The organism is Curtobacterium subtropicum, assembly GCF_030362975.1.
GTDB classification, from domain to species: Bacteria; Actinomycetota; Actinomycetes; order Actinomycetales; family Microbacteriaceae; genus Curtobacterium; species Curtobacterium subtropicum.
Window position 1 is genome coordinate 1 of sequence record NZ_JAUCMM010000005.1, and the last position, 54,757, is coordinate 54,757.

Genomic DNA, 54,757 nt, shown 5'->3' on the forward strand with positions numbered 1-54,757 from the left:
CCGCGACCCCGGGCCGGACGGGAGGCGCGGTGCCAGCGGGCACCGCGCCTCCCGTCCGCATGGGGCTCGCGGTCACCGCCGCCGGGTCGCGTCCTCGACCTCGCCGACGAGTTCCTCGAGGATGTCCTCGAGGAACAGCACGCCGGTCGTCCGCCCCTCGGCGTCGAACGCGCGTGCCACGTGACGACCGGCGGCACGCATGGTCGCGAGGGCGTCCTCGAGGTCCATGTCCGTGTACAGCGAGATGAGCTGCCGGATCCGCTTCGGGGGCACCGGCGCGTCGAACTCGTCCGGCCGCAGGTCGATGACGTCCTTCACGTGCACGTAGCCCGTCGGGTCGCCGTCGTCGCCGACGAGCACGTACCGCGAGAAGCCGCGCTGGGCGACCGCCCGCTCGACGTCCTCGGGGGTGGCGTCCTCGGGGAGCGTGACCAGGTCGGACATCGGCACGGCGACGTCCTTGACCTTCTTCTCCGTGAACTCGAACGCCATGGCGAGCTTGCCGTCGTCGGTCAGGGTGCCCTCGCGGCGGGACTGCTCGACGATGGTCTGGACCTCTTCCACGGTGAACGCACTGACGGCCTCGTCCTTCGGCTCGACCCTGAACAACCGGAGCACGGCGTTCGCGGTCTCGTTCAGGCCGACGATCACCCAGTGCAGGGCGTGGCCTATGTACCAGAGCGTCGGGACGAGCAGCAGCGCGGCGCGGTCGGGCATCGAGAACGAGATGTTCTTGGGGACCATCTCGCCGAACACCACGTGGAGGAAGGAGACGAGCAGCAGCGTGAACACGAACGCCACGGTGCCGATCACCTCGACGCTCCAGCCGGTCAGCCCGAGCGGGACCTCGAGCAGGTGGTGGATCGCCGGCTCGGACACGTTGAGGATGAGGAGCGAGCACACCGTGATGCCGAGCTGCGTGGTCGCGAGCATCCGGGTGGCGTGCTCCATCGCGGCGAGCGTCATCTGGGCGGCCTTGGAGCCGGCCTCGGCACGCGGTTCGATCTGCGATCGGCGGGCGGAGATGACGGCGAACTCGGCGGCGACGAAGTAGGCGTTGCCGAGCAGCAGGACGACGAGCCAGAAGATGCCCCACCAGTCGGAGCTGCTCGACGCGGACTCACCGGCGGCGAGGACGACCATGCCGTCGTGCACGGACGCGGCGCTCATCGGGAGCCCTCCTTCGTGGCGGGGATGATGATCCCGGTGGCCGGGCGCAGCGCGTCGGCGGTGCTGCCGGCGGTGGTCCTGCCGGTCGCGGCGCTGCCGGTCGTGCTGCTCCCGGACGTCGGGACGGGGTCGGGGTGGTTCGGGGTCCAGCGGACGCGGTCGACCCGGCGGCCGTCCAGCCGCTCGACGCGGAAGACGCCGTCGTCGAGCGCGACCTCGTCACCGACCACGGGCAGGCGCCCGAGCGAGGACATGATGAACCCGCCGACGGTCTCGTACGGGCCGTCCTCGGGGACCGTCACGCCGGCGCGGTCCTCGAGCTCGTCGGGACGGAGCAGACCGGGGAAGGTCAGCCAGCCGCGCGAGCGCACGACGTCGATCCGCGCCCGGTCGTGCTCGTCGGACACCTCGCCGACGATCTCCTCGACGAGGTCCTCGAGCGTCACGACGCCGGCGGTGCCGCCGTACTCGTCGACGACGATCACCATCTGGTAGCCGCGGCTCCGGACCTCGGCGAGCAGGGTGTCGCCGGGCATGGTCTCCGGCACGCGCTCGGCCTCGGTCATCAGGGCGCCCACCGGCACCTCGGGGCGCTTCTCGCGCGGGACCGCGACGGCCTGCTTGACGTGCACGATGCCGACGACGTCGTCCGCGTCCTCCTCGATGACGGGGAAGCGGCTGAACCCGGTGCGGCGCGCGAGGGCGATGACGTCGTCGGCGGATTCCGAGACGCGGATGGTCGACAGGCGCGGCCGCGGGGTCATCACGTCGCTCGCGCTGAGCTCCGAGAAGGCGATGGTGCGTTGGAGCAGCGTCGCGGTGTCCTGCTCGAGCGAGCCCTCGGATGCCGAGCGGCGCAGCAGGGAGCTGAGCTCCTCGGCGCTCCGGGCACCCGACAGCTCTTCCTGGGGTTCGATGCCCATCGAGCGCAGGACGGCGTTCGCGGTGCCGTTCAGCACGGCGACGGCAGGCTTGAACACCGTCGTGAAGGCGACCTGGATCGGGACGACGAGCCTGGCGGTCTGCAGCGGCAGCGCGAGCGCGAAGTTCTTCGGGACGAGCTCGCCGAGGATCATCGAGAGCAGCGTCGCGATGACGAGCGCGACGATCGAGCCGACCGTCTCGACGATCGCCGCCGGCAGCTGCATCGCGAGGAACGGTGCTTCGAGCAGGGTCGCGATCGACGGTTCGAGCAGGTAGCCGGTCAACAGCGTCGTGAGCGTGATGCCGAGCTGCGCGCTCGACAGGTGCGTCGACGTGACCTTCAGCGCCGCGATGACCGGGGCCAGGCCGGACTCACCGCGGTCACGGCGGGCCTCGACCTCGGCGCGGTCGAGGTTCACGAGTGCGAACTCCGAGGCGACGAAGACACCGGTACCGAGGGTCAGCAGGATGCCGCCGACCAGCATGACGATGTCGAGGGGACTCATTCTCCGCCCCCTGACACAGGGGAAGCGGGGCTGCTCACCGAGTGAGCGCCGGATGAGTGGGAAGGCGAAGAGGAATTCGGAGGATCGTCCACAGTGAGGGACATCGTACCGGGTGCGCGGTGTCGGAGCCGAGAGGACGTACAGGAAGTGCGCCGCGCCTCCCGACCGGTGCGAGGTGATCGGTCGGGAGGCGCGACACGCGTCGCGCGGACCGGCCTACGCCGTGACGCGCGCGCGGTGGTACTGCTGCGGCTCGTAGTCGAGCGACACGCCGAGCTCGGCGGCGGCGCGCAGGGCGAAGGCTGGGTCACGGAGGAACTCGCGCCCGACCATCACGACGTCGGCCTGACCGGTGGCGACGACCTGCTCGGCCTGGAACGCGGTGGAGATCATGCCGACGGCGATGGTGCCGATGCCGGCGTCGCGCTTCACCCGCTCGGCGAACGGCACCTGGTAGCCCGGGCCGACCGGGATCGGCGCCTTCGCGACGTTGCCGCCGGTCGACACGTCCGCCAGGTCGGCGCCGTGCTCGGCGGCCCAGCGGGCGACCTGCACGGTGTCCTCGACGGTGAGCCCGCCGTCCACCCAGTCGGTGGCCGAGAACCGGACGACCACCGGGAAGCCCTCGCCGACCTCGGAGCGGACGGCGTCGATCGTCTCGAGCAGTGCCCTGGCGCGGTTCTCGAGCGACCCGCCGTACGAGTCCGTGCGGTGGTTGCTCAGCGGCGAGAGGAACTGGTGCAGCAGGTAGCCGTGGGCCGCGTGCAGCTCGACCAGGTCGAAGCCGGCCTCGACCGCGCGTCGGGCGGCAGCGGCGAACGCGAGCGCGACCACGCGGATGTCCTCGGTCTCGAGCGCGCGCGGCTCCGCGTAGCCGTCGAAGGCGATCGCCGACGGGGCGACCGTCGACCAGCCGCCCTCGGACTCCGGCACGCTGCCCGAGGTCTCGGACCAGGGGCGGTACGTCGAGGCCTTGCGTCCGGCGTGGGCGAGCTGGATGCCCGCGGCGGCCCCCTGCGCGTGCAGGAAGTCGACGATCGGTCGGAAGGCGTCACGCTGCTCGTCGTTCCACAGCCCGACGTCCTGCGGGCTGATCCGGCCCTCGGGCACGACTCCGGCGGCCTCGACGACGACCGCGCCCGCGCCGCCCTTGGCGAACCCGCCGAGGTGCACGAGGTGCCACTCGGTGGGGACGCCGTCCTGCTGCTCGACCGAGTACTGGCACATCGGGGAGACCCAGAGCCGGTTGCGGACGGTCAGGTCGCGGATGGTGATCGGGTCGAACAGGGCGTGCGTCACGCGGGTGCTCCTTCGGTGGTCCGTGCCGCCAGGTCCTGCAGGAAGGCCCGCAGTCCGGCCGGCGACGTGAAGTGGTGACCGACCGCCCCGATCGCGTCTGCGCCGGCGGCGTTCTCGGCCCTGTTGTCCACGAACACCATCTGCTGGGGCGTGATTCCCAGTCGCTCGCACGTCGTGCGGTAGACGGATGCGTCCGGCTTGAGGACGTGCTCCTCGGCGCTCACCACGACCGTCTCGAACATCGACCCCATCGGGGACCACCGGTACGGGTCGCCGAAGTCGCGTCCGGCATTCGAGAGCAGGGCGAGGCGTGTGCCGGCGTCGTGCAGCTCCTCGACGATCGCCAGGGTCTCGGGGTCGACCTCGAACCACCCGGTGAAGTCCACCGCCCAGAACCGGTGGACGTCGGCGACGGTCCAGCTCCGGCCGGTCCTGGCCGCGATCGAGCGCCAGTACTCGAGCACCGTGAGGTCGCCGCGGTCGAGGTCGTGCCGGAGCTCCTGGTACACCGGCAGGAGCTCGTCCGCGGGCACGCCGGTCATCGCGACGAGGGTGTCCCACGCGCCGTGCGGCGTCCGGCTGATCACCTCGCCGTAGTCGAAGACCACCACGCGACCGGGCAGGGACAGGCTCATGCGCTCCACCGTAACGTGGCGGTCGTGAACGACTCCGTCCCCTTCGCCCCGACCGACGCCGCCGCCTGGACCACCGCCCCGCACGGCGAGTCCACCAAGTACCGCCGGGGTGTCCTCGGCGTCGCGACGGGCTCCGACCGGTACCCGGGCGCCGCCGTGATGGGCGTGGACGCCGCGGTGCACACCGGCGTGGGCATGGTCCGCTACGTCGGGCCGGCGCGGGCGACCGACCACGTGCTCACCCGCCGCCCCGAGGTCGTCTCGAGCGTGGGGCGGGTGCAGGCCTGGCTCGTCGGCTCCGGCATCTCCGCCGACTCCCTCGGTGCGCTCGACCCCGCGACGGCGGACGCCTTCGGGCACGCGTCGGACGACGGCGTGCCGGTCGTGGTCGACGCCGGGGCGATCCCGCTCGTCGACCTCGGTCCGCTCGCGGTCCTGACGCCGCACGCGGGGGAGCTCGCCCCGGTGCTCGAGACCTCGCGCGAGACCGTCGAACGAGACCCGGCCTCGGCTGCGCTGCGTGCCGCGGAGCGCACCGGGAGCGTGGTGCTCCTCAAGGGGTCGGACACGCACGTGGCGACGCCGGACGGGTCGGTGCGACTCGTGGCGTCGTCGGCGACCCCGTGGCTCGCGTCGGCCGGCGCCGGGGACGTGCTCGGCGGGGTGCTCGGTGCGCTGGTCGCCACCAGGCAGGGCGCTGCGGAGGCCTCCGGCGGGTCGTTGTCGCCGTCGGACCTCGCCCACCTGGCGGCGACGGCGGCGGTGGTGCACGGGGTCGCGGCGCGACGGGCGTCGCGGGGTGGTCCGTTCACGATGACGGCGTTGATCGAGCAGCTGGGCGGCGTCGTGCGGGACCTGGTCGTCGACGGCGACGCGCGGGGGTAGGCGCTCGGTCGGTCGCGTAGGGGCGCGGGCGCCGGGCCGGGCAGGCCGGCTTGCGATACCGCGCTCGTCGATCGACGCGTACGGTGTCGCAGGATGCGTTCGCGTCCGTTGCGGGCGCACGGTCCGACGTGACGCGTGTCGTTCGACGCGTGCGGTGTCGGATACGTGACCCGCTGCCGGACGGGAGGCGCGGGGCGGGCTGGCGCCGTGCCTCCCGGCCGGTGGTGGGGCGCGTCGGGACGAGGGGTCGCCTGAACGGGCGGGGTCGCGTCCGACCGGCGCGTCAGGACGCGGGCGTCGCGTGCACCAGGAACTCGACGGCGCCGGTGTCGTCCACCTTGACGAAGCCGAGGTCGGGGGCCTGCACGCCGAAGTCCGAGAACGTGATCGGGACCGTGCCGGAGATCGCGACGCCGTCGCCGTCGAGCCCGATCTGCAGGTCCGCCCGGACCGCCTTCGTGACGCCGTGCAGCGTGAGCTCGCCGTCGGCCCGGACCTCGGTCGTGCCGGAGCCGCTCGGGACCGCGTCGGCGATGGGCTCGGTCAGGGTGAACGTCGCCTGCGGGAAGCCCGAGACGTCGAGGGCGGAGTCGCGGAAGTACGAGTCGCGCTGCGCGGAGTCGGTCGCGATGTCGGCGACCTGCACCGTCACGGTCGCCTCGGTGATCGACGTCCCCTCGACCCGCGCGGAACCGGTGACGCTGTCGGTCCGGCCCGTCACGGTGACGTCGGAGCCGTTGAGGACCTCGTGGACGCGGTACCCGGCCTCGGAGTCCCCGCCCACGGTCCAGTCGCCGGCGAGGTCGGCCGTGTCGAGCGTGGACGGAGCGCGACTCGCAGCGACGGAGGGTGCGGCCGACGCCTTCGCGTTCTCGCCCGACGTGTAGACGTTCGTGCCGACGGCGACACCGACGACGGCGAGCACCGCGACGAGCAGGACGATCCCCGCCCAGACGAGGGGCTTGCTGGTGGCGGGACGACGGCGGGGATCGGGGTTCACCCGGGAACGGTGACACGTCCTCCTCAGGGGAGCCTGTGGGTCCGCCCGCTACGCTCGCACGGTGCAGCAGCGGTTCCGGTGGGTCGAGGGCGTCTCGATCGCCGTGGTGTTCGTGGTCGTCCACGCCGTGCTGTGGTGGCTCGCCACGACCGTGCCGAACCAGCCGCTGGGCGACGTCACCATCACCTACCGGCGGTGGATCGAGGTCGGGCGGATGTACCACTCGTGGGTCGGCGTCGACACCGACTGGGTCTACCCGGTGTTCGCGCTCGTGCCGATGGCCGCGGCGGCGCTCGGTGGGACGGCCGCGATCGCGACGGGGTGGCTCGCCCTCATGGTGCTGCTCGATGCGGTCGCCTGCGCCTTCCTCTGGCGGTTCCGCGCGTTCGGCGTGCGGGTCGTCTGGTGGTGGCTCGTGTTCCTGCTCGCACTCGGCCCGATCGCGCTCGGACGGATCGACACCGTGGCCACCGCCGTCGCCCTGGTCGGGGTCGCCTTCGTCGTGACCCGTCCGGCGGTCGCATCGGCGCTCTTCACCGCTGCGGCGTGGACGAAGGTGTGGCCGGCGGCACTCGTCGGCGTCCTCGTGCTGCTGCGTCGGGGACACCGGGGTGCGGTCGTGACCGGGGCACTCGTCGTGACCGGGCTGATCGTGCTCGTCGACGTGCTCTACGGGGGAGCGCCGTACCTGCTGTCCTTCGTGGGCGAGCAGAGCGACCGGGCGCTGCAGATCGAGGCGCCGCTCGCGACGCCCTTCATGTGGGCTGCAGCGCTCGGCGTGCCCGGCGCGGCGGTGTACTACGACCGCGAGATCCTGACGTTCGAGGTGTCCGGCGCGGGCACCCACGCGGCCGCGGCCCTGTCGACGCCGCTGATGGCGCTGCTCGTGGTCGGCGGCGTGGTCCTCGCGCTGCTCGCGGTCCGGCGGGGTGCCCGACGGACCGAGGTCGCGCCGGTCCTCGCGTTGCTGTTCGTCGCGACGCTCATCGCGGTGAACAAGGTCGGGTCGCCGCAGTACGTCGGGTGGTACGCGGTCCCCGTCGTGTGGGGACTCGTCGCCGGGTACCCGAGCGCACGTCGCTTCCTGCCGGTCGCGATCGGGCTGCTGCCCCTGGCGCTGCTGACGCAGGTGATCTACCCGGGGTTCTACGACCAGCTGCTCGCGGTGCGCCCGTGGATGGTGTCCGTGCTCACGGTGCGGAACGTGCTCGAGGTCGTCGTGCTGGTGTGGGCGGTCGTCGTGCTGGTGCGGCTCGTCCGGCGGTCGTCGGGGCGTTCACCAGGGCGTGCGTCGGCCTCGTCGGGCGCGAGGTCGACGCCGGAGTCGGAGTCGTCGGTGCAGGGGGGAGTCGACCGGGGCAGGATGGACGCATGATCGTCGCGTTCTCCGTCGCACCGTCCGGTGGTCTCTCGGCATCGTCCGACGGGTCCGTGCACGACGCGGTCGCCGCGGCGGTGCGGGTCGTCCGCGAGTCCGGGCTCCCGAACCGCACCTCGTCGATGTTCACCGAGGTCGAGGGGGAGTGGGACGAGGTGATGGACGTCGTCAAGCGCGCGACCGAGGCCGTCGGTGCCCACGGCACGCGGGTGTCGCTCGTGCTCAAGGCCGACATCCGCCCCGGGCACACGGGGGAGATCGACGGGAAGCTCGAGCGGCTCGAGGCGGCACTCGGCGAGTAGTCGGTCGTCGTCAGGGGTACATGCGGCCGTTGTTGCGGTCGCGCTCGGCCTGTCGGAGGGCCTCGGCGATCTCGGGGTCACTGCCCTCGTACTGCCGCGAGCGTGAGCCCAGGTCCGTCAGGTGGTGCATCCACAGCCACAGCCCGACCGCAGCGAGCAACACGACACCGGTCACGATCCACCACCCCATGCGGCGATCCTACGCCTGCTGGGAGCTGCGGGACACGCCGAGCGCCTCCCGGTGGTGTCGGTGGTCGGGTGTCTCATGGGTTCCAACGAGCCGCCACGGTGGTTCGAGCTGACCGGGACGACGACGAGGAGCGCGTGATGATGCACGACGGCTGGTGCCCCGACTGCGACCTGCAGACGGTCGTCATCGACACCGACGAGCAGGGCGGCAACGCCTGGGCGAGCTGCACCGAGTGCGGGTCCGGGTGGGTCCACCGCGACGAGCTGCCCGAGCCCGTGGCGGCCGGGTCCGTGGACGAGGAGCGTCGCGCGGCCTGAGGCCCGCCCGTCACCGTGGCGACTCCGCGGTCGCCGGTCGGCCGTCCTCCACGGATGTCGAATCGATTCGGCCCGGCGTCTTCCGTCGGTCGTTTGGAGCGGTCTACACTGCTGGGACCGGGCCGCTGCAGGTGTGCTCGGACCGTTCGACGCCGAACACGGACCGACCCCGTCGCTGATCCCGCCGCCGTCCGACTGCTGCGCCACCGCCGTGCTCACTCCGAGAGCAGCAGGACCGCGCGGGTGCTCCCGAGACGTGACGGCCCGAACCGGGTCCTGGCGCGCGTCGGGACCACCGGCCCTCGCCCCACCAACGCTCCTCCCGATCCAGACAGGTCGCATGACGCTCACCACGCCGACGCAGCGCGCGTTCGCCCTCATCGCCCTCGCCCTCGGTGGCTTCGCCATCGGGTCCACCGAGTTCGTCGCGATGGGGTTGCTGCCGAACATCGCCGAGGCACTGCTGCCCGCGCAGTACGCCGCCGACCCCGCCGCCGGTGTCGCGCACGCCGGTTGGCTCGTCAGCGCCTACGCCCTCGGCGTGGTGGTCGGTGCGCCGACGATCGCGGCGATCTCGGCCACGTTCCCGCGCAAGGGTCTGATCCTCGTGCTGCTCGTCGGCTTCGTGCTCGCCACGGTCGCGAGCGCCGTCCTGCCGAACTTCGGGCTCGTGCTCGTCGCGCGCTTCGTCGCCGGTCTTCCCCACGGTGCCTACTTCGGCATCGCCTCCATCGTCGCCGGCGAGATCATGGGCCCGGGCAAGCGCGGCAAGGGCATCGCGATGGTGATGCTCGGCCTGTCGATCGCCAACGTGGTCGGCGTGCCCGCGATCACCTGGATCGGGCAGAACGCCGGCTGGCGCATCGCCTACGGCGTGGTCTCGCTGCTGTTCGCCCTGACCTTCCTGGCCGTCGCGGCGTTCGTCCCGCGCAGCGCCGCCGACGAGCACGCCACCATCGGACGTGAGCTCCGGGCGTTCCGGTCGCCGCAGCTCTGGATCGTGATGGGCCTCGGGGCCGTGGGCTTCGGCGGGTTCTTCGCCGTCTACTCGTACATCTCGCCGCTCGTGCAGAACGTCACCGGGCTGCCCGAGTCCGCCGTGCCGCTCGTGCTCGTGGTCGTCGGTCTCGGCATGGTCGTCGGTGGGGTGCTCGGCGGGCACCTGGCCGACCACAGCGTCAAGCGCACGATCTACATCGGGATGCTCGCGCTCATCGGGGCGCTCCTCGTGACGGTCTTCACGACGCAGTGGGTCTGGGGCGTGTTCCTCGGCGCGTTCCTGCTCGGCGCGACCTCGTCGGCGATCCCGCCGGCGGTGCAGTCGCGCCTCATGGACGTCGCCGGCGACGCCCGGACGATCGCCGCAGCCCTGAACCACTCGGCGTTCAACATCGGCAACTCGCTCGGCGCAGCCCTCGGCGGGGCGGTCATCGCCGCCGGCTTCGGGTTCCTCGCGCCGGCATGGCTCGGCATCGTCCTCGCACTGCTCGGCCTGCTCGTGACGATGGTCAGCTACGGCGTCGAGCGGCGGACGGATCGTCGCGCCGCACTCCGGTCGTCGTCGCCGTCGACCGGACCGATCACGTCGCCGGTGCCGACGGCCTGACACACCGCGGTGCTGGGGGAGGCACCGGTCGGGTCCATCGGGCTCGAGGCCCGGTCACCGTCCGGACTCCGGGCTGCGACGGTGCACCACCGTCGCTGCCCGGTCACCGTCCGGACTCCGCCCTGGACGCTGCCACCGCCGTCGCAGTCGTCCGGCATCGCCCCAGTCGAAGACCAGGAACGCCAGCAGGAGGGCGCAGACCCCGGCGAAGATGGCGGGGGTGACCCAGGTCGAGTCGATGTCGTCTGCGTTCCAGACGGTGCCCGGCTCGGCGTCGAGCAGGTCGCTGTCGCGGTAGCCGGTCCGAACGTCCCCGACGGGTGGGTCCTCCGGGTCCAGGGATCCTCCGTCGTACTCGACGTCGCCGATCGGACGGGACCCGTCGTCCGGAGTCCACGTGCCGTACCAGACGCAGGACACCTCTCCGCTCCGGTCCCGCGAACAGTCGGGCTCGGTCAGACGGAAGCTGCCCCAGTGCACCGGTTCGTCGCGCCCGGAGTAGCGCGACACCGCCACGGTGGCCGTCCCGATCACGAGCACGAGCAGGACGACGTACGCCACCAGCGCCAGGACGGTGAGCACGAGCGGACGTCGATCCCTGGAACGGCGCGCGTGCCGTCCGACCCCACGTGCCCGACGGGCTGCTGCGCGCGGGCGAGTGAGATCGGACACGAGCACATCTTGCCGTGCCGACGCAGGCGCGTGCGCCGACGCTCCGCCGGGGCCCGCCGAGCGGTGTCACCGGCTCCATGGCGGTCGGTGACACCGGGAAAGCGACAGGCTCCCGCGTACTGTTCGCGGGAGCCTGTCGCTTTCGCGGCGCAGACCGGTCGACCTGCACCTGTGCCTGTGCGGTCAGAGCCCGACCGGGCTGCCGTCCTGCACGATGATGCCGTCGGTGATCGCGCGCTTCCGCAGCGCGACCTTCGTGCCGACGTCGAAGCCAGCCACGCGGTACTTCTCGCGGATCCGCTTGAGGTAGCTCTTCGCGGTCTCCTCGGAGATGCCGAGCTGGTAGGCGACGCTCTTCACCGGTTCGCCACCGCCGTAGAGCGCCATCACGCGGCGCTCCTGCGCGCTGAGCTTCGGCACGCCGCCGACGTCGCCGCTGTTGATGGCCAGGTCGAGCTCGGCGGAGACGTACTGCTCACCGCGCTGCGCCGCACGGATCGCCTCGACGATCATGTTCGCGTCCTCGCTCTTCACGAGGTAACCGAGGGCACCGGAAGCGAGGGCCTCGCGGACGACGTTCGGCTCCGAGTAGGTGCTCATCACGACGGTCTTCACGCCGGCGGTCTTGAGCGTCGAGATCTTCAGCGAGACCGGGATGGAGTCCTTGAGGTCCAGGTCGAGCAGCACGACGTCGACCGGGAACGCCGGGCTCGTGAGGAGCTCCGGCCAGGTCGTGACGGCGGCGACGAGCGTGATGTCGTCGGCGGCGCTGCGGATCCACTCCGTCAGCGCGCCGAGGAGCATCCGGTGGTCGTCGACCAGTGCGAGTCGGATCGGTTCCTCTGGAGTCGCCATCAGGCGTCCTTTCTCGAAGGCGGTGCACGCCGATCCTAGGTGTCGGGACCGTCCGGGCTGGGGAGGTGGGCCGGGTGTCCGGCGGTTCGCGCGCGACTACATCGACGGGTGTCGGTCGACGACGCAGTGCGAGACGACGCGGAGCACGCCGTCGCGGAACGTCTCGGTGTACGGGCCGATGCGCTGGAGGGCGCTCCAGGTGGTCGGGCCGAGTCGACGTCGGGGGACCCCGCGGGACTCGAACACAATCGGCACGTCCATGCGCTCGTCGGAGACGGGGTGTCCGTCGGAGCCGATCGGGCCGAGCGTCACCGAGACGACGGGGACACCGGGCTGCGCCGGGCGGCCGTCGCCCACCATCTGCCAGAGGGCCTGCAGCAGGCCGTCCCGCTGGGCGGGGCTGAGGTGTCCGGCGAGGGACTGCGGGTCGGCGACGCTCACCGAGCGACCGAGGTGGTCCGACTCCGTGATCGCGTGGTACAGCCAGGTCTCGCGGCGCCCCTCGATGAGGTGCAGGCGGAGCTCCGTCGCGAGCGAGGCGGCGACCGACGCCGAGGCGTCCGAGAGCGGCAGCGGGTCCGAGCCGTTCGCGACGGCGTCGAGGAGCTTCTCGGCAGCGAGGTCGAGCCGAGCGAGTTCGTCCGAGGCGAGCATGCCGACGGCGAACTGGGGCGCCTGGACGTTGCTCTGCACGAGCACCCGGTCGAGCTCGCGCTGGACGAGCTGGCGGAAGCGGTGCACCACGAACAGGGCGATCGACGGCGGGACCACGACCAGCGCCAGCAGCGAGACGATGCCCGGCAGGGTCGCCGGGGTGATCGGCGTCGACACGAGCGCCATGACGGCGAAGCCGAGGCCGAGCACCGTGATGGCGGCGGCGACCTCGCGGGCGGGGCGCAGTGTGGCCACCGGGAGCAGGGCGAACCCGGCGGCGACCGAGGCGCTGGCGGTGTGTGCGATGTCCTGGTCCGGGAGGATCCCGACGAAGTCGAGCGTCACGACACACGCCAGCACCGCGCAGATCAGGGCGAACGCGGTCCCCGTGAGACGCTCGCCGTAGGTCATCAGGCTCAGCCCGACACCGATGGCGGCGACGAGGTAGAGCGCCCAGGCGGCTGCGGGCAGCCACGGGTCCGAGTAGTCGGGCAGCCGGACGAGGAAGAAGACGATGCCCGCGACGGCCTCGATCGCGGTGAGGACCGCGGCACCGAGGCCGAGGTACCCGGCGCCGAGCGACGCGCCGGGCTTGGCCGCCTGGCGGAGCGATCGGGCACCGGTCGAGGTGGAGGGGAGTCCGCGTGCCTGCCGTCGTTCGCTGCCCCGGTAGCGCTCGCGGGCCTCCCGTCGGGTGCGGGGCGCGGGTTGCACGGTCTCGCCGGGCAGCCCGCGACTGATGGTGTCCTCGGGAAAGCGGGTCATCGCGGGGCCTCCAGGACGACGGTGGTGCCGGAGCCGGGAGCGGAGAACAGCTTGGCGTCGCCGCCGACCTCGCGGAGGCGGTTGACGACGCTCTCCTTGAAGCCGAGGCGTTCGGCGCTCACCGCCTCGAGGTCGAACCCGACGCCCGCGTCGGTCACCATCGCACGGACGGTCTCCTGGTCGTGGACGATCGTGACGTGGGCCTCGCCGACCCCGGCGTGGCGGCGGACGTTCTCGAGGCACTCGCCGAGCGCGAGCAGGAACGCGTCGAGGACGTTCGACGGCAGCAGGACCTGCCCGGTGCCGTGCCAGCTGACCTCGAGCCCCATCCGGCCGAAGCGCTGCTTCACCGACTCGAGCGTCTGGCCGAGCGGGGACTCCTCGACGCGGGTGAGCGAGTAGTCGCCGGACTGCTGCGGCTGCGGGGTGGCCCCGAGCCGGAGGTGGCGGAGGAGCCGGGCGTCCTCGGCGGCCTGCTCGCGCATGGCCTGTTCGGACACGCCGACCCCGGAGTGCGCCAACAGGGTCAGGGTCGCGAGCACCGTGTCGTGCAGCAGGCGGGCGCCCTGGCGGCGCTGCGCCTCGGTCTCGCTGGCCTGCCGTTCCGCGCGGTGGGCGGTGCCGATGCTCTGGATGCGGCGGGCCACGCGTGGGATGCTCCGCGCGATCCACACCGCCACGACGGCGACGAGCACCCAGCCGAGGACGACCCCGGCAGTCGGCCCCGAGAGCGGACCGCCGGAGGCCCACACGACGACGCCGACGGCCAGCACACCCGCGACGATCGTCATCGCGAGGCCGACCGGGGCGCCGCGCTGCGCCATGAGCGGGGCGGACAATGATCCGGCCGCCAGCGGGACCACGGCGCTGGCGACGACCGCGCGGACCTCGGGGTCGGTGCCGAACAGCAGCAGCGCCAGGGCGCCGAGGCCGGACGCGAGTGCGAGTGCCGTCCACCACGTCGACCCGTTCGTCCCGAAGACGAGCAGCGCGGCGATGAGCACGGCGATGCAGGCGAGTGCGCCGAGCAGCGGGACGAGCGGGACCGCGAGCGACGCGACGATGCCGACGACCGAGACCAGTGCGCAGGTGACGCCGACGACACGGGTCGTCGACCGCAGCAAGCGGTCGCGTTCCTGTGCGATGAAGTCCATCGGTGTCCTGGTGGTGACGTCGGTTCGGTCGGGTCCGGTGGTTCGCCGGACCCTGTGGGCGGGATACCCGTCGCCATCATTCCACGCAGGCCACCCGTAGGGGGGTGTTCGGCGCGCCCGTGTGGACAGATCGGTCCGCCGGGCGCCTCGGCGGCGGGCACGCAACCGGGCGGCGGCGGCACGTACGCGCCCGCGGGGCAGGCACGCACCCTGGGGCCCCCGCACCCGGGCGGCCCGCACGCACCCGCACGGCCCGCACGCACCCGGGCGGCCCGCACACACCCGCACGGCACGCTCGCGCCCGGGCGGCGGCGCTGCGGACGCGTCCGATCAGTCGAGCAGCCGACGCAGGTGCGCCCCGACCGCCTCGTGCTCGATGAGGAAGCCGTCGTGCCCGAACTCGCTGTCGAGCACCGCCGCGCGGTCGCCGTCCAGCGTGTCGGGGATCCCCGCCGCGATCCGGTGCTGGTCCTCGAGCGGGAACAGCCGGTCGCTCGACACCCCGACGACGAGCGTCCGGGCGGTCACCGACGCCAGTGCTGCCGACACGCCCCCGCGCCCGGCTCCGACGTCGTGGGAGTCCATCGCGTGCGTCAGTGCCACGTACGACGAGGCGTCGAACCGCCGCGTGAACCGGTTGCCGTGGAAGTCGAGGTAGCTCTCCACCGAGAACCGGCCGTCGTCGCCGAGCGGGGAGACGTCGCTCTGCCACGACCGCGCGAACCGGCCGTTGAGCTCGTCGGGCGCCCGGTAGGTCATGAGCGCCATCCGCCGGGCGAGCGACAGCCCGCGGTGCGGTCCCTCGCCGGCATCGGCCTCGTAGTAGTCGCCGCCGTTGTAGGCGGGGTCGGTCTGGATCGCGGCGCGCTGCAGCGAGTTCGCCGCGATCTGGTCGGCCGTCGTCTGCGCGGTCGACGCCAGGACGGCGAGCCGGGCGACCCGGGACGGGTGTGCCACGGCGAACTCGAGCGCGTGCATGCCGCCCATCGATCCGCCGACGACGGCGGCGAAGACGTCGATGCCGAGCACGTCGGCGAGCTGGGCCTGCACGGCGACCTGGTCGCGCACGGTCACGAACGGGAAGCGCGAGCCCCACTCGACGCCGTCGGGCGCGACCGACGAGGGACCGGTCGTGCCCTGGCACCCGCCGAGCATGTTGGGTGCGACGACGAACCACCGGTCGGTGTCGATCGCCAGACCGGGTCCCACGACGTCACCCCACCAGCCCGCCGTGCGGTGTCCCGGCCCCGCGGGACCGGCGACGTGCGAGTCGCCGGTCATCGCGTGCAGCAGCAGCACCGCGTTGTCCCGCGCGCCGTTCAGCTCCCCCGACGTCTCGTAGGCCACGCGCACCGACGGGATGCGGCCGCCGCGCACCCACTGCTCGCCGAGCGCGGCGAACTGCCGGGCACCGGGGTGGTCGCCGGGGCGCCAGGCGCCGGTCACCGGCGGCTTGCCGAGCGTGCCGAGCTCGGTCCCGGGCACGAGGGTGGACGGGACCGAGTCCTCGGGGATCGTCTGCCAGTCCATCGTGTCCAGTCTGCCGGGAGGCGCGCCCCGCCCGCGCCGTGTTACGTCACCTCCGGCGCGTGGCCGGCCCGTCCCGCTCCCCACCACGCAACGTCGGCGACTGCTCGCAGCGGTACAGCACTGCGAGCAGTCGCCGATGTTCCGTTCCGCGGGAGGACGGGAGGGCGGACTCAGCGGGCGGGTCGCTCGGCGCGCTGGCCCTCCTGCGAGACCGCCCGTGCCGCCGCGAGCCCCGCCTCGAGGTCCGCACGCAGGTCCTCGACGTTCTCGATGCCGACCGAGAGCCGCACGAGCCCCGGGGTGACCCCGGTGGTCAGCTGCTGCTCGGGCGTGAGCTGCGAGTGCGTGGTCGACGCCGGGTGGATGACGAGCGAGCGCACGTCGCCGATGTTGGCCAGGTGCGAGAACAGCCGCAGCTCGTCGACGAACGCCTTGCCTGCCGGCACGCCGCCCTTCAGTTCGAACGACAGCACCGCCCCGACCCCGCGTGGCGCGTACTTGTTCGCTGCCGCGTACCACGGCGAGGTCGGCAGGCCGGCGTAGGACACCGACGCCACCTCCGGGTGCCGGTCGAGCCACTCCGCGATCTCCTGCGCGTTCGACACGTGCCGCTCCATGCGCAGCGACAGCGTCTCGATGCCCTGCAGCAGCGCGAACGCCGTGTCCGCCGAGTTCGACGCGCCGAGGTCGCGGAGCAGCTGCACCCGGGCCTTGACGACGTACGCGAGTTCGTTGCCCACGGCCTGGGCGAACACCGCGCCGTGGTACGAGGGGTCGGGCGAGTTGAACTCGGGGAAGCGGTCGGCGTGCTCCGACCAGGCGAACCGGCCGCCGTCGACGATGACGCCACCGATCACGGTGCCGTGCCCGCCGAGGAACTTCGTCGCCGAGTGCACCACGACGTCGGCGCCGTGCTCGAACGGGCGGATCAGGAACGGCGTCGCGATCGTGTTGTCGACGATGAGCGGCAGGCCGGCCTCGTGGGCGACGCTGCTGACGCCCGCGATGTCGAGCACGTTGATCCGCGGGTTGCCGATCGTCTCGGCGAAGAACAGCTTGGTGTTCGGGCGGACGGCGCGGCGCCACTCCTCGAGGTCGTCCTGGTCCTCGACGAAGGTCGTCTCGATGCCGAGCTTCGCCAGCGTGTACTTGAACAGGTTGTACGTGCCGCCGTAGATCGACGACGAGGACACGATGTGGTCACCGGCCCCGGCGATGTTCAGCACGGCGTAGGTCTCGGCCGCCTGCCCGCTGGACACCAGCAGCGCGCCCGTGCCGCCCTCGAGCGCGGCGATGCGCTGCTCGACGACGTCGTTCGTCGGGTTCATGATCCGCGAGTAGATGTTGCCGGGCTGCGCCAGCGCGAACAGGTCGCGCGCGTGGTCCGAGTTCTCGAACACGTACGACGTCGTCTTGTAGATCGGCGTGGCACGCGCCCCGGTGGTCGGGTCCGGCTGTGCGCCGGCGTGCACCTGCGTGGTCTCGAACCGCCAGGCGGCTGCGTCGTTCGTGCTCATCGGGGCTCCTGTCGGGTCCGGTCCGTCAACGGGTCGCGGCGGTCCGGCCGGGAGGCCCGGGGCGTCGTCGCGACGACCGTCACGCTACGCAGGTGGCGGGGCGGGCACCAGCGGGGCCGCCTCGCGACGTAACGCGCGGGCACCGCGTGCCCGGCGCGCACCGACGCGGCCAGCTGACCGACCGAGGCCCCGTGGCGGAGGCGTGCCGCGCCTCCCGGCCGCTGTCGGCGGTCCCGGACGCGCCAGGTGAGGACTGGCAGGATCGGACGGGACGAGAGGGGGAGCGTCGTGCGCGCTCAGGACGTGGCGGACAAGCGGTTCCAGCCGACGATGTTCCGCAAGGGGTACTCGCAGGACGACGTCGACGACCTGCTGGATCGGGTGCAGGCGACGTTCGCCGCTGCCGAGCAGGGCGACCGTCCGGCGACCGGGGCGCGGACGATGACCCCTGAGGACGTCGCAGCGTCGCGCTTCCGTCGGTCCCGGATGCAGCCCGGGTACGACTGCGACGAGGTGGACGACTTCCTCGACGAGGTCGTCGTCGCGCTCCGGGCACTCGGCCGCTGAGCCGACGGCGGGCAGCTCCTCAGCGCTCGACGGGCTCGCGGCGGAACAGCCAGTCGACCTTCGGCTCGAGCAGCCACCGCATGCCGCGCCGCACGAACGGCTGCGCCAGGAACAGGCTCACCGCACAGGCCACGACGACCATGAGCAGCACGTACGGCCACGCCGAGTGCTCCCCGGCCAGGATCCCGGACTCGCGGATCGGGTAGAGCACGAACGTGTGCAGCAGGTAGACGGACATCGTCGCCGCACCGAACCGGGTGAGCCAGACCGTCCGGCGCGGCACGAGCAGCAGGAACGACGCCGTCAGCACGGTGGCGAGCAGCACCAGACCGAGCCGGACGCCGCCCGCCCACCAGGCGTCCTCGCCGAGCCCCGAGTACGAGTCGTCGTAGAAGAACCAGTGGTGCAGGTCGAAGCCCTTGAACTGCGGGATGAACAACAGGCACGCGGCCGCCCACGCAGCGAAGACCGCGATCGCGACCGCGCGGATGCGGACCACCACCCGGCGGGGTGCCTCGTACCAGCGGTCGAACACGCCCCACCGCTTCACCTGCCACCCGAGCAGGAAGAACGGCAGCAGGCTGATGGCCCGACCGAGCGAGAAGGTCGAGTCGACGTTGTCGAGGTAGCCGACGCCGATGCTCAGCACGACAGCCCAGAGGAGCGGCCACCGCAGGATCGCCAGGTACGGCAGGATCAGCCGGAAGATCCCCAGGGCCAGCAGGAACCACAGCGTCCACGTCGGTTTCGTCGGGTTGAACTCCTTGCCACCCTCGACGACGGCCTGCACCACCGTCCAGATCGTCTGCATGACGATGTACGGCACCACGATGTCCGTGAAGGTGCGGCGCATCCGCTCGGCCGTCGGCGTCGCGGCGGACGAGAAGTACCCGCTGATGACGCCGAACGCCGGCATGTGGAAGGCGTAGATGAAGGTGTAGAGCGCCAGGGCGTGCTCGCTGCCGGCCGTCTGCCGCTGGATCGCGTGCCCGATCACCACGAGCGTGACGGCGACGAACCGTGCGGTGTCCCACATCGGGATGCGCCGCGGCGACCGGCCCGGCTCGAGCGGCGTCGCCGGAGCCGAGGGCGCTGGGGGAGCGGCGTCCGTCGTCATGGCCGGTCACGCTACCCGATCGTCGTCCGTCGTCCTCGGTACGGTGGTGGCCCGACCACCAGGAGGACCCCATGGCAGCACGTCCCGACACCGAGCGTCCCGACACCGGGCGATCCGGCACCGCCGATCGGCGCGCGGACGACCGTCTCGCCGTCGTCACCGGCGCGAGCTCGGGCATCGGGGCGGCGACCGTCCGGCTGTTCCGCGAGCACGGCTGGCAGGTGCTCGCCGTCGCCCGGCGGCAGGAGAAGCTCGAGGCGCTCGCCGCGGAGACCGGCGCCTCGTTCCTGGTCGCCGACGTGACCGACGCCGACGCCGTCGCGGCGCTCGCCGAACGGGTGGACGGACTCGGCGGCGCGGACGTGCTCGTGAACAACGCCGGTGGTGCCCTCGGCTCCGCGAGCGTCGAGGAGTCCGACGTCGAGGACTGGCGCGCGATGTTCGAGGTGAACGTCCTCGGCACGAAGCGCGTCACGGCCGCCCTGCTCCCGCAGCTCCGGCGTCGCGCGGCCACGGCGGGGGTCGCGGACGTCGTGACGGTCACGAGCACCGCGGGCCACGTGGCGTACGAGAACGGCGGCGGGTACAACGCCGCGAAGTTCGCCGAGCACGCGCTGGTCGGCGCCCTGCGGCTCGAGCTGAACGGGGAGCCGCTGCGCGTGGTCGAGATCGCTCCCGGACTGGTGAAGACCGACGAGTTCGCCCTGACGCGGTTCCGGGGCGACCGCGCGAAGGCCGAAGCGGTGTACGCGGACGTGCCGGACCCGCTCGTCGCCGAGGACGTCGCTGAGGCGATCGTGCACGCGGTCGAGCTGCCGGCGCACGTCAACCTCGACCTGGTGACGGTGCGGCCGGTCGCGCAGTCCGCGCAGCACAAGCTCGCCCGTGGGCCGCTGACGCCCAGGAGCTGACGCGCTGCGGGCCGGTCGCCCGGTCCCGACGCAGGCGGTGGGGGCTGCGCACCGGCCCCGGCGCGCGCGGTGTGGGCGCACGGGTCGCGGCGGGTGGCTCCCTGCCGGTACCGTGGGCGGATGCCGATCAGCAGCGAACCCGGGCACGCCGAGCAGGCGCCCTCGACCGTGACCGTGACGAGCGGGCCCGAGGTGCTCGGTTGGCTGGAGTTCGGCGACGCGGCACGGCTGCTCGCCAAGGACGTCCTGTCGTCCGGCTTCGAGCCGGAGGTCGTCGTCGCGGTCGCGCGCGGCGGGCTGATCATCGCCGGAGCCGTGGCCTACGCGCTCGGCACCAAGGAGTGCGGCTCCATCAACGTCGAGTTCTACACCGACGTCGAGCAGCGCCTGGACGAGCCCGTCATCCTGTCGCCCGCCCTCGACGCACCGAGCCTGTCGGGCAAGCGCGTCCTGGTCGTCGACGACGTGTCCGACTCCGGGCGCACCCTCCGCCTGGTGGTCGACATCATCCGGAACGCCGGCGCGGACGTCCGGAGCGCCTGCCTGTACTCGAAGCCCGGCACCGTGCTCGAGCCCGACCACGTCTGGCGTCGTGTCGACGGGTGGATCACCTTCCCGTGGAGCGCCCTCGCCCCGGTGACGGCCGAGTCGTGAGCATCCACCTCGTCGGCGGGGGTCCCCTCGTCGCCTCCGACGTCGCCGCCCCGTTCCTGGCCGAGGCCACCGCGCGCTCCGCCGCCGTCGGCCGGAGCGTGCCCCGGATCGCCCTGCTCTCCGTGACCGGTCCGTCCGGTGCGACCCCGTCGTCGACCCCGGACATCGCCGAGGTGCTCGGTGGCGCCCGGCAGGCAGAGGTCCTGGTGACCGAGGTCGCAGCGGGCGAGGTCTTCGCCACCACCGTCCTCAGCGACGTGGACGCGCTGGTGATCGGCGGCGGCGTCACCCCGGCCTACCTCGACGCGATCCAGCCGCTCGTCGACCAGATCCGGCTGCTGGTCTCCGACGGGCTGCCGTACCTCGGCTTCTCGGCCGGCGCGATGGTCGCGGCCGACCGGGCACTCGTCGGCGGCTGGCGCATCGGCGGCGTCGAGGTCTGCCCGCAGGACTCGTCCGAGGGGCTGGACGAGGTGGAGCTCCGCGAGGGGCTCGGGCTCGTCGACCTGACGATCGACGTGCACGCCGTGCAGGCCGGCACGCTCGCCCGGCTGATCGCCGCGGCCGAGGCCGAGTTCGTCACGGCCGGGCTCGCGATCGACGAGGACACCGCGCTGGTCGTCGGCGAGGGCGCGCTCGAGGTCCGCGGGACGGGCAGCGTCTGGCGCGTGGTCGCGGGGGACGAGACCGTCTCCGTCGCGACCATGGGCGCCTGAACCCCGTGCAGCCGCATCCGCTGCGGGACCTCGTGGACCCCGGGTGGGCCGAGGCCCTCGCGCCGGTGGAGGACGACGTGCACCGGATGGGGGACTGGCTCCGGGACGAGGTCGCCGCCGGTCGTCACTACCTGCCCGCCGGCGACGTCGTCCTGCGGGCCTTCACGCAGCCCTTCGACGACGTGAAGGTGCTCGTCGTGGGCCAGGACCCGTACCCGACGCCGGGGCACCCGATCGGACTGTCCTTCGCGGTCGACCCGCACGTGCGGCCGGTCCCGCGGAGCCTGGCGAACATCTACCGCGAGCTCCACGACGACCTCGGCACGACCCCGCCGCAGCACGGCGACCTGCGGGCGTGGTCGGAGCAGGGCGTCCTGCTGCTCAACCGGGTGCTGACCGTCGAGGCCGGTGCCGCCGGCAGCCACCGCGGCAAGGGCTGGGAGGCCGTCACCGACCAGGCCGTCCGGGCGCTCGTCGCCCGGGGGACGCCCCTGGTCGCCGTGCTGTGGGGCGCGCAGGCCGCGTCGGTCCGCCCGCTGCTCGGCGACACCCCGGTGGTGGCGTCCGCACACCCGTCACCGCTCAGCGCGTCCCGGGGCTTCTTCGGCAGCAGGCCGTTCTCGCAGGTCGACGCGCTGCTCCGCGAGCAGGGCGCGGACCCGGTCGACTGGAGACTCCCCGCCTGACCGCCGCGGCGCAGCGTCCCCGGCCGGACCGCACCCCGTAGGCTCGGACCGTGCTCGAGGAGGAATACCAGCGCCGCCGTGTCCTGCCGCGACACCTGCGGGCGCCCGTGCCCGCCGAGGCGACGTTCTCGTACACGATCCGCGCCGCCGAGCCGCGTGACCTCCCCGACGTCCGCGAGATCCACACGCACTACGTCCGGAACTCCTCGGTCACGTTCGACCCGTCGGCCTTCACCTTCGCCCGGTGGAAGCAGCGCTACGACGAGGTCCGTCGCCGCGGGTTGCCGTTCCTCGTCGCGGAGAACCCGTCGGGGCAGATCCTCGGGTACGCGCTGGTCGACCCGTGGAACCCCCGCGACCGGTCGAACCACGTCGTCGAGGACTCGATCTACCTCGGTGCCGCATCGGGTGGCAAGGGTCTCGGGCGCGCGCTCATGGAGGCCCTGCTCGAGGAGTGCCGCGCCGCCGGTGTCCGCGAGGTCATCGCCGTGATCGCCGACCGGCAGGCCGAGGCCTCGATCCGCCTGCACGAGCGGCTCGGCTTCGAGGAGGTCGGCCGCATGGGCAAGGTCGGCTTCAAGTACGACCGGTGGCTCGGCACGGTGACGATGCGGCTCCGCCTGCGCGGACCCCGGCTGTTCGCGCGCGCTCGGCGCTGACCCGCGGGCGGCGTCGAGCGTGGGCCGCGGAGTCCCGCGCGAGGCGAGCGCCGTGGTCGAGGTGGGTCGGCGTCGGACGGGAGGCGCGTGGCGGGGCCGCCACGAGCCTCCCGTCCGCCCGTCAGGCGCCCGGCGCCTCGGCGATGAACTCGTCGCGCGTGACGCGCAGCAGTGCCGTGGCCGCCTCGCCGGCCGCGGCGGCGTCCCCGGCGACGACCGCCAGCGCGACCGCCTCGTGCCGGACGGCGGCGTCGCGGGTCCAGCGGGAGATGGTGTCGCGCGACTCCGAGGTCCGCGTCCGCAGCAGTGCCTCGACGGTCCCCGCGAAGTGGGTGAAGACGGCGTTGCCCGATCCGGTCAGCAGCGCGCGGTGGAAGCGGACGTCGGCCTCGAGGTAGGCGCGGCTGTCCTCGCGGGCGCAGGCGTCGAGCATGTCCCGCGCGGCGAGCAGGACCGCCTCGCCCGAGGGACCCCGGCCCGCTGCGCCCGCGACGAGCGCCGCCGCCACGGGCTCCACGCCGAGTCGGAGTTCGAGGAGCTCCCGCTGCTGCACGAAGTACGCGGGTGAGGCGCCGCGCCACCGGATGACGGTCGGCGCGAGGAGCTCCCACGAGGTCACGGGCAACACCTGGGTGCCGACGCGCTGCCGGGGCTCGACCAGTCCGAGGGACTGCAGGACGCGCAGGGCCTCGCGCACGACGGACCGGGACACGCCGAACTCGCTCGCGACGAGCTCCGGTCGGACGACCGTGCCTGCGGACAGGTCCCCGTCGACGATGCGCTGCCCGAGGGTCTCGAGCACGTGTGCGTGGAGTCCGCGGGCGGTGGTCATCGTTCCTCCGGTCGTGCTGTGCGGGACGGCTGCGCGCCGGGGAGCGGTCCCTGTGACGCGGTCTCCATCGAAGCGGCAGACTGCGCCGCAGGGTGGGTGCCGCGCGGCAGATCGTTGTACAGTCTGATTTATCAGATTATTGGGCGGCTGCGCAGCCGCCCGGGTGGCCGCCCCGAACGGCCACCCGCGCGTCACCACCAGCAGACGCACACGAAGGCGACGGAGCCGCGAGGCAGCGGCTCCAGGAAGGGGCACAGATGCCTCACGCACCCACCGGAGGAACGGCGCCGGCCGACGCGTTGCACGGGCTCACGGTCCTGGCGGCCGAGGGCGGCGGCACGCAGACGGTCGACCCGTCCGGCCCGATCGGGCAGCTGATCGTCGCCGCCCTGCTCGGCATCGTGGTGATCATCGTGCTCATCACGTGGCTCAAGGTGCACCCGTTCGTCGCGCTGACGATCGGCGCGCTCGGCGTCGGCATCGGCGCGGGGCTCGCCCCCGACAAGACGGTGACGAGCTTCGGCAACGGCTTCGGTGCGACGATGACGAGCGTCGGCATCCTCGTCGGCCTCGGCTCGATGTTCGGGCGGATGCTCGTCGACTCCGGCGCCGCGGACCGTGTGGTCGACACCCTCGTCCGTCGATCGTCGAAGGCCGCGCTGCCGTGGACGATGGCGCTCATCGGCGCACTGATCGGCCTGCCGATGTTCTTCGAGGTCGGCCTGGTGCTCCTCATCCCGATCATCGTGCTCGTCGCGAAGCGCAGCGGTGTCCCGATCATGAAGATCGCGGTCCCCGCACTGGTCGGCCTCTCCACGATGCACGCCTTCGTCCCGCCGCACCCCGGCCCGCTCGTCGCGGTCTCCACGGTCGGCGCGAACCTCGGCACGACGCTCGCGTTCGGCATCGTCCTGGCGATCCCGGTGATCATTCTCGCCGGTCCCGTCTTCGCGCGCTTCGCCGCCCGCTGGGTCGACATCCCGGCGCCCGACATGTTCGGCTCGCGCGGCTCCGGATCCGGCTCCGGACCGTCCGGCGGCTCCGGCCCGTCGGACCCCGCGCACGCCGGCCGGGAGGCACGCCGCGGCCCCGCAACGCAGGACACCGCGTCCCTGCCGAACGGCAAGAGCGACTTCACCCGCGTGATCAGCGAACCGCGCAGCCCGTCGTTCACCGTCGCGCTCGTCGGCATCCTGCTGCCGGTCGTGCTCATGCTCGCCCAGGCGGTCCGCGAGGCGGTCGCACCCGATGCCGCCGGCGGCTGGGTGTCGCTGCTCGACTTCCTCGGCACCCCGATGATCGCGATCGGCATCGCGACCGTCTTCGCGATGGTCTTCTTCGCGATCGGCGGCGGGATGGACCGCAGCGCCGTCGCGAAGTCCCTCGAGGACGCCCTGCCCCCGGTCGCCGGCGTGCTGCTCATCGTCGGTGCCGGTGGCGGGTTCAAGCAGGTGCTCATCGACACCGGCATCGGCGGCGTGATCGCGGACGCGGTGCAGGAGTCCGGCATCTCGGTGCTGCTCGTGGCCTGGGTGGTGTCCGCCCTGGTGCGCGTCGCCACGGGGTCGGCGACGGTCGCGACGGTCACGGCCGCGGGCATCATGGCCCCGATCGCGGCCGACCTGTCCACGCCCGAGACGTCGCTCCTCGTGCTCGCGATCGGTGCCGGCTCGGTGTTCCTGTCGCACGTGAACGACGCGGGCTTCTGGCTCGTGAAGGGCTACCTCGGCACCACGGTCGGGCAGACGTTCAAGACGTGGACGGTGCTCGAGTGCCTCATCTCGGTGATCGGTCTGGTCGGCGTGCTCATCGCGGGGGTGTTCTTCTGATGGCGGGCACCGCTCCGAGCGTCCTCGTCGTCATGGGCGTCTCGGGTTCCGGCAAGTCGACGCTCGCGGCGACCGTGGCCGACCGCCTCGGGTGGGAGTTCGCCGAGGGCGACGACATGCACCCGGCCGCCAACGTGGCGAAGATGGAGGCCGGCACCCCGCTCACCGACGAGGACCGCTGGCCGTGGCTCGGGACGATCGCAGAGTGGATCCGGTCGCACCTGGCCGACGGGGTCCCGGGGGTCGTCACGTGCTCGGCGCTGAAGCGCTCCTATCGCGACGTCCTGCGGGCTCCCGGGGTGGTGTTCGTGCACGTCGCCGGCGATCCCGCGCTCGTCGAGCAGCGGATGGCCGCCCGGGCGGGACACTTCATGCCGACGTCGCTGCTCGCCTCGCAGCTGGCGACGCTCGAGCCGCCCCAGCCGGACGAGGCGCACCTGACGGTCTCGTCCGAGCGCTCGCCGGACGAGGAGAGCGCGGACGTCGTGGCCCGGCTGGGGCTCGGAGCCGACCGCTGAAGGCCGTCAGCTGAACCAGATCGCGGTGCCGACCGGTAGCTCGGACAGGGTCTTCGTCATCGCGGCGGAGATCCGGACGCACCCGTGCGAGCTGCCGTTGGGGTCCGGGTAGTAGTGCAGCGCGGCGAGCGCCGCGTTGCCGCCGTACTGCGGGATCCGGGACGAGTGGGCGCCGGTCAGGATGATCGGGTTGCCCTGCGTGTACGTCACCCGGGTGTCGACGTAGGCGGCCTCGATGTACGTGGCGGTGCTGGTCGGCGTCGGGTCGTCCGGGGTGCCGAGCCGTGCGGGTTCGGAGGCCGACACGGAACCGTCCCGGTGCACCACGGACACCGTCGACGCGGCCACGTCGACCTGGATCATCCGGTCGGTCGCCGCGATCGTGAAGTCGGCGGCACGCGCCCAGGCGAAGGTGGCGCTCGGGGCGGTCGGGTCGCCGCCGTCGCCGGGCGTGCGGTTGCGGGCGGGGGTCGACACGAGGACCATCCCGCCGTCCTGCCCGTCCGAGCGGCCCCACACCGCGGTCGCGGCGGGCGTCTCGATCGTGGACACCGTCGAGGCGAGGGTCGCCACCGGGCGGGCGTCCGGCGAGGGGTCGGCGTAGAGCGCGACGAGGCGCTGCTTCGGCGTGGCGATCTCCCACCGGTTGTCCGGGCGCACCTGGCTGCCGTCGAGCAGCTCTGGGACGACGGCGTCGTGGTACGCGAGCGGGAGTGCTGCGAGCTCGGCCTCGGAGGCCGCAGCCGGGATCGCCGGCAGTGACGCTGTGGGCGTCGGTGCGGCCGTCCGCGTCGGCGCCGGGGTCTGCGCGGCGATCGTGGCCGCGGGCTCCGGCTGCTGCACGGCCGCGCCGATCCCCACCGCGGCGAGCGCCGCTGCCGCCACCGCACCGATCGTGATGCCCCAGGTCCTGCGTCGCATGTCCCCTCCTGCGCACAGTCCACCAGATCCCGGCCGTGAGGGCACCTCGGGATGCGCTGGCAGCATGGCGGCCGCGAGCGTGCACCATGAGGACGTGCGTTTCGACACCGTCCTGGCCGCGACCGACGTCCCGATCCTCCGGGGAGAGGTCGCAGCGCTGCGGCGACCTGCTCGACGATTCGCTCGCGGGGTGACCGCGGCCCGGAGCGGCTCGTCGCAGCCGCGTCAGTTCCAGCTCGTCCTGGACGAGCGCGACGAGAGCTGGACGTTCGATCGGCAGGGCGACCGTCACCGCGACCGCTACGCGGAGGGCGTCCTCCACTTCGTCGACGGACCGCTGGAGGTCAGCTTCGCCCGCAGCGGCACGGTGGCTCCGCCGGTCCGGATGCTCACCCCGGAGCTCCTGCCGATGTGGGGCTCGCCCGCGAGCTTCGCACCGGTCCTGGTGCAGCGGATCCACGGCCACTGGCTGCTCGTGACGTGCGAGCACGAGCACGACCCCGCGGACCGGACGACGGTGGTCATCGACGAGCGGGACGGTGTCGCGCACCGCTGGTACGACACGAGCGAGGTCACGGTGCTCACGGAGGTCCGTGTGATGGAGGATGATGAGCCCGAACCGCCACGCCCTCGCTTCTCGCGCTTGTCGACGTGGCCGGCGCTCTTGTGCTGAGGACTGCGGAGATGACGAGATGATCACAGCTGAGGTGGTGCTGCGGGATCGCCTGCGAGCAGCGGGGTTCCGGAAGGCGAGGAACCGGAGGTGGTTCATCGACCAGGAGGGACTCTGGGTCGAGCTCGAACTCCAACGGTCCCGGTACGGGGGACGGAGCTTCATCAACATCGGGCTCCACCTCGACGACCCCCACGGGGGGCGGGACCCCGATGTCTACACGCGTCTCGACGTCTGGGTGGACCGTGACGACGTGGAGGACATGCTGTTGGACGAGAACCCGCAACTCGAGCGACAACTCTCCGCACTGGCGGAAGACGTGATCATCCCGTTCGTCCGGACGTTGACCGTTCCCTTCATGCGTTCGCCCCAGGGGCACGAGCTGCTCGGTCACGCGCAGATCTCCGCGGAGGCAGCACGCGCCTTCCACTACGCGTGACGCGGTGACTCCGGTTCCTCGCATCCGAGCAGCGCGAACCGACCGATCAGCCGACCCGGGCGACATCGAGCGCGCTGATGCTCCAGGATGAGCGGGTGCAGGATCACGAGGTCATCGACCGAGCCGCGGAACGATGGGCGAGTGGCGAACGCGCCGAAGCGCTGGCGTCGTTGCGCACCCGCGTCCGGGCGGCGCCGGCAGCGCTCGACGTGCGGCTCGCGCTGGTCGAGCGGTACCGCGAACTCGGCGCACCCGACCAGGCCGGTCGCTGGGGTCTCGCGGTCCCCGGACTCACGACGCCCGAGGAGCAGGACCGGGCCGCCCGGCTCTTCGCGGCCTCCGGTGTCGACGCCTCGGAACTGGCGATGTTCCTGGTGCTGCCCGAGGGAACGGCCCTGCCGGCTGAGGCTGCTGCGCTGCTGCCGGAGATCGACCGCTACCGGAAGGTCTTCCAGCAGAAGGCGTACGCGCGGTGGCGCGGTGCGGATCTGTCCGCGGACCGTCTCGGCGACGTGATCGAGGGCGCGCTCATCGTCGCCCTGTGCTCGTGGCTCGTGACGCTGGCGATCGTCTGGGGCGGCAGCATCCTCGGCGCGCAGATGACCGGCTTCGCGCGGTGGGCGGCCCTGCTGTCCCTGACGTTCTGCGGGCTCTTCAGCGGCATGGTGGCCTTCCGGCGGGGCTCCGCAGGTCGACCGTGGGTCGCGGTCGCCTGGGGTGCCGCGTGTCTCGCGCTGTTCGTCGGCGTGCTCCGCCTCCTCGCGCTCGCCACCGAGCACGACGGCGTGATCCGGTTCGCCTGGGAGCACTGACCGCACCGAGGGCGGACGGGAGGCCCGTGGCGGGCTCGCCATCGTCCTCCCTCGCAGGCTCGGTCGGCGCGCCCCGCGCAACGCTTCGCGTCGCCGCTGAGCGGGGCGCGCCCGTCCGTCCCGTCACACCTCCGTGACGCGACCCGCCTCGACCCGCCAGCGGCGGTCCAGCCGAACGGTGTCGAGCATCCGTCGGTCGTGCGTGACGAGCAGCAGGGTGCCGTCGTAGGACTCCAGGGCCTGCTCGAGCTGTTCGATCGCCGGCAGGTCCAGGTGGTTCGTCGGTTCGTCGAGGACGAGCACGTTCACCCCGCGTGCCTGCAGCAGCGCGAGGCCGGCACGGGTCCGCTCACCGGGCGAGAGCGCGGAGGACGGGCGGCCGACGTGGTCCGCCTTCAGCCCGAACTTCGCGAGCAGGGTGCGGACGTCCGCGGTGGTCATCTCGGGGACGAGCTCCTCGAAGGCCGCGGCCAGGGGGTGCTCACCGGTGAACGCCGCGCGTGCCTGGTCGACCTCGCCGATCGCGACGCTGGAACCGAGCGACGCGGAACCGCTCGTCGGCGTCGTCCGGCCGAGCAGGGCACGGAGCAGGGTCGACTTGCCGGCACCGTTCGGGCCGGTGATGCCGATCCGGTCACCGCCGGACACCTGCAGCGACACCGGGCCGAGCGTGAAGTCCCCCTGCTCGTAGACGGCGTCGGACAGGGTCGCGACGACCGCCGATGAGCGCGGGGCACTGCCGATGGTGAACGCGAGCTGCCACTCCTTGCGGGGCTCCTCGACCTCGTCGAGCCGGGCGATGCGCGACTCCATCTGCCGGACCTTCTGCGCCTGCTTCTCGCTCGACTCGCTGGCTGCCCGCCGACGGATCTTGTCGTTGTCCGGGTTCTTCTTCATGGCGTTCCGCACGCCTTGGCTCGACCACTCGCGCTGCGTCCGTGCACGGGAGACGAGGTCGGCCTTCGTCGCGGCGTACTCGTCGTAGGCGTCGCGCTTGTGCTGCCGGGCGATCTCGCGCTCCTCGAGGTACGACTCGTAGCCGCCGCCGAACAGCCGGTGCGACGACTGCGCGAGGTCGAGCTCGAGGACGGCCGTCACCGAGCGGGCGAGGAACTCGCGGTCGTGGCTGACGAGCACCGCACCGCCGCGAAGCCCCGTGACGAACTGCTCGAGCCGGTCGAGCCCGTCCAGGTCGAGGTCGTTCGTCGGCTCGTCGAGCAGGACGACGTCGAACCGGGAGAGCAGCAGTGCCGCGAGGCCCACCCGTGCAGCCTGGCCACCGGAGAGCGCGGTCATGCGGGAGTCCGGCCCGACGCCGGTCCCGTCCGGGGTGGCCTCGAGCCCGAGCTCGGCGAGCACGACGGGCAGCCGCTCGTCGAGGTCGGCGGCACCGGACGCCAGCCAGCGCTCGAGCGCGGCCGAGTAGCGGTCGGCCGCGGCGTCACCGGCGTCCGGATCGCCGAGGGCCTCGGCGGCGCGGTCCATGTCGGCGGTGGCGTCGGCGCACCCCGTGCGGCGGGCGACGTACGCCGCGACGGTCTCGCCGGCGATCCGCTCGTGCTCCTGGGGGAGCCATCCGACGAAGGCGTCCGGCGGGTTCGTCGACACCGTGCCGGCGAGGGGTTCGTCGACGCCGGCGAGCAGGCGGAGGAGCGTGGACTTGCCCGCACCGTTCACGCCGACCAGGCCGATCACGTCACCCGGGGCGACGGTCAGGTCGAGACCCTCGAAGAGCGTGCGTGCGGCGTACCCGCCGGCGAGGTCCTTGGCGACGAGCGTGGCGGTCATCCGGCAATCGTCCCACGGTCGGGACGGAGCTCGGACCGGTCGGGACGGCGCTCGGGTCGGTCGGTCGGCGGTTCAGGCCGGGCGATCGGTTCCATCGGCCGCGCCGACCACGTCGTCGGTCGGCCGGGTGAGTCCGAGGATGCACCCCTCGACCGCCGCGACCCGCACCGCGTCCGTCCCGTCGAACAGCACGCTCTGGCTGACCGCGCCGACGTGCGCCGCGACCACCGCCCGCGTGTAGAGGGCCGGGTCGACGGTGGGGACCCGACCGGCCCGTTCGAGCGCGGCGACGAGGAGCGGCTGGAGCGTCGCGTGGAACCGGTCCGTGTGCGCACGGAGCAGGGCGTTCACCTCGGGGTCGTGTCGCGCCCGCGTGGTGAGCACCGAGCGGATCGCGTACCAGCGGTCCTCGGGAGGCAGGCCGTGCACGACGCCCTGCACGACCCCGTCGACCGTCGGGTGCCCGTCGAGGGCCGCCCCGAGCTCGTGTTCGAGCACGGCGAAGACGGCCTCTGCCTGCTGCTCGTAGACCGCGAAGAACAGCTCGTCGACCGTGCGGAAGTTCGAGTAGAACGCCCCGCGGGTGAAGCCGGCGCGGGCGACGACGGCCTCGACGCTCACCGAGGTCGATCCGGTCTCCTGGAAGATCGCGTCGGCGGCCGCGATGAGCGTCGCCCGGGTGCTGCTCCGCCGTCGGACGGTGCGCGGTGCGGCTGCTTCGGTCACGGCACCAGGCTAGGCCGAGGCCCCGTCGGCCAGGTAGTCGTGCACGGTGCAGACCGGGGCGAGCGTGAGGTCCGTCACGATGTGCGACGCCCGGACGACCTCGAGCACCGGCAGGTCCGCCATCGGCGCGAGTGCGTGCGCGAACAGCTGGAGTCGGGCGGGCCCGGTCCACGCCGACTTCACGGTCACGTCGGTGATCTCGGTGCGGACGAGGTCGGCCACCAGGTGGCGCTGGGTGCGCAGGTCCGGGACGAGCTTCACCATGAAGGTCGGCACGGTGATCTCCGCCAGGGCGGAGTCGCGGTCGAGCGGCTCCCACTCGTACGCCATGGTCGCGGTGGCCACGCGCTCGGTCCCACGGTCGAGGGTGCCGACCAGCGCACCCTGGTCGACCCGGAGCGCCGGGGTGCCGAGCACCTTCGGGTAGGCGCTGAGCTCACGACCGGCGAGCGTCGCGGCCGAGTTGTCGAGGTACATCGCGTGCAGGTACTCGCCGCGCTCGCCCTCGTGCTCGACCTGGATCGCCTGCCCCGACTCGACGTAGGGGCCGTACCCGTCGACCTCGCCCATCTTCATGACCTCGAACCGGACGAGCGGCTCGGTCACCTCGAGCGGCTCCGGGACCACGGCGCGCAGCGCGTCGGGGTCGGTGCGGTACACGACGTTGAAGTACTCGCGGTCTGTGAAGCGGGTCGGCCGGAGCGGGTACACCGGCGCGGCGAGCGGGGTGGTCAGGTGCTGGAGGACGTCGTCGGCGCGCATGCGCATCTCCTTCTCAATTCGGATACGATCTGTATCGAATACGAACTGTACCGAACTCGACCGAGAGCAGGAACCCCGTGCCCTACCAGCCGCCCCGCGACACCGCCGACCGCCCAGTGACCGTGATCGGCGGTGGGACCCTCGGGCGGCGGATCGCCCTGATGTTCGCCAGCGGCGGGGCCGAGGTCCGCATCCACGACCTGTCCGACGAGGTCCGAGCCGCCGCGGTCGCGTACGTCGAGGAGACCCTGCCCGGGGTCGTGGCAGCGCGCGACGGTGCGACCGCGGGGTCGGTCCGCGGCGAGGAAGACCTCGAGGCAGCGGTGGCCGACGCGTGGCTCGTCGTCGAGGCCGTGCCCGAGCGGCTCGACCTCAAGACGCCGCTGTCCGGACGGCTCGACGCGATCGTCGCGGCGGACACGATCCTCGCGACGAACTCGTCCTCGTACGCCAGCCGCCTGGTCATCGACGAGGTCCAGCACCCCGAGCGCGTCCTCAACGTGCACTTCTACATGCCGCCGCAGCAGAACGCCGTCGACCTGATGAGCGACGGCCAGACCGACCCCGCCGTGATCGACCTGCTGCTCGAGGTCCTGCCCCGCTACGGCGTGCACCCGTTCCTCGCCCGCCGCGAGTCGACCGGGTTCATCTTCAACCGCATCTGGGCCGCCATCAAGCGCGAGGCCCTCGCGGTCGTCGCCGACGGCGTCTCGACACCGGAGGACGTCGACGCCATGTGGCAGGTGAACAGCGGTGCACCGGCAGGGCCCTTCCGGATGATGGACCAGGTCGGCCTCGACGTCGTCCTCGACATCGAGGAGCACTACGCAGCCGAGGACCCGCACCTGCCCGAGGGGCCGCGTCGGCTGCTGTGCGAGTACGTGGACGCCGGCCACCTCGGCGTGAAGACCGGACGCGGTTTCTACCGCTACGACGACTGACGTCGTCACCACCCACCGGACGGGAGGCACGGTGCCGGACCGCCCCGTGCCTCCCGTCCGGAACGGATCTGGGACAGGCGGCATCCGGGCGCCGCATCCACCTCCAGCGTGGGCTGGACTGTTCGTCGCTCGACCGGCTACCGAGATGCGGCGGCCAGCAGGTTCGTGAGGTGGAACGCCCAACCGTCCTCGTGTGCTGACCGGACGACCGATCCGTCAGGGAGCTGCGCGAAGCCGGCCTCGCTCACGGTCACGAGACTGCCGCTACCGGCCTGCTCGACGACGAACCGAACGTGCAGCGACGCAGGCCAGGCCGCCTGCTGCCACACGAAGCCGAGCGCGTTCGGTGGGGCTGCTTCCGTCACGTGACCGTCGGCGGACCGCTCCCGCCCGTCCTCGGTCCACGTCTCACGCACTGCGGCGCCGACCTCCGGCTTCAGTGAGAGTTCCGGCCACCAGCTGTCGCGCCCGTCGGTGAGCGCGAACCAGACCGCTGCGACGGAGGTTCCTGACGTCACCGAGAGCGACAGACTGTCATCGGTCATGCAGCCAACGTACTTCGCCCGGTCCGAGCACGACTTCTTCGAACAGAGCCGGAGGGTCGGACCTGTCCTCGACCGAGGTGGGCCGATGCCGATCGACGACTGGCGCAGGACCCTGCTTGCCACAGAAGTCGTGTTCGCTTCCGACATCGTCGGATCCGGCATCGAGTGGGAGACCGCCACGGGCGTCCGAGACGCTACCGCTCTGCAACTGCTGCGGAGCCTGCAGCGCAAACTCGCGCGCTGAACGTGAACGCTCGACGTCTGACCGTCGAGCCCGCCTCGTCGACGCCGGGGCGGCGGACCGTGTTCGCCGATCGCTCACTGGGCAGGCCTGTCGGGCAATGACACGGCGAACTTGAAGCCGACGTGGGAGTCGATGAAGCCGAGACGGCGGTAGAAGCGATGCGCGTCAGTACGCGCCGCATCGGAAGTGAGCTGCACCAGCGGAGTCCTGAGTTCGATCGCGGCCTGTTCGACGACCCATCGCATCGCGGCCGTCCCGACGCCGGCAGAGCGTCGTGCGCTGGCGACGCGTACGGCCTCGACCAACAGCCGAGCGCTTCCTCGTCGAGCCATCCCGGGGATGATCGTCAGCTGCAGCGTTCCGATGACGGCTGTGCCCGCTTCCACCACGAGCACATCGTTGCTCGAGTCATCGATGATGCGCTGCAGCGCCTCCGCGTAGGCCACTTCGTCCGCGGTACTCGCGACGTCGCCGCGCCCGGCGCTGATCGGGTCGTCCGACAGGAGCCGGATGATCGGATGCAGGTCCGCCATCGTGGCCCGTCGGAGCCGCACCTCGTCGTCGCGGGAGGTGACGGTGACGGGGAGGTTCAGTCCGGAGATCACACCGCATTGTCCCTGACGCTCGTGGGTGAGGGGACAGACCGCCATCGTGATGCGGGCTCTCCGAGACGCATCGCCGGTGTCCGTGCACCCGCTGCTGGCAGGATCGAGCCGTGTCGACGCTCATCGTGACCGCCCACCCGGACCCCGACTCGCTGACGCTCGCCGTCGCCCGCCGCCTCCAGACGGCGCTCGACGCCGCCGACGCGGGACCGGTGACGGTCGCAGACCTCGCCGCCGAGGGCTTCGACCCGCGGTACACCGCCGCTGACCGGCACACCTACCGGACGGGGACCGACCCCGCGCCGGACGTCGCGGCGGAGCAGGCGCGTCTCGACGGGGCCGAGCACCTCGTGCTGGTGTTCCCGGTGTGGTGGTGGTCGCTCCCGGCACTCCTCAAGGGCTGGCTCGACCGGGTGTTCGTGAACGGGTGGGCGTTCGGAGTCGGGGCGGACGGCCGCATCGACCGACGGCTCGGGCGGCTCACGGTGCACCTCGTGCCGATCGCCGGCGACGACGTCGGGGTGTACGAGCGGCACGGGTACGAGCAGGCGCTCCGGACGCAGCTGGAGCACGGGGTGGTGGACTTCTGCGGCGCGGTCCGCGGCGCGACGGCGTTCGTCCACGAGTCCGAGCACGAGGACCCTGCGGTGCGCGAGGGGGCGGTCGCGGCCGCGGTCGAGCGGGTCGTCGCCGCGGTGCGGGGATGACCCATCCGGTCCGTGCCGTGGTCTTCGACCTGGACGGCACCCTGTCCGATCACGCCGGAGCGTCGACGCGGGCCGTGGACGACTTCCTCCGAAGCGTCGGTGTCGCTGCGACGCCGACCCTGCGTGCCGCCTGGGCCGAGGCGGAAGCGCGACACTTCGAGCGGTGGCGGCGCGGTGACGTCGACTTCGCCGAGCAGCGGCGGGCCAGGCTCGTCGAGGTCCTGTCCCTCGCTGGGATCCACCCGTCGCGTGACCCGGACGAGCTCGACGTCCTGTTCGGTCGGTACCTCGCGGCGTACCGCGCCTCCTGGCTGCCGTTCCCCGGGAGTGCGTCGCTCCTCCGTGAAGCCGCCGATCTCGGAATGGTCGTCGGTGTCCTGACCGACGGGACCGAGGAGCAGCAGCGCGACAAGCTCGCGGTCACCGGGCTCGGCGACCTCGTCGACGTGGTGTGCACGTCCGAGCGCATCGGGGTGGCGAAGCCGGACCGGCGCGCCTTCGAGCAGGTGGCCGCCGAGCTCGGTGTCCCCGTCACCGCGTGTCTCTTCGTCGGCGACGACCCGCGACGCGACGTTGCCGGTGCACGCGCTGCCGGGATGCGCGCGGTCCTGGTCGACCCGGCCGGCGACGGCGATGCCGTGGTCCGGACCCGCGTGCTGTCTGCCCTGCGCGGGGAGTCGGGGACGGGTCCGCGGTGACGCACCCCTAGCGTGGCGGGGTGCGCCACCTCCTGCGACTCGACGACTGGACCACCGACGACACCGACGCCGTGTTCGCATTGACCCGCGCGTACGAGCAGGGGACCGGCCCGGCGCTGCACGGGGCCGCGGGCATGTTCTTCCCCCCGACGAGCCTCCGCACCAGGGCGTCCTTCGAGCGGGGCGCGGCGCTCGCCGGCCTCCAGCCGATCGTGTTCCCGCCGGAGTCGCTCGACAAGGACGAGGCGCACGACGACGTCGCCCGGTACCTGGCGGACTTCGTCGACGTGCTCGTGGTCCGACATCCGGACCTCTCCGTCCTCGAGGCGCTCGCCGGTGCGGACGCCGTCCCGGTCGTGAACGCGATGACGAGCGAGAACCACCCGTGCGAGGTGCTCGCGGACCTCTGGGCCCTCACGCGCGGGCACGAGGTCGGTTCCCTGCGGGTGCGGTTCGTCGGCGCGGACGGCAACATCGCCCGAGCGTGGGCGGAGGCCTCGCGGCTGTTCGGCTTCGACCTGGTCCAGTGCTGCCCCGAGGGGCTCGCGACGCCCGACGTGCGGTGGACGGACGACCTGGCCGGAGCGATGGTCGACGCGGACGTCGTCGTGACCGACGGACCCGGTCGGCACGCAGCTGCCCTCGAGCCCTACCGGGTGACCGCGGACGTCCTGGCGCTCGCTCCCGACGGCGTCCGCTTCGCCCCGTGCCCGCCGTTCGTCCGTGGACGTGAGGTGAGCGCGGACGCCGTTGCGAGTCCGGCGTTCGTGGGGCACGGGGCGAAGCGAGCGCTGCTCCCGGTGCAGCAGGCGGTCCTCGCGTACTGCCTCGCCTGACGCCGCGGCTACCCCTCGGGGACCGCCACGACGCGGTTCTGGTAGGCCCAGACCACGGCCTGCAGGCGCGACCGCACCCCGAGCTTCGGCAGCATCCGCGCCAGGTGCGACTTCACCGTGGAGACCTCGACGACGAGGGCCGCGGCGATCTCCTCGTTCGACATCCCCTGTGCCAGGAGCAGCAGCACGTCCCGTTCCCTGGCGGTCAGCACCTCCGACGCTCGGTCACCCGTCACCGGCTGCAGGCTCCGCCGCGACACGAACTCCCGCAGCACCCGCCGCGTCAGGCTCTGGTCGATCGTGCCGTTCCCCGCCGCGACCTGGCGCACGGCGTCGACGATCACGTCCGGTTCGGCGTCCTTGAGCAGGAACCCGGACGCGCCGGCCTCGAGCGCCCCGAACACCAGGTCGTCGAGGTCGAACGTCGTCAGCACCAGCACGGGGACCGCGGGGTCGGCGTCCGGCGCGCAGAGCTCCCGTGCGACCTCGATGCCGTTCCGGACCGGCATCCGGATGTCGAGGACCGCGACGTCGGGCCGGGTGCTGCGCGCCAGCGCGAGCGCCTCGCCGCCGTCAGCAGCGACCGCCACGACGTCGACGTCCGGCTCGGCGGCCAGCAGCGCGGACACCCCGGCGCGCACGAGCGGTTGGTCGTCGGCCACCAGCACCCGGATCACGGGGCCACCTCCGCCGCCTGCCGCCCGAGGTCGAGCGCGACGGACCAGCCACCGTCGGCCGTCGGACCGGTCCGGAGGCGCGCCCCCACCAGCTCCGCCCGCTCACGCATGCCACGCAGTCCGTTCCCACCCGCTGCCGGGCTCCCCGGGACCGCGTCGCCTGTTCCGGCCTGCTCCGAGAGGTCCCGTGTCGAGGTGTTCTCCACGTGCAGCTCCAGGTGGTCGGGGGCGCGGTCGTCGATCATCACCGTGACGACGGTGCCCGGGGCGTGCAGGGCGGCGTTCGCAAGGGCCTCCTGCGCGGTGCGGTAGGCGGCGAGCTGCGCCAGGGGTCCGACGCCGTCCGCGAGCGGGTGCTCGCCGGGCAGTACCTCCAGGCGCACGTCGGACCGGTACCGAGCGCGCTCGACCAGGTCGACGATCCCCGCGACGGTCTCCACGGCGCGTTCGGCGGGGGCGTCGTCACGGAGCAGCCCGACCAGGCGTCGGAGGTCCTCGAGCACGGCGGTGCTCTGCTCCCGGACCTGGCGGACGCCCTCGTGCGCGGCGACCGGGTCGGTGTCGATCTGCCGGTCGATCACGGCCGACATGAGGGCGATCCCGGACAGGTGGTGCGCGGCGATGTCGTGCAGCTCCCGGGCCATCGCCGCCCGCTCGCGGGACACGGCGGCGTCGACCCGGGCGTCCTGCTCCCGGACGACCGCCGACGCCTCGGCCGTGCGGGCCTCGAGCTCGGCGTCGCGTGCGGCCCGGACCTCGCGACGGGATCGGACGAAGAGGGTCACGACGAGGGGGATCCCCACCGCGCCGACGGCCTGCGTGACACCCTGCGGGAGCGCGCCGACGACTGCATCGGCGAGTGAGTGGCCGGAGAGTGCGCCGTTCTGCTCGATCCAGTTGCCCGCGGTGCTCGCGGCCACGAGCGCCCCCGCGCCGACGACCGACGGCCACAGCCGGGCGAGCGGCACCCGCAGGCCAGCGAGGACGACCGCCACGACGACGGGGAGCACGGAGACGCCGAACAGGTCACCGCCGGAGGTGATGACGACCACGAGGACGGGGACGGCCGCGACCACGGGCAGGACTGCCCGAGGGGCCTGGCGCGCGGCGAGCAAGGCCGCCGACTGCACGAGGAACCCGGACGCCATCACCACCCAGGCGGGGTCGCCGACCGCGGGGGTCGTGATCGGCACCCCGAACCCGTCGGGGTCGAGTGCCTCGAGGTACGGCAGGCCGAGGAAGAGTCCCAGCGAGACGACCGCGGTCGCGACGGCGACCAGGACGTCGGTGCGGCGCGTGCGGCGGTCGCCGTCGACCTCCCGTGCGGGACGGGGGGCGGCGGCGACGCGAGCCGCACTCGCTTCAGCGGGTGCCATCGTCCGATCCTACGAGGCGGGCCGAGGCCGGTGCGGGGAGGCGATCCGTGCCTCCCGGCCGACGGTCGTACCCGAGCCGACCCCGGGTCGCGAGCAGCAGGACGGCGGCGGCCACGGTCGAGACGATCGCGAGCCCGTGCATCATCGTGCCCGCCGTCATCCCCGGGTACATGTCCGCCCACAGGGTCGAGATCGTGTTGTTCACCCCGACGTGCAGCAGCAGTGCGATCGGCAGGCTCTCACCGGTGCGGTTGAACACCCACGTCATCACGACGTTGAACGTGATCGTGAACAGGGCGAACACCAGCGGCTCCGACCAGTGCGCCTCGGGCCACCCACCCCAGTCGGACAGGTACAGCGGCATGTGCCACAGCGCCCAGAGCGGTCCGAGCACCGCGGCCGCCCCGAGGGGGCCGAAGCGCTCCTGCAGTCGGGGGAGTGCGAAGTCGCGCCAGCCGGGCTCCTCCGACAGCCCCGTGGTGAACAGCTGCACCACGAGACCCGGCACGAGGGCGAGCAGGGCGAGTGTGCTCGGCGCCTGCACCTGACCGCCGGAGAACGGCAGCCCGGTCACGACCACCAGAGCGGGGACACCGACCAGGGCGAGCGCGTACCAGTACCAGGACACGCGCCAGCGCCAGAGCCGTCCGACCCAGCGGCGCAGGCCCGGACGACCGTCCGCCAGCGCGGTCACGATGAACGCGCCGCCGAGCGGGCCGAGGAGCGCCCCGGGCAGGATGCCCGTGAACTGCGCGGTGCCGAGGAACTCGGGGAAGTGCAGGTCCCACACGCCCAAGCCGTGCGGGCTCAGGACGTACGGGACCCACGCGAGCCAGCTCAGGCCGAGCGCGAGGGTGGCGAAGGAGGCGAGGGGGTGCCGGGACACCACGCCCCGGATCCCCGTCGCACGGGGTGCTGTGGTGCCGGCAGCGGTGCGGTCACCGGGCCGGACGTCGGTCGTGTTCGTCATGACACCGACGCTAGGAACGACCGCTCGCCGGGACGACCGGCGGGGGGACGCACCCCCGAGGGTTCCACCCAAGGATGCAAGCCCCGGTCGGGTCCGGACGGCCGTGCGTAGCGTCGGGTGCATGACCAGCAGCACCGTCCTCGTCGCCGGCGCCACCGGGGACCTCGGCTCCCGCATCGTCGACGCACTCCTCGCCGCCGACCCCGACGTCCGCGTCCGTGCCCTCAGCCGATCGGCCACCGGACCAGCGGCCGACCGGCTCACCCGACGCTCCGACCGCGTCTCGGTCTCCGCGGCCGACTACGACGACCACGACCGGCTCGTGACGGCGCTCGCCGGGGTGGACGTCGTCGTCTCCGCCCTGAGCGGCACGCGGTCGGTGATCGTGGACGCGCAGACCGCCCTGCTCCGGGCAGCGGTCGACGCCGGGGTGCCCCGCTTCGTGCCGTCCGACTACTCGGCGGACTACCGGGCGATCACCCCCGGCACCAACCGGAACTTCGAGCTGCGCCGCGAGTTCGCCGCGACCCTCGACGCCGCGCCGATCCGCGCGACCTCGGTGCTGAACGGCGCCTTCACCGACATGCTCACCGGCCAGGCGCCGATGATCCTGTTCGACCGTCGGACCGTCCTGTACTGGTCGTCCCCCGACCAGGTGCTCGACTTCACCACGAAGGACGACACCGCCTGGGTCACCGCACGCGTCGCCCTGGACCCGGACACCCCGCGCGTCGTCGAGGTCGCCGGGGACCGGGTCACCGCGCGGAGCGTCGCCGACACCCTGTCACGGCTGACCGGCACCCGGTTCCGCACGCAGTGGGCCGGGACCGCGGGGACCCTCTCCGCCATGGCCCGCATCGGGCGACGCCTCTCGACGGCCGACGACAGCGAGCCGTTCCCCGCCTGGCAGGGGATGCAGTACTTCGTCAGCATGTTCAGCGGCGAGGCCGAACTCCACCACGTCGCGAACGACCGCTCCGGGCCGCACGACTGGACGACGGTGCGGGACGTGCTCGCCGCGCACCTGCAGGCCTAGGCTCGGGGACCGTGTTCGAACTCCACCACCTCTCGGCGCAGGAACTCTGGGACTGGATCCGTCGGGGGGACGCGACAGCGCTCGAGGTGACCGAGCACTACCTCGCCCGCATCGCGCGCCTCGACCCCGCACTCGGCGCGTTCGTCACCGTCACCGCCGACGCCGCCCGGGAACGAGCGTCCGCCCTCGGGTCGCTCGTCCCGACCTCACGGCCGCTGTGGGGACTGCCGACCGCCGACAAGGACCTGTACGACCGCGCCGGGGTCCCCACCCGCCACGGCTCCGCCGCGCTGCCGGTGACGTCAGCGACCGCCGACCACCCGATGGTGGCGGCGCTCGCCGCAGCCGGCACGATCAGCCTCGGCAAGACGACCTCGCCCGAGTTCGGCATGTCGTCGTCCTCGGAGACCCGGTTCGGTACGACGCGGAACCCGTACGACACCACGCGGGCGCCCGGCGGGTCGTCGAGCGGCACCGCCGTCGCCGTCGCCGCGGGACTCGTGCCGGCGGCCGTCGGGACGGACGGCGGGGGATCGGTGCGCATCCCGGCCGCGGCGACCGGCCTGGTCGGGCTGAAGCCGAGTCGCGGCCGGGTGCCGTCGATGCCCGGCCGGTCGGGCCTCGGCGGGCTGAGCGTCGCCGGGCCGATCGCCCGGAACGTCGCCGACGCCGGGATGCTCCTCGACGCCCTGGTCGCACCGACCGGGCTGCCGGAACCGTCGCCGTACGCGCTCGTCACACCCGAGGTCGGCGAGGGACCCTTCACCGCCGCTGCCGTGCGGGGTGAGGGACGGTTCGTGGTGGGGCTGCTCGACGGGTCGCCGTGGGACGAGGCGGTCGACGTCGTGGTCGACCCCGCCGCCCGGGCCGCCGTGGAGACCGCCGTGCGCGTGCTCGGCGAGGTCGGGCACGGGGTCGAGGACGTCGCGATGCCCCGGCTGCCGTACGCCGACGCGTTCCGGGTGGCGTGGGAGTCGAGCGCCGCCGGGCTGCCCCGCGTCCCCGGCATCGACCTGTCCGGGCTCACCCCGCTCGTGGCGTGGCTGGTCTCGCGCGCCGAGCACCTGACGGCGACCCGGGTGCTCGACGCGATGACCACGCTCGACGCCTTCTCGGTCGGGCTCATCCGGGCCTTCGACCGCTTCGACGCCGTGCTCACCCCGACCCTGGCGCTGACGCCGCGGCCGCTCGGCTGGTACGGCGACGACCCCGAGGAGGACTTCCGGCGGCAGTGCGCGTACTCGCCCTGGACCTCGATGGCGAACGTGTCGGGGCTGCCCGCGATCACGCTGCCGGTCGGGGTCACCGAGGACGGACACCCCGACGGTGCCGGGCTGCCGATGGGTGTGCAGCTGATCGGGCGTCCGGGTGGGGAGCGGGTACTGCTCGCGATCGGGGCGCAGCTCGAGCGACGGCTGCGCTGGCAGCGGCGGCACCCGGCGATGTGGTGACGCGGGGCTGAGGTCGTCCGGGGCCCGCTCGGGTGGGTCGACGCGGCTGCGGCGGCTGGTGCAGGTCCGGCGGTCGGTGCGACTCCGTGGTCGTCGTACGACAGCGGTCCTGTCGCGCGAGTCGGAACCCGGCCGTCCCCTGCGACTGACGCGACATCGTGGTCGTCGTACGACAGCGGTCTTGTCGTGCGAGTCGGAGCCCGGCCGTCCCCTGCGACTGACTCGACATCGTGGTCGTCGTAGGACAGCGGTCCTGTCGCATCACCCGCCGCCACGCGCCACGAGCCACGGGCCGCGAGCCGCGGGCCGCAAGCCACGAGCGCCGGACGGCGCGCAGCCCCCCGCGCGCTACGGCAGCGTCGGCGCCGCCGCCACGAGCGCCCGCGTCACCGGGTGCCGCGGATCGTCGAGCAGCGACACCGGCCCCTGCTCCACGATCCGCCCCTCGGAGAGCACCGCGACGGTGTCGCACAGCCGCTGCACCACGCCGATGTCGTGCGACACGAGCACGAGCGTCAGCCCGAGATCGTCGGCGAGCGAGCGGAACAGGTCGATCACGCGGGCACGGACCACCACGTCGAGGGCGCTCATCGGCTCGTCCCCGAACAGGATCCTCGGCGCGTGCACGACCGCGCGGGCGATCGCGATGCGCTGCCGCTGCCCGCCGGAGAACTCGTGCGGGTACCGGTCGGCGGCGTCCGCGGGCAGGTCGACGCGCTCCAGCACCGAGGCCACGAGTGCTCGGTGATCCCCGGGCACCTGCAGCGCACGGAGCGGCTCGGCGACGATCGTCCCGACGCGCATCCTCGGGTCGAGGGACGCGTACGGGTCCTGGAACACCACCCCGGTCTCGCGACGGAACCAGCGCATCGCACGTGCGGATGCCGACGCGACCACGGGTCGACCGCCGGCCGACACGGTGCCGGCGGTGGGGGCCTCCAGGCCGGCGAGCAGCCGCACCAGCGTCGACTTGCCGGAGCCGGACTCGCCGACGATCCCGAGCCGAGCGCCGGAGACGACCGTCAGGTCGACCCCGTCGACGGCGGTCCGCACGGGACCCGGCTCGAAGGGTCCGCGCCGCGGGAGGCGGTAGGTGCGGTGGAGTCCGCTGGCGTGCAGCGCGTCGGTCATGCGGGGCCTCCGGTGCTGCGGGCGGTGGCACGCGCGGCGTCGACGAGGGCCGCCGTCGCCGGGTGCTGCGGGGCGTCGAGCAGCGAGCGGACGGACCCCTGTTCCACGACCCGGCCGTGGTCGAGCACGACGGCCGTGTCGGCGATCCGTGCGAGCACCGCGAGGTCGTGCGTCACGAAGAGCATCCCCGTGCCGCGCTCGGTCGAGAGCCGTTCGAAGAGCTCGAGGATCCGCGCCTCGGTCGTGACGTCGAGCGCGGTCGTCGGTTCGTCGGCGACGAGGTACGCGGGGGAACCGGCCATCGCCATCGCGATGCAGATGCGCTGCCGCTGCCCGCCGGACAGCTGGTGCGGGTACTGCCGGAGCAGCGCCGCGGGGTCGGGCAGCCCGACGGCGTCCGCCAGCGCGACCGCGGCGGTGGCGGCCGCACGGCGGTCCAGGCCACGGTGCAGTCGGAGCGGCTCCGCGACCTGCGCGCCGACCCGGCGGAGCGGGTCGAGGGCGGTCCCGGGTTCCTGGAACACCATTCCGATGCCGGATCCGCGGTGCCGTGCGCGCTCGCGGTCCCGCAGGCCGACGAGCTCGGTGCCGTCGAGGCGGATGCTCCCGCGCACCTCAGCACCGGTCGGTTCGAGGCCCATCAGGGCGAGCGAGGTCATCGACTTCCCGGACCCGGAGGCGCCGATGACGCCGACGCGGCGGCCTGGAGGCACGGTGAACGTCACGTCGTCGAGCACCGTCCGGCCCGCGATGCGGACCGACAGTCCGGTCACCTCGAGACCGTCGCGTCCGGTCCGCTGGTCGCTCACGCCGTCACCCCCGGGGTCGTGGTCGTGCCGTCGTCGGCGACCGTCCGGTCGTCGGCGGCTCGGTCTCCGCTGGGCCGGTCTCCGCTGGGCCGATCGCCGGTGGCCCGGTCGCCGGTGTCGCGGTCCCCGCTGGACCGGTCGCCGGTGTCGCGGTCCCCGCTGGGCCGGTCGCCGGTGGTCAGGCGCGGGTCGGACGCGTCGCGCACGGCGTCGCCGAGCAGCGAGAGCGCGGCCACCACGAGGGCGATCGCGGCGCCCGGCCAGGTCGCGCTCCACGGGTGCACGCCGATGTACGTCTGCAGGTCCGCGAGCAGGTTGCCCCACGACGCGGTGTCCGACCCGGCGCCGTAGCCCAGGTAGGACAGGCCGGCCTCGGCGAGGACCGCCGTCGCCATCGCGAGCGAGAGCTGCACGGTGAACAGCGGCGCCGCGTTCGGCACCAGGTGCCGGGTGAGCACGCCGAGGGGTCCCACGCCGGAGGCCCGGGCAGCGACGACGTAGTCGCTCCGGGCGATGCGGCGAATCTCACCGCGGGCGACGCGGGCGATCGTCACGCCGAAGGACAGGCCGACGCTCACCACGACGATGCCCAGCGACCCGCCGAACACCGCCGTCAGGAGCATCGCGGTCAGCAGCGTGGGGAACGCGACGAGGATGTCGAGGAGCACGGCGGTGCCCTCGCGGACCCACCTCGTGGTCAGCGAGCCGATCGCCGTCAGGACGATGCCGACGACACTCGCGACCACGCCGGACCCGACCGCGACGAGCAGGGTCGTCCTGGTGCCGGCCAGCAGGTAGCTGGCGATGTCCCGGCCCGAGGCGTCGGTGCCGAACCAGTGCGCCGGGCTCGGCGCCGCCCACTGCCGGAACGGGTCGGCACGGAACGGGTCCTGGGGCGTCCAGAGCAGCGAGACCGCGGCGAGCACGACGAGGAGCGCGAGCACCACGACGGCGAAGCACCCGGTCGGTCGGGAGACGATGCGGCGGATCACTCGCCCACCTCCCGCTGCCGGGGGTCGAGCGCGCGGTGCACGACGTCGACCGCGAAGCCGACGACCAGCACCAGCCCCGTGAGCACGAGGAGCTCCGACTGCACCTTCGTGATGTCGCGTCGTCCGACGTCGGTGACGAGCATGCGCCCGACCCCGGGGAGCGAGAACAGTTGCTCGACGACGACCGCCCCCACCAGGAGGCCGGCGATCTGCACGCCGAGGACCGCCAGCACGGTGAGGGCCACCGACGGCAGGCCGTGCCGCAGGAGCGCGCGCGTCCGGGTGAGGCCGATCGCCGCCGCGGTGCGGACGTGGTCGGCGTCGAGCACGGCGAGGGTGGCGGAGCGGGTGAAGCGCAGGATCACGGCGCCCTCGACGGCACCGATCGTGAGCGCGGGGAGCACGAGCGACGAGAACGCCCGTCCGGGTTCGTCCCACCCGTCGAGCGGGAAGCCCTGCGTCGGCAGCCAGTGCAGCGTGACGGCGAACAGCGCGATGAGGAGCATGCCGGCCCAGACCACGGGGACCGCCGCGACCGCCTGGGCGACGAAACCGATCACCGCACCGCCGGCTCGGCGACGGAGCACCGCGGCGAGCACGCCGAGCGGGACACCGAGCACGAGGGCGGCCACCAGGGACATCCCCGCGAGCGGCAGCGTGACGGCGAGCTTCTGCGCGATCTCCGGTCCCACGGCGCCGTTCGTCACGAGCGACCGGCCGAGGTCGCCGCGTAGCACGCCCCCGATCCAGTCGAGGTACTGCACGACGACGGGCCGGTCGAGGCCGAGCTGCTGCCGGAGCTGCTCGACCTGCGCCGGCGTCGACTGGGTGCCGGCGACGATCTGGGCGACGTCGCCGGGCAGCACGCGCAGCGTGGCGAACACGATGATGCTCGCCACGAGCAGGCCGACGACGAGCAGCAGCAGTCGCCCGACGAGGAACCGGGTCACGCGTCCGATGCTACGGGGGCGGCGGCGCGAGCCCGGACCGCAGCGCCGGACGGCGCCCCGACACGGGACGGGCCCGCGGCGCCATCGCGGGCCGAGGTCACCGGACCGCCAGCCCGGCCAGGTCGAGGCGCGAGTTGCCGCCGTCGACGGGGAACCCGGTCACGCCCTTCCGCACGGCGGTGATCTCCGTCGCCGTGTACAGCCACTCGCCGGCGGCGTCCTCGCTGACGATCCGGGCGGCCTCGCGGAGGGCCTGCTCCTTCTCGGTCTGCGACGTCGCTGCGATCGACTCGGCGTAGAGCCGCTGCACCTCCGGGTTGTCGTACCCGAAGTAGTAGTCCGGGTTCGCCCAGTTCCCGAAGTCCCGGGCCTCGACGTGGTCGACCATCGAGAGCTGGAAGTCCTTCTTCTTGAACACCTGGTCGAGCCACGTGGCGAAGTCGACCCGTTCGACCTTCAGCGTGATGCCGACCTCGGCGAGCTGCGACTTCAGCACGTCGCCGATGGTCGCCGGGTACACGTTGGCGTAGGTCAGGGTCAGGTCGAGGTCGGACTGCCCGGCCTCGGCCAGGAGCCTCTTCGCGTTGTCGGGGTCGTACGCGTCGATCGACGTCAGGTCCTGGTACCCGGGGTCGAGCTCGGGGATGGGGCCGCCCTGCTCGACGCCGGTGCCACCGATGGCCTTGATGAGCGCCTTCGGGTCGATCGCCTGCCGGATCGCCTGCCGCACCCGCTTGTCCGTGAACGGCGCCCGGGCGTCGTTGAACGCGAGCGTGTACTTGTCGGTCGTCTTGCCGCGGTGCAGTGTGATGTCCTGGTTGCCCTGCAACTGGCTCGCGAGGGTGCCGTCGACGGGGTTCAAGACGTCGAGGTCGCCGTTCGCCATCGCGTTCACGGCCGTCGACGGATCGGTGATGTACCGGAACACGATCTTCGCGACCTTCGGCTCGGTGCCCCAGTAGTCGTCGTTGCGGCTGAAGGTGAGCGAGTCGCCCTGCTTCCAGGAGGACACCTCGTACGGTCCGGTGCCGTTGGCGCTGTCGGACAGGTCGTTCTTCGCGGCCTGCTCGAGCACGAGCCCGGCACGGCCGGTCAGGGAGAAGAGCAGGTCGGAGTCCGGCTGGGCGAGCTGCAGCTCGACGACGCCCTCCGACGGCGACGTGATCGACGTGACCCCGGCGAGCTTCGCCGAGTCGACGTACGACGTGTTGTCCTTGGCCTGCTGCAGCGACCAGACGACGTCGGCGGCGGTGACCGGCTTGCCGTCCTGGAAGGTGGTGCCCTCGCGCAGCGTGAACGTGTAGGTCTTCCCGTCCGCCGACACCTCGTGCCCCGACGCCAGCACGTCGCGGATCTCCCCGTCCGCGGTCCGTCCGACCAGGCCCTGGTACACGTTGTCGATGAGCACCTGGTCGAGTGCGGCGCCGGACTGCGTGCGGATGTCGAGGCTCGTGGGTTCGAGGACGAGACCGACGCGCACGGTGGCGTCGTCGCCGCCGCGGTCGCTGCTGTCCGAGCCGGAGCAGGCGGTGAGCGTCAGGGCCGAGGCGACGGCGACCGCGGTGGCGGCCAGTGCGACGCGCGCCGTACGGCTGCCGCGTCGGGGGAGGAGCGGACTCATGGGTGTGGGTTCCTTCCGGGCGCGTGGGGGCGACGGTCGTCGCATCGCGCGGGGACGAGGTTACCGGCGATCAGCGCCGTGTGACGGTTGTTGGACCGGGTGCAACAACGCGTGACGCTCACCCCATGCCCGGATCACCGACGCCAGTTCGAGGGGTGCCTGGTTCTGCACGGCGTGCCGCGCGGTCACCGTGACGACCTCGGCGTCCGGCAGGCGCTCCGTGAAGCCTGCGTGCAGCCTCGGCGAGACGTAGCCGCGGTCGCCCCGGACGAGCAGGAGCGGTACATGCAGTGCCTCGAGGTCGGGCCACGCGTCGGCGAACCGGCCGACCGACGCCGTCCGACCCGAGGGCAGGTGCGGGAAGTGGTGCCGGCGGACGAGCCGGCCGTCCTCGCCGAGGCGGGTGGTGTGCCGGGCCTCGCGGAGGAGCACCGCCCGGTCGTCACCGACGCGGGCCTCGACGGCACGGTCGACGACCTCGTCGAGGGACGCGAACGGCGTCTCGTCCTCGAGCGCCCGGGCGATGCGGTCGACCGCGCGCTGCGCGAAGTCCGGGGACATGTCGACGAGCACCAGGCCGGTGACGCGCTCCGGGGCCGTCGCGGCGAGCCGGGCCGCGAGGATGGCCCCGAGCGAGTGTCCGACGACCACGCCCGGGGGCACCCCGAGGGCGTCGAGCGCGGCCAGGACCTGCGGGGCCGTCGTGCTCGCGCCGTAGTCGGCGTCGTCGCGCCAGGACGACCGGCCGTGCCCGGGCAGGTCGAGGGCGACCGCCGGTTCCCCGACCGCGATCGCCGTCTGGTCGAAGCTGTGCGCGTCGATGCCGAGCCCGTGCAGGTAGGTGATCCGCGCCTCCCGGCCGTCCGCCGTGTCCCAGCGGATCGCCGCGGTCTCGCGTCCGTCGCCGGTGCGGACCACCTGCCGGGAGGCGCGCAGCGGCTCCGTCACGCCGCTCGCCGCAGCGAGGGCGGCGAGGTCCGAGAATTCGTCGTCGGGTTCGTGCACGGGTCCGATCCTCGCACCTGGATCGGTACCCCAGTTCCCCTGGAAGGCTTAGGTAAGGCATGCCATACTCGTACCTCGTGGCAGCCCGGTACCGAGTCTTCTCCGTCCGCGTCGCGGCCGTGTCGGCGCTCACCCCGTCGTTCGTCCGGGTGACGCTCACCGGTGACGCGCTCGCGGACTTCTCCGCGGTCGGGCTCGACCAGCGCATCAAGGTCGTCCTGCCGATCCCCGGGCACGGGTTCACCGACCTGCCCGACGGCGACGACTGGTACGGCGCCTGGCGCGCGCTGCCCGACGCCGAGCGCAACCCGCTGCGCACCTACACCGTGCGGTCGTTCCGCCCCGACGCGCGTGAGCTCGACATCGACTTCGTGGCGCACGGGGACGCCGGCCCGGCGTCGCGCTGGGTGTCGTCCTGCCGCGTGGGCGACGAGCTCCGCATCGTCGGGCCCGCCGTGCCGTCCTCGCCGGCCGAGCTGCCGAGCGGTGCCGCGGAGTTCGCTCCGGGGAGCGCGACCCGGATCCTGCTCGCCGGCGACGAGACCGCCGCTCCCGCGATCTGCGCCATCCTCGAGGCGCTCGACGTCGCGACCGTCGGACACGTCTTCATCGAGGTCCCGACCGACGCCGACCGGCTGCCGGTCACCGCCCCCGCCGGGGTCGAGGTGCGCTGGATCGCCCGCAACGGCGCCTCCCACGGGGTCCGAATGTCCGACCAGGTGCACGCGTGGGCGTCCGAGGTCGCTGCCGGTCCGGCGCGCGGCGACGGCACCGCGCGGGGCACCGTCGAGCTGACGGACGTGGACGTCGACGAGCAGGTGCTCTGGGACGTCCCCGAGGTCGCCGAGGAGCGCCCCGTCTACGCCTGGATCGCCGGTGAGGCCGGGTGCGTCAAGGAGCTCCGCCGCCACCTCGTGCGTGGCGTCGGGCTCGACCGTCGGCAGGTCGCCTTCATGGGCTACTGGCGGCACGGCAAGGCCGAGCACTGAGCGGGGCAGCACCCGCCCCGGTGGTCGGCGCGGTCCCGGCGACCGCCCTGGGTGCGCGCGGCCTGACGCTGGCCTACGACGACCGGGTCGTGGTCTCGTCGCTCGACGTCGACGTGCCCGACGGTGAGCTGACCGTCATCGTCGGACCGAACGCGTGCGGCAAGTCGACGCTGCTGAAGTCCTTCGCCCGGACCCTGAAGCCGAGCGCCGGGACGGTGTACCTCGACGGTGCGCCGATCGACTCGCTCCGCCCGAAGGCCGTCGCCCGGCGGGTCGGGATGCTGCCCCAGACCCCGATCGCGCCGGAGGGCATCACCGTCCGCGACCTCGTGTCCCGCGGGCGCTTCCCGCACCAGGACCTGCTGCACCCGTCGTCCGGGTCCGACCGGATCGCCGTGCAGGCCGCGCTCGAGCAGACCGACACCGTCTCGCTCGCGGACCGCAGCGTCGGAGAGCTCTCCGGCGGACAGCGGCAGCGGGTGTGGATCGCGATGGTCCTGGCGCAGGAGACCGACATCGTGCTCCTCGACGAGCCCACGACGTTCCTCGACATCGCGCACCAGTACGACGTGCTCGAACTCGCGTCGGCCCTGCACGCGTCGGGGCGCACGGTGGTGGCGGTGCTCCACGACCTCAACCAGGCCGCCCGGTACGCGACGCACCTCGTGGCGATGCGCGACGGGGCGATCGTGGCGCAGGGCACCCCGGCCGCGGTGCTGACCTCGGCGCTCGTCGAGGACGTCTTCGGGCTGCCCTGCGTGGTCGTCCCGGACCCCGAGACGGGCACGCCGCTCGTCGTGCCGCGGCGGCGCGCCGCCTGACCGGCTGGTCGCGCTCCGGCGGACCGGCCCGTCGCTGACGACCGTCCGGCTGGTCGACGCGACAGCCAGGCCCTCCGTGAGCGAGCGGGACACGCCGCTCGCGTCCGGCGCGCGGGCGTGTTGCGTCGGCGCGGGACGGTGAGCGTGACGGTTCCGGCCCGCTCGGGGGACGAGGCAACCGGCTGACGGACGGGAGGCGCGGTGCCGGCCCGCACCGCGGCTCCCGTCCGGGGGGATCACCGGATCAGCGGTAGCCGCCGTCCTCGAGTCCGGCCTCCACCTCGAAGCGGTTGCGCGCGGCGTCGCGCCCCGCGAGCGCGTAGAGCAGCGGCATGAGCATGCCGTAGCGGCGCCACTGGGCGACGTGCACCCGCTCGTGCCGCAGCACGCGGGGCCCGTCGTTGTCCCGCGTCAGGTACACCGACCCGACGCACGTGCCGCCGCGCCGGAACGCCCAGCGCGGCAGGCCGGTGCACACGACCAGTCCGTCCTCGACCCGGACCCGACCGGTGGAGAACGGCAGACCGACGGCCAGCCCGACGGCGGTGGCGAACAGCCAGCCCGCGCGCGAGACGGGGGAGTCGACGAGCGGGTTGCGCACCCCTACTCCGGCCGGCCGTGGGTCTCGAGCAGGCGCAGCCAGACCTCGTTCATCGTCGGGTAGGCGGGGACGGCGTGCCAGAGCCGGTCGACCGGGACCTCGCCGACGACCGCGATCGTCGCGGCGTGCAGCATCTCGGCGACGTCCTGTCCGACGAAGGTCACGCCGATGACGACGCCGCGGGACTCGTCGACGACCATCTTGGCCCGGCCGGTGTAGCCGTCGGCCTGCAGCGCGGACCCGGCGACCGCGCCGAGGTCGTACTCGACCGCGCGGACGTCGATGCCCTGTTCGCGCGCGGCCGCCTCGGTCAGCCCGACGCTCGCGACCTCGGGGTCGGTGAAGGTGACCTGCGGGACGGCCGCGTGGTCGGCCGTCGCGACGTGGGCGCCCCACGGTTCGGCGTGCACCGGTCGGCCCTGTGCGCGCGCCGCGATCGCCTCGCCGGCCGCACGTGCCTGGTACTTGCCCTGGTGGGTGAGGAGGGCGCGGTGATTGACGTCGCCGACGGCGTAGAGCCAGTCGGTCCCCTGCACGAGCATCGTGTCGTCGACCTGCAGCCAGTCGCCCGGAGTGAGCCCGACGGACTCGAGACCGAGGTCGGCGGTGTGCGCCTTCCGGCCCGTCGCGGCGAGGACCTCGCTGGTGACGACGGTGGTGCCGTCGTCGAGCGTCGTGGTGACCAGGCCGTGCTCGTCGCGGTCGACCCGCGTCGGGTTCACGCCGGTGCGCACGTCGATGCCGAGCTCGCGCATCGCGTCGGCGACGAGCTCGCCGGCGAAGGGCTCCATCCCGCCGAGCAGCCCGTGGCGGGCGACCAGGGTGACCTTCGACCCGAGGGACGCCCACGCGGTCGCGAGCTCCGAGCCGGCGACACCGCCGCCGATGACGAGCAGGCTCTCGGGGACCTGCTGGGCGCTGGTGCCCTCGCGGGTGCCCCAGGGCTGCGCGTCGGCGAGGCCCGGGACGTCGGGCAGCTGGTGCAGCGAACCGGTCACGACGGCGACAGCGGCGCGTGCGGTGTGCGTCTCGCCGCCGACCTCGACGGTCTTCTCACCGGTGATGCGGGCGTGGCCGCGGATGAGGGCGATGTCCGCGGACTCGAGCCAGGCGACCTGGCTGTCGTCCTGGTAGTCGGAGGTGAACGAGTTGCGTCGGGCGAGGACCTTCGCGGCGTCGACTGCTCCGGTCACGGCCTGGGCGGCGCCGTCCACGCGCTTCGCGGCCGCGACCGCGTGCCCGCTGCGGAGGAGCGCCTTCGACGGCATGCACGCCCAGTAGGAGCACTCACCGCCGACCAGTTCGGCTTCCACCACGGCGACCGACAGGCCGCGCTTGTGGGCGTAGTCCGCCACGTTCTCGCCGACAGCGCCGGCGCCGATCACGATGAGGTCGTAGTCCGTCATGTCCCCGAACCTACGCGGAGGCATCGGGGCGCGGGCCGAGAGCGCACGGTGTCGGCGTGCCGGTCCTCAGTGCGAGGAGCGTCACCCGGCCGACGGGTCCGGCGCTGCCCGTCAGGCCGTGCGCGACGCCGTGGTCAGGGCGCCGACCGCGCGGAGGATCACGCCCAGGTCGTCGACCGCACGGTCCGGGTCCACCGGCGCGAAACCCGTCAGCGCGGCCCCGACGAGCCGCCGTCCGCGGGTCGCGGCCTGGATGCGCTCGACGAGTCCGGAGGCGTCCAGTCCGAAGGGCACCGGTTCGAGCAGGCCGTCGACCTCGGCGGGGTCGAGCACGTCGAGGTCGACGTGGACGAAGACGCGGTCGGCGCCGGTCGACCCGACAGCGGCGTCGACCGCGTCGGGCGTCGCTGCGTCCACGTCGAGGTGGGTGATGCCGACCCGGTCGAGGGCGGCGACCTCGGCGTCCTCGGCACCGCGGACGCCGGCCAGGACGACCGCGGCCGGGTCCAGGACCGGGAGGTCGGGGAACAGGTCGTCCGGTCGGTCCACGAGCAGGCGCAGCACGGCGGTCTCGGCCGCGACGGGTTGCGCCCGGTTCAGCGACCGGTAGCCGGTCGAGCCGGCGATGCGCACGAACGCGGTGCCCGGACGCACGAGCACGGTGGCGCCGAGCACGCTCGACCCGTCCCCGCCCACCACGAGCACGGGTTCGCTCGCCACGCCGGTCTCCTCGGCGACGCGTTCGGCGACGGCGCGCACGGACGTGTAGCGGGCGACCGCGGTCTCCAGGCGGTCGCCGGCACCGGCCGGGACGTCGACGACGGTGGTGGCGGCTCGGGGCAGGTCGGCCGCGATGGCCTGGGCTCCGTCGCCGAGGCGCATCGCGCGCGACGACGCCGAACCCTGCCACTGACCGACGACGAGGAACTGCATCGTCTCAGTCTGGCAGCACGGTCCGGCGCCGTCCGCAGGTGTGCGTCAGATGCTCGACGAGCCGCCGTTCTTCAGCGCGGCGAGCCGGGCCTCGACCTCGGCGTCGCGACCGACGTCCTCGAGGCTCTCGAACTGCGCGTCGAGGCTCGACGACTGCAGTTCCTGCTGGCCGAGGACCTTCGCCTCCTCGCGGCGGACCTTCTCCTCGAAGCGCGCGAGGTCGCTGGTCGGGTCGGTGATGTCGATGTTGCCGATGGCGTCGTTGACCTTCGACTGCGCCTCGGCGGTCTTCTGGCGTGCGACCAGCGAGTCGCGCTTGGCCTTGAGCTGCTCGAGCTTCTGCTCCATGCCGGCCAGGCCGGACTTGAGCTTCTCGACCTGCTCGTTCTGCGTCGCGAGCGGCGCCGCGTTGTCCTTGACCTCCTGCTCGGCCGCGATCTGCTTGCCGAGCGCGATCTTCGCCAGGTTGTCGAACTTGTCCGCGTCGGCGTTCTTGCCCTCGGCGCGGTACTTGTCGGCGGCGGCCGAGGCGTTCGCGGCCTTCTGGCCCCACTCCGCGGCGGCGCGCTCGTCCTCCTCGTTGTCCTGCTCCAGCAGGCGGAGGTTGCCGATGGTCTGCGCGATCGCCGTCTTGGCGTCCGCGATGTTGTTCGTGTAGTCACGGACGAGCTGGTCCAGCATCTTCTGCGGGTCCTCGGCGTCGTCGATGAGCTGGTTCACGTTCGCCCGGATGAGCGAGGAGATCCGGCCGAAGATCGTCTGCTTTGCCATTGCTTTCCCTTTCCTGGAAGGACTGTGGTGGTGCTGCTGGTCGAGCGTCCTGCGGGTCGTGCGGTCGTGCGGGTCGTGCGTGCGGTGCGTGCGACGTGCGTGCGTCGTGCTGGTCGTGGCCGGGGTCAGAAGCGGCCGCCGCCGGAGAAGCCGCCACCGCCGCCTCCGCCGCCTCCGCCCCCGAAGCCGCCACCGAAGCCGCCGCCACCGAAGCCGCCGCCGCCGAACGAGCCGCCGCCGAAGCTGCCGCCCCGTCCGCCCAGCAGGCCGCCGAGCACGATCCCGGTCACGAGGCCGCCGAGCTGTGCGCCGTTGCCGCCGCCTCCCTGCCCGGGCCACCCGCCCATGTCGTCGTTCGCGGCGTCCATGGCCGCAGCGGCGTACTGTTCCGCAGCGCGCGCCGCACCCAGCGCGCGAGCGGGGTCACTCGTCGCGAGGTCGACCGCGTCGTCGAGGGCACGCTCGGCCTCGGACAGGCGCGTGCGGGCCGTGGTCCCGACGGCACCGCGGCGGAGGGAGATGAAGTCGCGGGCCTGGCTGATGCGGGCCCGGGCGTCACGCAGGGCGTCGTCGAGGGCTCGTTGCGCACGCTGCTGCTGCTCCTGTGCCCCGCGCGCGGCGGCCAGCGCGGCGTCGATCTCGGTGTTCGCCTTCGTCAACGCGTCCACCGCGG

Annotated in this window: 59 protein-coding genes (1 of these 59 cut by a window edge); 25 read left to right on the plus strand and 34 right to left on the minus strand. The window is 73.0% G+C overall.

Features of this window, described 5'->3' with window-relative positions:
- Positions 1 to 72: 72 nt before the first annotated feature.
- The 4 genes from QUG98_RS08745 to QUG98_RS08760 all read right to left on the minus strand — a co-directional run bounded on the left by QUG98_RS08745 (position 73) and on the right by QUG98_RS08760 (position 4,534).
- Positions 73 to 1,143 carry a hemolysin family protein gene (locus QUG98_RS08745; protein ID WP_289470322.1) on the minus strand — a complete coding sequence of 357 codons (1,071 nt, stop codon included), beginning with the start codon at positions 1,141 to 1,143 and terminating at the stop codon, positions 73 to 75.
- A gap of 23 nt (positions 1,144 to 1,166) precedes the next feature.
- Complete coding sequence (locus QUG98_RS08750) at positions 1,167 to 2,600, minus strand: hemolysin family protein (RefSeq protein WP_289470175.1); 1,434 nt, start codon at positions 2,598 to 2,600, stop codon at positions 1,167 to 1,169.
- A gap of 216 nt (positions 2,601 to 2,816) precedes the next feature.
- Positions 2,817 to 3,899 (minus strand): NADH:flavin oxidoreductase/NADH oxidase, encoded by a 1,083-nt coding sequence (locus tag QUG98_RS08755; RefSeq protein WP_289470176.1) that lies wholly within the window; start codon positions 3,897 to 3,899, stop codon positions 2,817 to 2,819.
- Entirely contained in the window at positions 3,896 to 4,534 is a 639-nt protein-coding gene (locus QUG98_RS08760; protein WP_289470177.1) for an HAD family hydrolase, read from the minus strand. The genes QUG98_RS08755 and QUG98_RS08760 overlap by 4 nt, the downstream gene beginning before the upstream one ends.
- A gap of 24 nt (positions 4,535 to 4,558) precedes the next feature.
- On the opposite strand from QUG98_RS08760, the gene QUG98_RS08765 reads away from it, so the two are divergent.
- Positions 4,559 to 5,419, plus strand: coding sequence for an ADP-dependent NAD(P)H-hydrate dehydratase (locus QUG98_RS08765; protein WP_289470178.1), 861 nt, complete (start codon positions 4,559 to 4,561; stop codon positions 5,417 to 5,419).
- Between the two features lie 283 nt (positions 5,420 to 5,702).
- On the opposite strand, the gene QUG98_RS08770 is transcribed toward QUG98_RS08765, so the two are convergent.
- On the minus strand, positions 5,703 to 6,419 hold the full coding sequence (locus QUG98_RS08770) for a YceI family protein (protein ID WP_289470179.1): 717 nt from the start codon (positions 6,417 to 6,419) through the stop codon (positions 5,703 to 5,705).
- 61 nt (positions 6,420 to 6,480) lie between these two features.
- Here QUG98_RS08770 and QUG98_RS08775 point away from each other — a divergent pair, with 61 nt between their 5' ends.
- The gene (locus QUG98_RS08775) at positions 6,481 to 7,794 is read left to right on the plus strand and encodes a hypothetical protein (protein ID WP_289470180.1); all 1,314 of its coding nucleotides are present in this window, start codon (positions 6,481 to 6,483) and stop codon (positions 7,792 to 7,794) included.
- Positions 7,791 to 8,099 carry a thiamine-binding protein gene (locus QUG98_RS08780; protein ID WP_289470181.1) on the plus strand — a complete coding sequence of 103 codons (309 nt, stop codon included), beginning with the start codon at positions 7,791 to 7,793 and terminating at the stop codon, positions 8,097 to 8,099. Before QUG98_RS08775 ends, QUG98_RS08780 begins: the two co-directional genes overlap by 4 nt.
- Positions 8,100 to 8,109: 10 nt before the next feature.
- Here the strand turns inward: QUG98_RS08780 and QUG98_RS08785 are convergent, their stop codons facing one another.
- On the minus strand, positions 8,110 to 8,289 hold the full coding sequence (locus QUG98_RS08785) for a hypothetical protein (protein WP_289470182.1): 180 nt from the start codon (positions 8,287 to 8,289) through the stop codon (positions 8,110 to 8,112).
- 98 nt (positions 8,290 to 8,387) lie between these two features.
- On the opposite strand from QUG98_RS08785, the gene QUG98_RS08790 reads away from it, so the two are divergent.
- Positions 8,388 to 8,606, plus strand: coding sequence for a hypothetical protein (locus QUG98_RS08790; RefSeq protein ID WP_289470183.1), 219 nt, complete (start codon positions 8,388 to 8,390; stop codon positions 8,604 to 8,606).
- A gap of 340 nt (positions 8,607 to 8,946) precedes the next feature.
- Positions 8,947 to 10,212 (plus strand): MFS transporter, encoded by a 1,266-nt coding sequence (locus tag QUG98_RS08795; protein ID WP_289470184.1) that lies wholly within the window; start codon positions 8,947 to 8,949, stop codon positions 10,210 to 10,212.
- A gap of 54 nt (positions 10,213 to 10,266) precedes the next feature.
- Here QUG98_RS08795 and QUG98_RS08800 read toward each other — a convergent pair whose 3' ends face one another.
- The 6 genes from QUG98_RS08800 to QUG98_RS08825 all read right to left on the minus strand — a co-directional run bounded on the left by QUG98_RS08800 (position 10,267) and on the right by QUG98_RS08825 (position 17,359).
- Positions 10,267 to 10,794 carry a hypothetical protein gene (locus QUG98_RS08800; protein ID WP_289470185.1) on the minus strand — a complete coding sequence of 176 codons (528 nt, stop codon included), beginning with the start codon at positions 10,792 to 10,794 and terminating at the stop codon, positions 10,267 to 10,269.
- 273 nt (positions 10,795 to 11,067) lie between these two features.
- Positions 11,068 to 11,739 (minus strand): response regulator, encoded by a 672-nt coding sequence (locus QUG98_RS08805; RefSeq protein ID WP_137767531.1) that lies wholly within the window; start codon positions 11,737 to 11,739, stop codon positions 11,068 to 11,070.
- A gap of 96 nt (positions 11,740 to 11,835) precedes the next feature.
- Complete coding sequence (locus tag QUG98_RS08810; RefSeq protein ID WP_289470186.1) at positions 11,836 to 13,158, minus strand: hypothetical protein; 1,323 nt, start codon at positions 13,156 to 13,158, stop codon at positions 11,836 to 11,838.
- Positions 13,155 to 14,312, minus strand: coding sequence for a sensor histidine kinase (locus QUG98_RS08815; protein ID WP_289470187.1), 1,158 nt, complete (start codon positions 14,310 to 14,312; stop codon positions 13,155 to 13,157). Before QUG98_RS08815 ends, QUG98_RS08810 begins: the two co-directional genes overlap by 4 nt.
- Before the next feature lie 330 nt (positions 14,313 to 14,642).
- Positions 14,643 to 15,842 carry a homoserine O-acetyltransferase MetX gene (gene metX, locus QUG98_RS08820; protein WP_289470188.1) on the minus strand — a complete coding sequence of 400 codons (1,200 nt, stop codon included), beginning with the start codon at positions 15,840 to 15,842 and terminating at the stop codon, positions 14,643 to 14,645.
- Positions 15,843 to 16,012: 170 nt separating this feature from the next.
- Positions 16,013 to 17,359, minus strand: a complete 1,347-nt coding sequence (locus QUG98_RS08825) for a bifunctional o-acetylhomoserine/o-acetylserine sulfhydrylase (RefSeq protein ID WP_289470189.1) — start codon at positions 17,357 to 17,359, stop codon at positions 16,013 to 16,015.
- 288 nt (positions 17,360 to 17,647) lie between these two features.
- Between QUG98_RS08825 and QUG98_RS16610 the strand changes: the two genes are divergently transcribed.
- Positions 17,648 to 17,926, plus strand: coding sequence for a DivIVA domain-containing protein (locus QUG98_RS16610; protein WP_434533426.1), 279 nt, complete (start codon positions 17,648 to 17,650; stop codon positions 17,924 to 17,926).
- 19 nt (positions 17,927 to 17,945) lie between these two features.
- Here QUG98_RS16610 and QUG98_RS08840 read toward each other — a convergent pair whose 3' ends face one another.
- Positions 17,946 to 19,043 (minus strand): acyltransferase family protein, encoded by a 1,098-nt coding sequence (locus QUG98_RS08840; RefSeq protein ID WP_289470190.1) that lies wholly within the window; start codon positions 19,041 to 19,043, stop codon positions 17,946 to 17,948.
- Positions 19,044 to 19,114: 71 nt separating this feature from the next.
- On the opposite strand from QUG98_RS08840, the gene QUG98_RS08845 reads away from it, so the two are divergent.
- From QUG98_RS08845 to QUG98_RS08865, 5 genes are all read left to right on the plus strand, one after another.
- Positions 19,115 to 19,954, plus strand: coding sequence for an SDR family oxidoreductase (locus tag QUG98_RS08845; RefSeq protein WP_289470191.1), 840 nt, complete (start codon positions 19,115 to 19,117; stop codon positions 19,952 to 19,954).
- A 120-nt stretch (positions 19,955 to 20,074) separates the two neighbouring features.
- The gene (locus QUG98_RS08850; RefSeq protein ID WP_174234737.1) at positions 20,075 to 20,608 is read left to right on the plus strand and encodes a phosphoribosyltransferase; all 534 of its coding nucleotides are present in this window, start codon (positions 20,075 to 20,077) and stop codon (positions 20,606 to 20,608) included.
- Positions 20,605 to 21,324, plus strand: coding sequence for a Type 1 glutamine amidotransferase-like domain-containing protein (locus tag QUG98_RS08855; RefSeq protein WP_289470193.1), 720 nt, complete (start codon positions 20,605 to 20,607; stop codon positions 21,322 to 21,324). The genes QUG98_RS08850 and QUG98_RS08855 overlap by 4 nt, the downstream gene beginning before the upstream one ends.
- Before the next feature lie 5 nt (positions 21,325 to 21,329).
- A complete protein-coding gene (locus QUG98_RS08860) occupies positions 21,330 to 22,010 on the plus strand; it encodes a uracil-DNA glycosylase (RefSeq protein WP_289470194.1) in 681 nt (226 codons plus the stop codon).
- A 50-nt stretch (positions 22,011 to 22,060) separates the two neighbouring features.
- Positions 22,061 to 22,669 (plus strand): GNAT family N-acetyltransferase, encoded by a 609-nt coding sequence (locus tag QUG98_RS08865; protein WP_289470195.1) that lies wholly within the window; start codon positions 22,061 to 22,063, stop codon positions 22,667 to 22,669.
- Positions 22,670 to 22,790: 121 nt separating this feature from the next.
- Here QUG98_RS08865 and QUG98_RS08870 read toward each other — a convergent pair whose 3' ends face one another.
- A complete protein-coding gene (locus QUG98_RS08870; protein WP_289470196.1) occupies positions 22,791 to 23,501 on the minus strand; it encodes a FadR/GntR family transcriptional regulator in 711 nt (236 codons plus the stop codon).
- Between the two features lie 257 nt (positions 23,502 to 23,758).
- Between QUG98_RS08870 and QUG98_RS08875 the strand changes: the two genes are divergently transcribed.
- Positions 23,759 to 25,330, plus strand: a complete 1,572-nt coding sequence (locus tag QUG98_RS08875) for a GntP family permease (protein ID WP_289470197.1) — start codon at positions 23,759 to 23,761, stop codon at positions 25,328 to 25,330.
- On the plus strand, positions 25,330 to 25,848 hold the full coding sequence (locus tag QUG98_RS08880; protein ID WP_289470198.1) for a gluconokinase: 519 nt from the start codon (positions 25,330 to 25,332) through the stop codon (positions 25,846 to 25,848). The genes QUG98_RS08875 and QUG98_RS08880 overlap by 1 nt, the downstream gene beginning before the upstream one ends.
- Positions 25,849 to 25,854: 6 nt before the next feature.
- Here QUG98_RS08880 and QUG98_RS08885 read toward each other — a convergent pair whose 3' ends face one another.
- Positions 25,855 to 26,769 (minus strand): L,D-transpeptidase, encoded by a 915-nt coding sequence (locus QUG98_RS08885; protein ID WP_289470199.1) that lies wholly within the window; start codon positions 26,767 to 26,769, stop codon positions 25,855 to 25,857.
- A gap of 94 nt (positions 26,770 to 26,863) precedes the next feature.
- Here QUG98_RS08885 and QUG98_RS08890 point away from each other — a divergent pair, with 94 nt between their 5' ends.
- The 3 genes from QUG98_RS08890 (at position 26,864) to QUG98_RS08900 (ending at position 28,693) form a co-directional block, all read left to right on the plus strand.
- Positions 26,864 to 27,442: a hypothetical protein gene (locus QUG98_RS08890; RefSeq protein ID WP_289470200.1), complete on the plus strand. Its 579-nt coding sequence runs from the start codon at positions 26,864 to 26,866 to the stop codon at positions 27,440 to 27,442.
- Positions 27,443 to 27,461: 19 nt separating this feature from the next.
- Positions 27,462 to 27,881 carry a DUF4304 domain-containing protein gene (locus tag QUG98_RS08895; protein WP_289470202.1) on the plus strand — a complete coding sequence of 140 codons (420 nt, stop codon included), beginning with the start codon at positions 27,462 to 27,464 and terminating at the stop codon, positions 27,879 to 27,881.
- Positions 27,882 to 27,976: 95 nt separating this feature from the next.
- Positions 27,977 to 28,693, plus strand: a complete 717-nt coding sequence (locus tag QUG98_RS08900) for a DUF6584 family protein (protein WP_289470203.1) — start codon at positions 27,977 to 27,979, stop codon at positions 28,691 to 28,693.
- A gap of 123 nt (positions 28,694 to 28,816) precedes the next feature.
- Here the strand turns inward: QUG98_RS08900 and QUG98_RS08905 are convergent, their stop codons facing one another.
- From QUG98_RS08905 to QUG98_RS08915, 3 genes are all read right to left on the minus strand, one after another.
- Positions 28,817 to 30,481 (minus strand): ABC-F family ATP-binding cassette domain-containing protein, encoded by a 1,665-nt coding sequence (locus QUG98_RS08905; protein WP_289470204.1) that lies wholly within the window; start codon positions 30,479 to 30,481, stop codon positions 28,817 to 28,819.
- A gap of 72 nt (positions 30,482 to 30,553) precedes the next feature.
- Complete coding sequence (locus QUG98_RS08910; protein WP_289470205.1) at positions 30,554 to 31,207, minus strand: TetR/AcrR family transcriptional regulator; 654 nt, start codon at positions 31,205 to 31,207, stop codon at positions 30,554 to 30,556.
- A 9-nt stretch (positions 31,208 to 31,216) separates the two neighbouring features.
- A complete protein-coding gene (locus tag QUG98_RS08915; RefSeq protein WP_289470206.1) occupies positions 31,217 to 31,969 on the minus strand; it encodes an acetoacetate decarboxylase in 753 nt (250 codons plus the stop codon).
- A gap of 77 nt (positions 31,970 to 32,046) precedes the next feature.
- Here QUG98_RS08915 and QUG98_RS08920 point away from each other — a divergent pair, with 77 nt between their 5' ends.
- Positions 32,047 to 32,910 (plus strand): 3-hydroxyacyl-CoA dehydrogenase family protein, encoded by an 864-nt coding sequence (locus tag QUG98_RS08920; RefSeq protein WP_289470207.1) that lies wholly within the window; start codon positions 32,047 to 32,049, stop codon positions 32,908 to 32,910.
- 137 nt (positions 32,911 to 33,047) lie between these two features.
- On the opposite strand, the gene QUG98_RS08925 is transcribed toward QUG98_RS08920, so the two are convergent.
- Positions 33,048 to 33,455: an SRPBCC family protein gene (locus tag QUG98_RS08925; RefSeq protein ID WP_289470208.1), complete on the minus strand. Its 408-nt coding sequence runs from the start codon at positions 33,453 to 33,455 to the stop codon at positions 33,048 to 33,050.
- A gap of 85 nt (positions 33,456 to 33,540) precedes the next feature.
- Between QUG98_RS08925 and QUG98_RS08930 the strand changes: the two genes are divergently transcribed.
- Positions 33,541 to 33,699 carry a hypothetical protein gene (locus QUG98_RS08930; protein ID WP_289470209.1) on the plus strand — a complete coding sequence of 53 codons (159 nt, stop codon included), beginning with the start codon at positions 33,541 to 33,543 and terminating at the stop codon, positions 33,697 to 33,699.
- A 74-nt stretch (positions 33,700 to 33,773) separates the two neighbouring features.
- Here the strand turns inward: QUG98_RS08930 and QUG98_RS08935 are convergent, their stop codons facing one another.
- The gene (locus QUG98_RS08935; RefSeq protein WP_289470210.1) at positions 33,774 to 34,304 is read right to left on the minus strand and encodes a GNAT family N-acetyltransferase; all 531 of its coding nucleotides are present in this window, start codon (positions 34,302 to 34,304) and stop codon (positions 33,774 to 33,776) included.
- A gap of 110 nt (positions 34,305 to 34,414) precedes the next feature.
- Here QUG98_RS08935 and QUG98_RS08940 point away from each other — a divergent pair, with 110 nt between their 5' ends.
- From QUG98_RS08940 to QUG98_RS08950, 3 genes are read left to right on the plus strand one after another with little or no spacing between them, the layout of a single operon-like run.
- Positions 34,415 to 35,011, plus strand: a complete 597-nt coding sequence (locus QUG98_RS08940) for an NAD(P)H-dependent oxidoreductase (protein WP_289470211.1) — start codon at positions 34,415 to 34,417, stop codon at positions 35,009 to 35,011.
- The gene (locus tag QUG98_RS08945; RefSeq protein ID WP_289470212.1) at positions 35,008 to 35,709 is read left to right on the plus strand and encodes an HAD family hydrolase; all 702 of its coding nucleotides are present in this window, start codon (positions 35,008 to 35,010) and stop codon (positions 35,707 to 35,709) included. Before QUG98_RS08940 ends, QUG98_RS08945 begins: the two co-directional genes overlap by 4 nt.
- A 20-nt stretch (positions 35,710 to 35,729) precedes the next feature.
- Complete coding sequence (locus tag QUG98_RS08950; RefSeq protein ID WP_289470213.1) at positions 35,730 to 36,545, plus strand: ornithine carbamoyltransferase; 816 nt, start codon at positions 35,730 to 35,732, stop codon at positions 36,543 to 36,545.
- An 8-nt stretch (positions 36,546 to 36,553) separates the two neighbouring features.
- On the opposite strand, the gene QUG98_RS08955 is transcribed toward QUG98_RS08950, so the two are convergent.
- Genes QUG98_RS08955 through QUG98_RS08965 form a run of 3 tightly spaced genes read right to left on the minus strand, consistent with a single transcriptional unit; the run spans position 36,554 to position 39,568 of the window.
- The gene (locus tag QUG98_RS08955) at positions 36,554 to 37,222 is read right to left on the minus strand and encodes a response regulator (protein WP_224441178.1); all 669 of its coding nucleotides are present in this window, start codon (positions 37,220 to 37,222) and stop codon (positions 36,554 to 36,556) included.
- On the minus strand, positions 37,219 to 38,598 hold the full coding sequence (locus QUG98_RS08960) for a sensor histidine kinase (RefSeq protein ID WP_289470214.1): 1,380 nt from the start codon (positions 38,596 to 38,598) through the stop codon (positions 37,219 to 37,221). Before QUG98_RS08960 ends, QUG98_RS08955 begins: the two co-directional genes overlap by 4 nt.
- Positions 38,585 to 39,568 (minus strand): CPBP family intramembrane glutamic endopeptidase, encoded by a 984-nt coding sequence (locus QUG98_RS08965; RefSeq protein WP_289470215.1) that lies wholly within the window; start codon positions 39,566 to 39,568, stop codon positions 38,585 to 38,587. The genes QUG98_RS08960 and QUG98_RS08965 overlap by 14 nt, the downstream gene beginning before the upstream one ends.
- Before the next feature lie 121 nt (positions 39,569 to 39,689).
- Between QUG98_RS08965 and QUG98_RS08970 the strand changes: the two genes are divergently transcribed.
- Complete coding sequence (locus tag QUG98_RS08970) at positions 39,690 to 40,604, plus strand: NmrA family NAD(P)-binding protein (protein WP_289470216.1); 915 nt, start codon at positions 39,690 to 39,692, stop codon at positions 40,602 to 40,604.
- A gap of 11 nt (positions 40,605 to 40,615) precedes the next feature.
- Entirely contained in the window at positions 40,616 to 42,055 is a 1,440-nt protein-coding gene (locus QUG98_RS08975; RefSeq protein WP_289470217.1) for an amidase, read from the plus strand.
- 348 nt (positions 42,056 to 42,403) lie between these two features.
- Here QUG98_RS08975 and QUG98_RS08980 read toward each other — a convergent pair whose 3' ends face one another.
- The 6 genes from QUG98_RS08980 to QUG98_RS09005 all read right to left on the minus strand — a co-directional run bounded on the left by QUG98_RS08980 (position 42,404) and on the right by QUG98_RS09005 (position 48,563).
- The gene (locus tag QUG98_RS08980; RefSeq protein ID WP_289470218.1) at positions 42,404 to 43,186 is read right to left on the minus strand and encodes an ABC transporter ATP-binding protein; all 783 of its coding nucleotides are present in this window, start codon (positions 43,184 to 43,186) and stop codon (positions 42,404 to 42,406) included.
- Positions 43,183 to 43,995 (minus strand): ABC transporter ATP-binding protein, encoded by an 813-nt coding sequence (locus tag QUG98_RS08985; RefSeq protein WP_289470219.1) that lies wholly within the window; start codon positions 43,993 to 43,995, stop codon positions 43,183 to 43,185. Before QUG98_RS08985 ends, QUG98_RS08980 begins: the two co-directional genes overlap by 4 nt.
- Entirely contained in the window at positions 43,992 to 44,987 is a 996-nt protein-coding gene (locus tag QUG98_RS08990) for an ABC transporter permease (protein ID WP_289470220.1), read from the minus strand. The genes QUG98_RS08985 and QUG98_RS08990 overlap by 4 nt, the downstream gene beginning before the upstream one ends.
- Positions 44,984 to 45,937, minus strand: coding sequence for an ABC transporter permease (locus QUG98_RS08995; protein ID WP_137767499.1), 954 nt, complete (start codon positions 45,935 to 45,937; stop codon positions 44,984 to 44,986). The genes QUG98_RS08990 and QUG98_RS08995 overlap by 4 nt, the downstream gene beginning before the upstream one ends.
- Positions 45,938 to 46,034: 97 nt before the next feature.
- Positions 46,035 to 47,558: an ABC transporter substrate-binding protein gene (locus QUG98_RS09000; protein WP_289470221.1), complete on the minus strand. Its 1,524-nt coding sequence runs from the start codon at positions 47,556 to 47,558 to the stop codon at positions 46,035 to 46,037.
- Between the two features lie 60 nt (positions 47,559 to 47,618).
- A complete protein-coding gene (locus QUG98_RS09005) occupies positions 47,619 to 48,563 on the minus strand; it encodes an alpha/beta fold hydrolase (protein ID WP_289470222.1) in 945 nt (314 codons plus the stop codon).
- A gap of 59 nt (positions 48,564 to 48,622) precedes the next feature.
- Between QUG98_RS09005 and QUG98_RS09010 the strand changes: the two genes are divergently transcribed.
- Positions 48,623 to 49,552: a siderophore-interacting protein gene (locus QUG98_RS09010; RefSeq protein ID WP_289470223.1), complete on the plus strand. Its 930-nt coding sequence runs from the start codon at positions 48,623 to 48,625 to the stop codon at positions 49,550 to 49,552.
- A 20-nt stretch (positions 49,553 to 49,572) separates the two neighbouring features.
- Positions 49,573 to 50,373: an ABC transporter ATP-binding protein gene (locus tag QUG98_RS09015; RefSeq protein WP_289470225.1), complete on the plus strand. Its 801-nt coding sequence runs from the start codon at positions 49,573 to 49,575 to the stop codon at positions 50,371 to 50,373.
- 244 nt (positions 50,374 to 50,617) lie between these two features.
- Here QUG98_RS09015 and QUG98_RS09020 read toward each other — a convergent pair whose 3' ends face one another.
- The 5 genes from QUG98_RS09020 to QUG98_RS09040 form a co-directional block, all read right to left on the minus strand.
- The gene (locus tag QUG98_RS09020) at positions 50,618 to 50,974 is read right to left on the minus strand and encodes a Fe-S oxidoreductase (RefSeq protein ID WP_289470226.1); all 357 of its coding nucleotides are present in this window, start codon (positions 50,972 to 50,974) and stop codon (positions 50,618 to 50,620) included.
- Between the two features lie 2 nt (positions 50,975 to 50,976).
- Positions 50,977 to 52,380 carry a dihydrolipoyl dehydrogenase family protein gene (locus QUG98_RS09025; RefSeq protein ID WP_289470227.1) on the minus strand — a complete coding sequence of 468 codons (1,404 nt, stop codon included), beginning with the start codon at positions 52,378 to 52,380 and terminating at the stop codon, positions 50,977 to 50,979.
- A 111-nt stretch (positions 52,381 to 52,491) separates the two neighbouring features.
- Positions 52,492 to 53,313, minus strand: a complete 822-nt coding sequence (locus QUG98_RS09030) for an arginase family protein (protein WP_289470228.1) — start codon at positions 53,311 to 53,313, stop codon at positions 52,492 to 52,494.
- Positions 53,314 to 53,358: 45 nt separating this feature from the next.
- Positions 53,359 to 54,084 (minus strand): PspA/IM30 family protein, encoded by a 726-nt coding sequence (locus QUG98_RS09035; RefSeq protein WP_289470229.1) that lies wholly within the window; start codon positions 54,082 to 54,084, stop codon positions 53,359 to 53,361.
- A gap of 125 nt (positions 54,085 to 54,209) precedes the next feature.
- A protein-coding gene (locus QUG98_RS09040; protein WP_289470230.1) for a TPM domain-containing protein crosses the window boundary here: on the minus strand, positions 54,210 to 54,757 show its 3' end. 1,393 nt of this gene lie beyond the right edge of the window; only the last 548 of its 1,941 coding nucleotides appear in the window; the start codon falls outside the window, past its right edge; it ends in the stop codon at positions 54,210 to 54,212.

What these genes read in the sequence shown, in the direction of transcription:
- QUG98_RS08815 (WP_289470187.1), bottom strand. Translation starts at nt 14,312, where the DNA reads ATGGACTTCATCGCACAGGAACGCGACCGCTTGCTGCGGTCGACGACC.
- QUG98_RS08960 (WP_289470214.1), bottom strand. Translation starts at nt 38,598, where the DNA reads ATGGCACCCGCTGAAGCGAGTGCGGCTCGCGTCGCCGCCGCCCCCCGT.
- QUG98_RS09025 (WP_289470227.1), bottom strand. Translation starts at nt 52,380, where the DNA reads ATGACGGACTACGACCTCATCGTGATCGGCGCCGGCGCTGTCGGCGAG.
- QUG98_RS08905 (WP_289470204.1), bottom strand. Translation starts at nt 30,481, where the DNA reads ATGACCGCCACGCTCGTCGCCAAGGACCTCGCCGGCGGGTACGCCGCA.
- QUG98_RS08805 (WP_137767531.1), bottom strand. Translation starts at nt 11,739, where the DNA reads ATGGCGACTCCAGAGGAACCGATCCGACTCGCACTGGTCGACGACCAC.
- QUG98_RS08845 (WP_289470191.1), top strand. Translation starts at nt 19,115, where the DNA reads ATGGCAGCACGTCCCGACACCGAGCGTCCCGACACCGGGCGATCCGGC.
- QUG98_RS08945 (WP_289470212.1), top strand. Translation starts at nt 35,008, where the DNA reads ATGACCCATCCGGTCCGTGCCGTGGTCTTCGACCTGGACGGCACCCTG.
- QUG98_RS08750 (WP_289470175.1), bottom strand. Translation starts at nt 2,600, where the DNA reads ATGAGTCCCCTCGACATCGTCATGCTGGTCGGCGGCATCCTGCTGACC.
- QUG98_RS08785 (WP_289470182.1), bottom strand. Translation starts at nt 8,289, where the DNA reads ATGGGGTGGTGGATCGTGACCGGTGTCGTGTTGCTCGCTGCGGTCGGG.
- QUG98_RS08930 (WP_289470209.1), top strand. Translation starts at nt 33,541, where the DNA reads ATGCCGATCGACGACTGGCGCAGGACCCTGCTTGCCACAGAAGTCGTG.
- QUG98_RS09030 (WP_289470228.1), bottom strand. Translation starts at nt 53,313, where the DNA reads ATGCAGTTCCTCGTCGTCGGTCAGTGGCAGGGTTCGGCGTCGTCGCGC.
- QUG98_RS08825 (WP_289470189.1), bottom strand. Translation starts at nt 17,359, where the DNA reads ATGAGCACGAACGACGCAGCCGCCTGGCGGTTCGAGACCACGCAGGTG.
- QUG98_RS08795 (WP_289470184.1), top strand. Translation starts at nt 8,947, where the DNA reads ATGACGCTCACCACGCCGACGCAGCGCGCGTTCGCCCTCATCGCCCTC.
- QUG98_RS08810 (WP_289470186.1), bottom strand. Translation starts at nt 13,158, where the DNA reads ATGACCCGCTTTCCCGAGGACACCATCAGTCGCGGGCTGCCCGGCGAG.
- QUG98_RS09000 (WP_289470221.1), bottom strand. Translation starts at nt 47,558, where the DNA reads ATGAGTCCGCTCCTCCCCCGACGCGGCAGCCGTACGGCGCGCGTCGCA.
- QUG98_RS08840 (WP_289470190.1), bottom strand. Translation starts at nt 19,043, where the DNA reads ATGACGACGGACGCCGCTCCCCCAGCGCCCTCGGCTCCGGCGACGCCG.
- QUG98_RS08875 (WP_289470197.1), top strand. Translation starts at nt 23,759, where the DNA reads ATGCCTCACGCACCCACCGGAGGAACGGCGCCGGCCGACGCGTTGCAC.
- QUG98_RS08760 (WP_289470177.1), bottom strand. Translation starts at nt 4,534, where the DNA reads ATGAGCCTGTCCCTGCCCGGTCGCGTGGTGGTCTTCGACTACGGCGAG.
- QUG98_RS08745 (WP_289470322.1), bottom strand. Translation starts at nt 1,143, where the DNA reads ATGGTCGTCCTCGCCGCCGGTGAGTCCGCGTCGAGCAGCTCCGACTGG.
- QUG98_RS09035 (WP_289470229.1), bottom strand. Translation starts at nt 54,084, where the DNA reads ATGGCAAAGCAGACGATCTTCGGCCGGATCTCCTCGCTCATCCGGGCG.
- QUG98_RS08885 (WP_289470199.1), bottom strand. Translation starts at nt 26,769, where the DNA reads ATGCGACGCAGGACCTGGGGCATCACGATCGGTGCGGTGGCGGCAGCG.
- QUG98_RS08925 (WP_289470208.1), bottom strand. Translation starts at nt 33,455, where the DNA reads ATGACCGATGACAGTCTGTCGCTCTCGGTGACGTCAGGAACCTCCGTC.
- QUG98_RS08880 (WP_289470198.1), top strand. Translation starts at nt 25,330, where the DNA reads ATGGCGGGCACCGCTCCGAGCGTCCTCGTCGTCATGGGCGTCTCGGGT.
- QUG98_RS08980 (WP_289470218.1), bottom strand. Translation starts at nt 43,186, where the DNA reads ATGACCGACGCGCTGCACGCCAGCGGACTCCACCGCACCTACCGCCTC.
- QUG98_RS08915 (WP_289470206.1), bottom strand. Translation starts at nt 31,969, where the DNA reads ATGCGCGCCGACGACGTCCTCCAGCACCTGACCACCCCGCTCGCCGCG.
- QUG98_RS08780 (WP_289470181.1), top strand. Translation starts at nt 7,791, where the DNA reads ATGATCGTCGCGTTCTCCGTCGCACCGTCCGGTGGTCTCTCGGCATCG.
- QUG98_RS08965 (WP_289470215.1), bottom strand. Translation starts at nt 39,568, where the DNA reads ATGACGAACACGACCGACGTCCGGCCCGGTGACCGCACCGCTGCCGGC.
- QUG98_RS08895 (WP_289470202.1), top strand. Translation starts at nt 27,462, where the DNA reads ATGATCACAGCTGAGGTGGTGCTGCGGGATCGCCTGCGAGCAGCGGGG.
- QUG98_RS08850 (WP_174234737.1), top strand. Translation starts at nt 20,075, where the DNA reads ATGCCGATCAGCAGCGAACCCGGGCACGCCGAGCAGGCGCCCTCGACC.
- QUG98_RS08970 (WP_289470216.1), top strand. Translation starts at nt 39,690, where the DNA reads ATGACCAGCAGCACCGTCCTCGTCGCCGGCGCCACCGGGGACCTCGGC.
- QUG98_RS08870 (WP_289470196.1), bottom strand. Translation starts at nt 23,501, where the DNA reads ATGACCACCGCCCGCGGACTCCACGCACACGTGCTCGAGACCCTCGGG.
- metX (WP_289470188.1), bottom strand. Translation starts at nt 15,842, where the DNA reads ATGGACTGGCAGACGATCCCCGAGGACTCGGTCCCGTCCACCCTCGTG.
- QUG98_RS09010 (WP_289470223.1), top strand. Translation starts at nt 48,623, where the DNA reads ATGCCATACTCGTACCTCGTGGCAGCCCGGTACCGAGTCTTCTCCGTC.